This window comes from Pseudomonas sp. (assembly GCF_033723075.1).
GTDB lineage: Bacteria > Pseudomonadota > Gammaproteobacteria > Pseudomonadales > Pseudomonadaceae > Aquipseudomonas.
This window is the reverse complement of sequence record NZ_JAWVXU010000018.1, coordinates 1-57,671: the sequence shown is the minus strand read 5'-3', so window position 1 is coordinate 57,671 and position 57,671 is coordinate 1. Positions and strand designations below refer to the sequence as shown.

Genomic DNA, 57,671 nt, shown 5'->3' with positions numbered 1-57,671 from the left:
GGTGGGCCGATTTGACGATTTTCAGTTTCAGGCCCGCCACTTCGGTCTCCACGGCATCGGCCGGCGCGCTGCTCAGCGGCGCCAGGCTGGCGGTAGAGGTGATCAGGACGAAGCGCAGCTCGTTGCCGAGCTTGCCGAGGTCGGCGATCAGGCCGTCTTCGCCATACAGGGTCACTTCGGCCTGCAGGTTGCCGCCGATGGCCTTGGCCGCGCGCAGCCCTTCCATTTCCTTGTTCACCGCGACCTTGACCGCCATGACCCGCTCCCAGAACTCGCGGCTCAGCTCGAGATCCTGCGGCAGCTCGCTCAGGCCCTGGTACCAGCCATTGAGCATCACCGATTCGTTGCGCTCGCCCGGCAGGTACTGCCACAGCTCGTCGGCGGTGAACGCCAGCACCGGCGCGATCCAGCGCACCAGCGCCTCGGCGATATGGAACAGTGCGGTCTGGCAGGAGCGCCGCGCCACGCTGTCGGCGGCGGTGGTGTACTGGCGGTCCTTGATGATGTCGAGGTAGAAGCCGCCCAACTCCTGCACGCAGAAGTTGTGCACCTTCTGGTAGACGTTCCAGAAGCGATAGCTGTCGTAGGCTTCCTCGATCTCGCGCTGCAGCAGCAAGGCGCGATCCACCGCCCAGCGGTCCAGGGCGAGCATGTCTTCGGCCGGCAGCACGTGCTGCGCCGGGTCGAAACCGCTGAGGTTGGCAAGCAGGAAGCGCGCGGTGTTGCGGATCCGCCGGTAGGAATCGGCGCTGCGCTGGAGGATCACCTTGGACACGGCCATCTCGCCGGAGTAGTCGGTGGACGACACCCACAGGCGCAGGATGTCGGCGCCCAGGCTGTCGTTGACTTCCTGCGGGGCGACCACGTTGCCCAGCGATTTGGACATCTTGCGACCGTTCTCGTCGACCACGAAACCGTGGGTCAGCAGCTCCTTGTAGGGCGCGTGACCGTCGATGGCGCTGCCGGTCAGCAAGGAGGAGTGGAACCAGCCGCGGTGCTGATCGGAACCTTCCAGGTACAGATCGGCGCGCGGGCCAGTGGCGTGGCCGAGCGGATGGGAGCCGCGCAGCACATGCCAGTGGGTGGTGCCGGAGTCGAACCAGACATCCAGGGTGTCGCTGATCTTGTCGTACTGCGCGGCCTCGTCACCGAGCAACTCGGCGGCATCCAGCTTGAACCAGGCTTCGATGCCCGCCTGTTCGACGCGCTGGGCCACGGCTTCCATCAGCTCGGCGGTGCGCGGGTGCAGTTCGCCGCTTTCCTTGTGCAGGAAGAACGGGATCGGTACGCCCCAGTTGCGCTGACGCGAGATGCACCAGTCCGGACGGCCGGCGATCATGCTGTGCAGGCGCGCCTGGCCCCAGGCCGGAACGAAGGCGGTCTGTTCGATGGCGGCCAGCGCCCGCTCGCGCAGGGTGTCGCCCTCGTTGGGCTGGGTGTCCATGCCGACGAACCACTGCGCGGTGGCGCGGTAGATCAGCGGGGTCTTGTGCCGCCAGCAGTGCATGTAGCTGTGCTGGATGGCTTCGTGCTTGAGCAGGCAACCGACTTCGTCGAGCTTGGCGACGATAGCCGGGTTGGCCTTCCAGATGAACTGGCCGCCGAAGAACGGCAACGACTCGACGTACACGCCATTGCTCTGTACCGGGCTGAGAATCTCGTCGTTGCTCATGCCGTAGCCCTTGCAGGAACGGAAGTCGTCCTCGCCGTAGGCCGGTGCCGAATGGACGATGCCGGTGCCGGCGTCCAGGGCCACGTAGTCGGCCAGGTAGAGCGGCGCGAAACGTTCATAGAACGGATGACGGAAGCGGATCAGCTCCAGCGCCTCGCCCTTGGCGATGGCGATCACCTCGCCCTGCAGGCCGTAGCGCGCCAGGCAGCTCTCGACCAGCTCTTCGGCCAGCAGCAGCAGCTTGTCGCCGGTATCGACCAGGGCGTAGTTGAATTCGGGGTGGACGTTGAGCGCCTGGTTGGCCGGGATGGTCCAGGGCGTGGTGGTCCAGATCACGATGCTGGTGGGCTTGCCCAAGCTGGCCAGACCGAAGGCGGCGGCCAGCTTGTCGGCATCTTCGACCGGGAAGGCCACGTCGATGGCCTCGGATTTCTTGTCCTGGTATTCCACCTCGGCTTCGGCCAGCGCCGAGCCGCAGTCGAAACACCAGTTGACCGGCTTCAGGCCCTTGAACACGAAGCCGTGCTTGACCATCTCGGCCAGGGCGCGGATCTCGCCGGCTTCGTTGGCGAAGTCCATGGTCTTGTAGGGGTTGTCCCAGTCGCCGAGCACGCCGAGGCGGATGAAGTCGGCCTTCTGCCCTTCGATCTGCGCGCCGGCGTAAGTACGGCAGCGCTCGCGGGTCAGGTCCGAGGGCTGGTTCTTGCCGAAGGTGGTCTCGACCTTGTGCTCGATCGGCAGGCCGTGACAGTCCCAACCCGGTACATAGGGGGCGTCGTAGCCGGCCAGGGTCTTGGAACGGGTGATGATGTCCTTGAGGATTTTATTGACCGCATGACCGATATGAATGCTGCCGTTGGCATAGGGCGGGCCGTCGTGCAGGACGAACTTGGGCCGGCCTTCGCCTTGCGCGCGCAGCTTCTGATACAGGCCCATCTCGTTCCAGCGCTGCAGAGTCTGCGGCTCGCGCTGCGGCAGGCCGGCCTTCATCGGAAACTGGGTATCAGGCAGGTTGAGCGTAGCTTTGTAGTCGGTCATCTCAGGCTCTTTATTTAAGCGGTTGGCCCTGCCAATGGGCACGGGCGGCGGCAATATCGGCAGCAATTGCCGTCTTCAGTGCCTCGAGGGAGGCGAAACGCTGCTCTTCTCGCAGCTTGTGGTGGAATGCCACCGTCAAACGCCGGCCATACAAATCACCGGCAAAATCCAGCAAATGCACTTCGAGGTGGGCACTGCCATCGCCGGCCACGCTCGGACGCACGCCGATATTGGCGACTCCCGGCCACGGCTGACCGTCCACCTCGGTGCTGACCAGGTACACCCCGCTCAGTGGCACGCGCTTGCGCTTGAGCTGCACATTGGCGGTCGGCGCATCCAGCTGGCGCCCCAGCTTCTGCCCGTGCAACACACGCCCGGCGATCTGGAACGGGCGACCAAGCAGGTGTTCGGCCAGGGCGAAGTCGCCCGCGGCCAGGGCCTCGCGCACCCGGGTGCTGCTGACGCGCCTGCCATCCAGCTCGACCGTCGCGGCGGCCTCGACGCTAAAGCCTTCGCGCTCACCGGCCTGCTCCAGAAAGGCGAAGTCGCCGACCCGGTCGCAGCCGAAGCGGAAGTCGTCACCGACCTCCAGATGCTGCACGCCCAGGCCTTCGACCAGCACCCTGTGGACGAATTCGGCGGCACTCAGCTCGCGCAAACGCGGGTTGAAGCTCAGGCACAGCACCCGATCGACACCTTCGGCGGCCAGCAACGCGAGCTTGTCGCGCAAACGCGTCAGGCGCGCCGGCGCCGTGTCGGGGCCAAAGAATTCACGCGGCTGCGGCTCGAAAATCACCACGCAACTGGGCAGCGCCAACTCGGCCGCGCGCTCACGCAAACGCGCCAGAATGGCCTGATGGCCACGATGGACGCCGTCGAAATTGCCAATAGTGGCGACACAGCCCCGATGCTGGGGCCGCAAGTTGTGTAGGCCTCGAACCAGCTGCATAACGCGCTTCTTGCTCATAAAGTGGCCGATTATACCCATGCTCGGCCCTCGGGCGTAGGGTCGATCGGCAGACAAGCATAATGCCGCGCTCAAACCCGGCCACACGGGGCCATTCGCGGATCAATGACGCAGATGGCGCATGCGCAGCCCCAGCGCCAGCAAGGCGCCGACAAACGCCAGCAACCCACCGCCGACCAGCAGACTCAGCCAGAGCACGCGCTGCTGCCAGCCCCAGACGAACCACTCGGCCGGCGCCACGTTCAACCACCAGACCAGCGCCACCATGGCCGCGCAGGCGCCGACCAGGCGCAGGCCGTACAGCCCCCAACCCGGCGCGGGCCGATACACACCGATCTTGTACAGGCCCCAGAACAGCAGCACGGTATTGAGCAACGACGACAGCGAGGTCGCCAGCGCCAGACCGACGTGCTGGAGTGGCCAGATAAGGATCAGGTTGAACACCATGTTCGCCACCATGCAGATGATCGCGATGCGCACCGGGGTTTTCAGGTCCTGGCGAGCGAAGAACGCCGGCGCCAGCACCTTGATCAACATGAAAGCCAGCACCCCGAGCGAATAGGCGCGCAGCGCAGCGGCCGACTGCAGCACGTCACGCTCGGTCATCGCGCCATAGTGGAACAAGGTAGCGATCAACGGCTCGGCGAGGATCGCCAGGGCCAGCGCCGCCGGCACCCCGACCAGCAACACCATGCGCAAGGCCCAGTCTATGGTTGCCGAAAACGCCTTGGGATCGTCGCTGGCGTGCTGGCGCGACAGGCTCGGCAGAATCACCGTGCCGATGGCAATACCGAACGCACCCAGGGGCAGCTCGGACAGGCGGTCGGCGTAATACAACCAGGACACGCTGCCGGTCTGCAGCAGCGAGGCCAGCACGGTATCGAGCAGCAGGTTGATCTGGCTGACCGACACGCCGAACAGCGCCGGCACCATCAGCAGCATGATCCGCCGCACGCCCTCGTCGCGCCGCACTTTGGGCGTGGGCAGCAGCTTGAGCCGCGCCAGGAACGGCAACTGGAACAGCAACTGGGCGACCCCGGCGATCAGCACACCCCAGGCCAGGGCCATGATCGGCTGATCGAAATAAGGCGTCAGGTAAATTGCCGCCCCGATCATGCTGATATTCAGCAGCACCGGGGTAAACGAGGGCACGGCGAAACGCCCGTAGGCGTTGAGGATGCCGCCGCAGAACGCCGTCAGCGAGATCAGCAGCAGGTAGGGAAAGGTGATCTGCAGCAGATCCCCAGCCAGCGCGAGCTTGGCCGGGTCACTGTGAAAACCGGGCGCGAACAGCATGATCAGGTAGGGCGAGCCGACCACGCCGAGGGCGGTCAGGGCGGTCAGCGTCAGCCCCAGGTAGCCCGCGGTGCGGTCGACCAGCTGCTTGACCTCGGCCAGACTGCGCTGCGTCCGGTATTCCGAGAGCACCGGGACGAACGCCTGGGCGAAGGCGCCCTCGGCAAACAGGCGACGCAGAAAGTTGGGAATCTTGAAGGCGATGAAGAATGCGTCGGCCGCCGGACCCGAACCGAAATAGGCGGCCACCACCATATCGCGTATCATGCCCAGCACACGCGATAACAGGGTCATTACACTGACCACCGCGCTGGAACGTAACAAGCCGCCCTTCCCGGTTCGCTCGGACATATGTAACCCCTTAGAAAAGGTCGCCGAGTTTACCGACCCGCATGGATGCTGGGTAGAGCAAGCGGTGTAGCGTCGACTGCTGACGACCAGCAGGCGGGCAGCCGACGAGTAGTAAGCAACATCAAGTCAACAGGCTTGACAATGAACGCCGGCCTCGGCATGATTCGCGGCCTTATTTGTTTGTATCCCCCAGATTTCGAGGAGCTTGACGGTGGCCAATACACCTTCTGCCAAAAAACGCGCAAAACAGGCTGAGAAGCGTCGTAGCCATAACGCCAGCCAGCGCTCCATGGTCCGTACCTACATCAAGAACGTGGTCAAGGCTATCGACGCCAAAGATCTTGACGTAGCAAAAACCGCTTACACCCTGGCTGTGCCGATCATCGACCGTATGGCCGACAAAGGCATCATCCACAAGAACAAAGCAGCGCGTCATAAAAGCCGCCTGAATGGCCACATCAAGGCCCTCAGCGAAGCTGCAGCCGCTTAATAAGCGACTCAGGCTTTACTGCTTAGTTCTTAAAAAACCGACCTCAGGGTCGGTTTTTTATTGCCTGCGCGAACCCAAAACCGATGACTTATCGGCGCGGTATAAACCCTGATGGACTGTCGCTTCGCTCCGATCGGAACGCCGCCCGGACCGCCCTACGCACGTACGCCGCGGAATCTGGGGTAATCCACAATCCGTAGTAGGGTGTCACTCGCCGCAGGCAGTGCACCATGGGCTCAGCGGCGCGGCACAAATCCTGGCGGGTTGTCGCTGCGCTCCGAAGCCGCCCTACCCGCAGGCAGCGCACCATAGCTTATCGGCGCGGCACAAATCCTGGCGGGCTGTCGCTGCGCTCCGAGGCTGCCCCACCCGCAGGCAGCGCACCATGGCTTATCGGCGCGACACGCATCCACCAAGGCGGCGCCGAATTGAGACATGAGCAGGCTCAGCGCTTTTCCGGCCAGGGCATGATCGGAATCGCGGTCACCGCATTCTGCGGGCTGCCTTCGATCACTCGATCGCTGTACACCAGATAGACCAGGGTGTTGCGCTTTTCATCGAAGAAACGCACCACCTGCATGGTCTTGAACACCAGCGAGGTGCGCTCGCGAAACACTTCTTCGCCCTCCTCCAGCTCATCCTTGAAACTGACCGGCCCGACCTGGCGACAGGCAATCGAAGCTTCGGCGCGGTCCTCGGCCAGGCCCAGACCACCTTTGACCCCACCGGTCTTGGCACGCGACAGGTAGCAGGTGACCCCCGCCACCTTGGGATCATCGAAGGCCTCGACCACGATCTTGTCGTTCGGCCCCATCCACTTGAACACCGTGGACACCTCACCTATCTGCTCGGCCGATGCACACATCGGCAGCACCAGCAGCGCTCCCAGCAATCCCTTCAGCATTTGCATCACTACATCCTCAGACCAGAATCAAATTATCTCGATGGATCAACTCGGGCTCATCGACGTAACCGAGCAACCTTTCGATGGCATCCGACGATTGACCGATGATCTTTTGCGCCTCGAGCGCACTGTAATTGGCCAGGCCACGGGCGATTTCACGCCCATCGGGATCGACACAGATCACCATTTCGCCACGCCGAAAACTACCCTGGAGCGCCTTGACCCCGACCGGCAACAGACTCTTGCGACCTGTTGCCAGGGCCCTGACCGCGCCCGCGTCCAGCACCAGGGTGCCACGAGTCTGCAGATGCCCGGCCAGCCATTGCTTGCGCGCCGCCAGCAAGCCGCGCTCGGGCGCCAGCAGCGTACCCAGGCGCTCACCAGCCCTGAGCCGCACCAGCACCTGCTCGATGGCGCCACCGACAATCACCGTATGAGCACCGGAGCGGGCCGCCAGTCGCGCCGCGCGCAGTTTGGTCTGCATGCCGCCACGCCCCAGCGCACCGCCCACGCCACTGGCCACGGCATCCAGCGCCGGATCGTCGGCGCGCGCCTCGTGGATCAGCTCGGCATCGGGATTATGCCGCGGATCGGCGTTATACATGCCATCGCGGTCGGTGAGGATCACCAGCAGATCGGCCTCGACCAGATTGGCCACCAGCGCCGCCAGGGTGTCGTTGTCACCGAAGCGGATCTCGTCGGTGACCACCGTATCGTTCTCGTTGATCACCGGAATCACATCCAGGTCGACCAGGGTGCGCAAGGTACTGCGCGCATTGAGGTAACGCTTGCGATCCGACAGGTCGTCATGGGTCAGGAGAATCTGCGCGGTGCGCCGCGCATGCTCACCGAAACTCGACTCCCAGGCCTGAATCAGCACCATCTGACCAATGGCAGCCGCCGCCTGCAGCTCATGCATGGCCTTCGGCCGCCCGCTCCAGCCGAGGCGACTCATGCCCGCCGCCACCGCACCGGAAGACACCAGCACCAGCTCCACGCCCTGCTCGCGCAACGCCACCATCTGCTTGACCCACACCGCCATGGCCGCACGATCCAGGCCACGCCCATCAGCGGTGAGCAACGCACTGCCGATCTTCACCACCCAGCGCCGCGCGCTGGTCACCTTGTCACGCATGATCATCCAACCTTAGCCAGAAACCGCCCAACGGAACGGAAGCCACTGCGCTCGCAGCCCCCAATCACTCGCTCAAGACAAGAACGCCGCAATTAAGCGGCGTTCAACAGGTTGCTTAATCCCGGACGTAAATGATTTCCGGGCCATCCTCATCATCTTCCTGATCCCAGAAGCTGTCATCTTCCTCGACATCGCCGACAGCCTTGACCCCGGTACGGCGCAACGCGCGCTTGTCGTCCAGCTTCTGCAACTGAGCGCGCGCCTCATCCTCGATGCGCGTATCCAGCTCGGCCAACTCGGCGGCAAACTCGGGATTCTCCTGAATCCGTTCGGCGCGAGCCTCGAGGAAATCCATGATGTCGTAGCACAGCTGATCGGTGCCCTCGCGCGCCAGGGCGGAAATCACATACACCGGACCCTGCCAGTCGATCCGCGCAACGATTTCGGCGACACGCGCCTCCTGCTCTTCGTCGAGAATCTGGTCGGCCTTGTTCAGCACCAGCCAGCGCTCGCGCTCGGCCAGGGAAGGACTGAACTTGGTCAGCTCGTCGACGATGGTGGCCGCCGACTCCGCCGGATCGGTCAGATCCAGTGGCGCCATGTCCACCAGGTGCAACAACAGACGGGTGCGCGCCAGGTGCTTGAGGAAGCGAATGCCCAGACCGGCACCATCCGAGGCACCCTCGATCAGCCCGGGAATGTCGGCAACGACGAAGCTCTTATAGCGATCGACACTGACCACACCCAGGTTTGGAATCAGGGTGGTGAACGGGTAATCGGCGACTTTTGGCTTGGCCGCGGACACCGAACGGATAAAGGTGCTCTTGCCGGCATTCGGCAAACCGAGCAGCCCGACATCGGCCAACACCTTCAATTCCAGCTTGAGGTCGCGCGCATCGCCCGGCTTGCCCGGCGTGGTCTGCCGCGGAGCCCGGTTGGTGCTGGACTTGAAGCGGGTGTTACCCAGACCATGCCAGCCACCCTGGGCGACCAGCAGGCGCTGACCGGCCCGAACCAGATCACCAATCACTTCCTGGGTACCCGCATCGATCACGGTGGTACCAATCGGCACCGGCAGGATCAGATCCTCACCCTTGGCTCCCGTGCAATCAGTGCTACCACCCTTGTCACCATTCGGCGCCTGGAAGCGGCGGGTATAGCGGTAGTCCACCAGGGTATTGAGGTTGGCAAAAGCCTCGATATAAATCGAGCCGCCATCACCACCATCGCCACCGTTGGGACCACCGTTCTCGATGAACTTCTCACGGCGGAAGCTCATCATGCCGTTACCACCATCACCGGCCTTTACAGAAATCGATACTTCATCGACGAATTTCATAGGTACGCCTCCCGCAATCAAGCGGGTTATCTAAGAACCGGCTCAACGTCTGCTGCGCATCGGCCCTGCTGCGTTAAAAACAGGCTCGGAATGCTCATTTACACCAGTAAACTCCGCTTCCTCGCCTGCTTTTGCCTTGCAGGACTCCAGCTCGCGAGACCTTGAACAGGTTCTAACGAGAAAACCAGGTTCTTGCAAAATTGACCTGCATTCAAATCGAATGCTATGCCCAGGACAGTTTGGCAAGAACCCCAAGAATACAGAAACAAAAAAGCCCCGTCGCAAGGACGGGGCTTTCCCAGCAGTCGCGCGATTAAGCGGCAACGACGCTCACGTAACGGCGGTTGAACGCGCCCTTTACTTCGAACTTGATCACGCCTTCGATTTTCGCGAAGAGAGTGTGATCCTTACCCATGCCGACGCCGTAACCGGCGTGGAACTGGGTGCCGCGCTGACGCACGATGATGTTGCCAGGAATGATTTTCTGGCCGCCATACATCTTCACGCCAAGGCGTTTGGCTTCTGAATCGCGACCGTTGCGGGTACTACCGCCAGCTTTTTTGTGTGCCATGAGTTCAATACTCCTATAGAGGGATTAGACCGAAACGAATCAGGCCTGAATACCGGTGATTTTGATCTCGGTGTACCACTGACGGTGGCCCTGACGCTTCATATGGTGCTTACGACGGCGGAACTTGATGATGGTGACCTTGTCGTGACGGCCTTGTGCAACGACCTCGGCCACAACCTTGGCACCTTCAACAACTGGAGCGCCGATTTGCACGTCGTCGCCGTTGCCGATCAACAACACGCGATCGAAAGTAATGGCCTCGCCAGTGGCGATTTCAAGCTTTTCGACCTTGAGGAATTCGCCTTCGGTGACCTTGTATTGCTTGCCACCAGTAACAATCACTGCGTACATGGTAAATCTCCGTTAATCCTGCTCACCCAGCGCTTTATAAAAATAGTTAGAGGCTGGCATGGCTGCTCGGGGCCGGATAAGACACCCGTGCAATTGCGTAAGTCAGGGAAATACCCAGGGGGAAGTTCAGGGTGCGCGATTGTACGCAAGCCACCGTCACGACGCAACACCCTCGACCACTTGCCTTGACAGCCCCTACCCTGCCCCATAGCATGCCGCGCAACCTTTGAGGAGCACGTGCCGCTGATGCAACCCCAGGCTTTCTACCATGTGGTGGCGGATGACTTCACCGCCGTCGACGGCATCATCCGTCAACAACTCGTCTCGCGCGTGCCGCTGGTGGGGAAGATCGGCGACTACATCATCTCCGCCGGAGGCAAACGCCTGCGCCCGCTGCTGGTACTGCTCAGCGGCAAGGCCCTGGGCCTGCAGGACGACAACCTGCGCTTGCTCGCCGCCACCATCGAGTTCCTGCATACCGCCACCCTGCTGCACGACGACGTGGTCGACATGTCCGACATGCGCCGCGGTCGCAGCACGGCCAATGCCCAGTGGGGCAACGCGCCCAGCGTGCTGGTTGGCGACTTCCTCTATTCGCGCTCCTTCGAGATGATGGTCGAGCTCGGCTCGATGCCGGTGATGAAGATCCTCTCCCGCGCCACCCGGGTCATCGCCGAAGGCGAAGTGCTGCAACTGTCGAAGATTCGCGACGCCAGCACCAGCGAAGCAACCTACATGGAAGTCATCCGCGGCAAGACCGCGATGCTGTTCGAGGCCTCGACCCACAGCGCGGCGGCCCTGGCCGGCGCCTCGGCCGAACAGACCGAAGCCCTGCGCACCTTTGGCGACAACCTCGGCGTAGCCTTCCAGCTGGTCGACGACCTGCTCGACTACCGCGGTGATGCCACCACCCTGGGCAAGAACGTCGGCGACGACCTGGCCGAGGGCAAGCCGACCCTGCCGCTGATCTATACCATGCGCGAAGGCACTGCCGAACAGGCCGCCCTGGTGCGCCAGGCGATCCAGAAAGGCGGCATCGAGGATCTGGAAAGCATCCGCAATGCCGTCGAAGCCGCAGGTGCCCTGGACTACACCGCCCAGCAAGCCCGCGACTACGCCGAACGCGCCATCGCCTGCCTGGACGCCCTGCCCGCCAGCGAATACCGCGATGCCCTGGTCGAACTGAGCCGCTTCGCCGTCGCCCGCACGCACTGAGGGCCTCAGGCAGCGAAAGGAGCCCGTCCACGTGACGGGCTTTTTGTTGGCGATGCACCAATTACGTGTTGCATAGGGCGCGCGGGGAAAAGTGACGTTGCTTGAGGCCCAATGGGTAGGGTGCGCCGTGCGCACCAAGAATCTGCAGCCGACGCTGGTACGCACAGCGCACCCTACGAAGTCAGAGCCCTTCACACTTACTGGCGCACACATAGCCTTTTAATGGAGCCAGGTTCTGACTATCTGCCGAGTCCTGACGCAAGGCAGACCAGCGCCCTCTTGCGGCGCTGCGCACGACCGGAACCGCACCCTGCACATGCTCCTTATCGTCTCGGCAAATTAATACTTGCTATATATGTAATAAGAATTATTCTCATCTAACCACTTGAAGGGAGATGAGTCATGACCTACTTGATCGATGCCTGGCTGGACCGGCCACAGCCTTACCTGCGCATTCTCAATCGCGACACCGGTGAAGTCTGCGCATTACTGGAAGAACAGGCACTGGATGAACTGCGCGATCAGGGCGACCTGGATTTGCATGAACTGAATTCCAGCGAGCCACTGGTGCTCAAGGAATTGGTGCGCAACCTGTTTCTCTACTGCTATGCGCGGGCGTTGCGCCCGTGATCTGCATCGGCAGAGAAACGTCGCGGGCATGGACTAGGCGTCCCCGCCGCTCCTACACCAGACACGCTGGTACTCCGTAGGAGCGGCGGGGGACGGTCCATGCCGCGAAGTTGAAACCGCCAGAAACGTTTAGAGAACGTCCAGCAGCTCGATGTCGAACACCAGCACGCTGTGCGGCGGGATGCTGCCAACACCTTGTTCGCCGTAAGCCAGCTCGCTCGGCACATAGAGGCGCCATTTGCTGCCGGCGTTCATCAGTTGCAGGGCCTCGGTCCAGCCGGCGATGACGCCGCCAACCGGAAACTCGGCTGGCTGGCCGCGCTCGTAGGAGCTGTCGAACACGCTGCCGTCGATCAGGGTGCCGTGGTAATGGGTACGCACGGTGTCTTCGTGGGACGGCTTGGCGCCTTCACCAGCAGCCAGCACTTCGTATTGCAGGCCGGAGGCCAGTACGGTGATGCCGTCGCGCTTGGCGTTTTCGGCGAGGAAAGCCAGGCCGGCCCCTGCCGCCGCTTCGGCCTTGGCCTGAGCTTCGGCCTGCATGATGTCGCGGATCACCTTGAAGCTGGCCGACAGCTCGGCCTCGCTGACGCGGCTCGGTTGACCGAGAAAGGCATCGGCCACACCGGCGATGATGGCTTCCAGGCTCACACCCGGCGGCGGATTGTCGCGCAGCTGACCGCCAAGTTGACGACCGATGCCATAGCTGACGCGGGTTTCGTCAGTGGAAAGATTGAGTTCGGACATGTAAAGGCTCCGCTGGGGCTGAAAAAGGGCGACCAGCCTAGCACAGCTGCGCCGGTCCCCCTACCGCTGCCACGCCCCGCGCGCATACCGCCTCCAGCCCAGAGCGGTGACAGGCCCAGCTGTCAGAGGTTGTGAAAATATCGAGCGCCCAAGGCGTAACCCGGATGCAATCCGGGAGCGGTATTTCAGGGCCAGACTTCCCCGGATTGCATCCGGGCTGCAAAAGAACGCTGCTCACCTGGCTTAAGCGAACAGCGTTGCCGCAGTAGGCGAGAGTTCTTTCACAAGCTCTCAGTGCGATGACTTCGACCCCGACGCTATCCCCGGCTCATCGGGCATGCCGCACATTTCGTCATGCACTTGCGCCTGCACCAGGTGGAACGACGGCAGTTGCGGCAAGGGCTGCAGCACCTCGCGGGCATGCTCCAGCGAGCGCAGATGGAGAATATGGCCGTGGCCATCTTCCAGCGTGAATGGCTGACCGCTCACGCGCGCTTCCAGCAGGTAATAGTTGCCCCCTTCGAGGGAAATGAGGTTCAACTCATCGACATGCCCGGCGCGGGCATGACTGGAAAGGTCATGCAGGTTCATAAGGCTACCTCGCGCTAACGACTCGTACAGACTCCATAAGAATATAGCCGCTGCAAAAGAGTCGGGAAGCACAAGGCAGCCTCCCCCATCCGCTTTATCAAGGCTGGGCAACGCATCAGCGGTTGTGAAAATATCGAGCGCCGTAGCGGCGCTGTCTCCAAGCGCCCAACACGTAGGCGAGAGTTTTTCACAACCGCTCAGTTCGCCTGGTATTTGGTCAGCTTATCCAGATACCCCATGGCGAAAGCCGAGCCGACGAAGGTCAGGTGGATGATCACGTACCACTTGAGGTGTTCAACCTCATAGTTCTTGGCATCCATGAACACCTTGAGCAGATGAATCGAGGAAATCGCCACTATCGAGGCCGCCACCTTCATCTTCAGCGAGCCGGAATCCATCTTGCCCAGCCAGCTGAGTTTTTCGGTGCCCTCGTTGATGTTCAACTGCGACACGAAGTTCTCATAACCCGAGAGCATCACCATCACCAGCAAGCCGCCGACCAGGGCCATGTCGATCAGCGACAGCAGGCGCAGGATCAAGTCCGCTTCGCTCATGGCGAAGATAGCCGGCAGGATGTGGTAGACCTCTTGAAAAAACTTGATCGACAGCGCTAGCACCGCCAACGACAGCCCGAAGTAAATTGGCGCCAGCAACCAGCGCGAGGCGTACATCGTATTCTCGATAAAGCGTTCCATGGAGTCTCGCAAGTGGCCAATGAAGCTGCTGGCGAGTATACCCAGCGCACCTCTTCAGACAAAGGCGCAAGACAGACAAAGGCGCAAGCAGGAACGCCGCGGTGCGCTTATCCCCAACAAGTGTGGATAACCTTGTGGACAGGCTCGGGATTAAAGCCGTCAAACCAGCTACGACCGGCCTTGCTGCAGGCTGCTCAAAAGACGATCAGACCGTGCTCAGCTATCCGGCTGAAACTGGAAATAGCCCTGGTGGCCGCAACGGTCGCCGTTCAAACGGCGCAACTCGGCCTGGATATGCAGGCGCCAGATCGGCAACTCGGTGCATTCGTCGTAGCCCTGAACCAGCAGGCTTTCGGCAATCCCGGCAAGTACCCCTTCAGCCACAACAGGCCCGCAGAACGGGCCTTGCGCCTTGATGGCAGAAGGTTGGGCGCCAGACAGGCCGGCGGCGCAGATCAATGTCCAGAGGCCCTTATCGCCGGCCAGTGGCAATACCACGCATTCGATACGGGTAATCAGACCCAGACATTGACGGGTGAGACAGAGGCTGCGCGGCATGGCGGCGACCCTCATGTGATCAGGCCTTCAGCCTACACCCGCACAGGCGGCTCAGGGAAGCCGCCAGTCAGCTCGGGCATCTGTGGATAACTGTGTGGATGAAATGCTCCAGCACCTGAGTCCAAGGTGGCGCCGAAGCCTCAGCCGATCCACCGGTTGCGCCCGCCACCGGCCTGGCAGCAGGCGGAAGGCAGGGACAGCAGATAGGTAAACTTCGAGCGCAATGCCGCAGCGGATCATGTGCCCTTGCGCAGGCAACCGTGGAAGGGGCTTCAGCCGCGATGCTTTCAGCACCTTCCAAGGCCAGTCGCGGCTAACAGGCCGTTTAAAAACGTAGGCGAGGCAGGCAAGACAAGGCAAAAACGGCCGAAAAAGCGCAGTTTACGTGTTGTAAATGAGCATTTTGAGGCTGTTTTTAACGCAGTATTGCCAACGCAGGTAGTTTTTCAACGGTCTGCCAAAGCCCCTGCCACAAAGCGGGCCAATACCCACCGCTAAAACGCAGCGCCGCTGGCGTTCTTTCACAAGTTCTCGGGCGCCGGCTTCTTCACTCGTGGTTTTTTCTCCTTGGGCAACGCCACCAGGACTTCGGCCTTCACCTCCTTGTCATCCTCGGCCATGCCGATTTCGGCGATCTCGCGCAGCCGCTCGACCACCCGCGCATTGACGCTGCCGGCCGGAAACTGACCTTCGGCATTTGGCGTGCCGGCATCTTCGCCGACCAGCAGGCTCAACGCCTCATCGACCTGGCGCACCGCATAGATATGGAACTTCCCGGCCCGCACCGCCTGCAGCACGCGCTCGTCGAGCATCAGGGTGGCAATGTTGGAATGCGGGATGATCGCGCCCTGTTCGCCAGTCAGGCCGCGGGCCTCGCACAGGCGGAAGAAGCCTTCGATCTTCTCGTTGGCGCCACCGACCGCCTGCACCTCACCGAACTGGTTGATCGACCCGGTGATGGCGAAACACTGCTTGAGTGGACGACGCGACAAGGCCGAGATCAGCGTGCACACCTCACCCAGCGAGGCGCTGTCGCCGTCGACATAGCCATAGGATTGCTCCAGGGCGATGCTCGCGGAAATCTCCAGGGGAAACTCCTGGGCGTAGCGGCTACCGAGGTAGCCGGTGAGGATCATCACGCCCTTGGAGTGGATCGGCTGGCCGAGGTTGACCTCGCGTTCGATGTCGACGATGCCCGAACCGCCGGGGTAGACGGTGGCGGAAATCCGCGCCGGCACGCCAAAGGCCGAGTCGCCGACTTCCAGTACGGTCAAACCGTTGCACTTGCCGACCGCGGCGCCGGCGGTGTCGATCAGGATGACTCCCGCCAGCATGTCGTCGATGATCCGCGCCGACACACGGCCGGTACGGGTCGCCTTGGCTTTCAGCGCGCGCTCGATATGGCCGACATCGGTGACCGCCTCATTGGCCAGCTGGCGGATGAAGTCGGCCTCGCTGACCAGCTGGAACAGGTCGCCGATCCGTGCCGAGAGGCGCCCCTGGTGCTCGGCCAGGCGGGCGCTGAAAGTCGCCAGGCGCGCCACCGCGGCGGCGGTCAGCGGCGCCATGCCTTCCTCCATGGTGCGGGTCTTCATCAACTGGGCAAACTGCTCCAGGCTCTCGTTGGCCAGGGGAATGTCCTCGTCGAAGTCGACCAGCACGCGGAACATTTCCTGGAAGTCCGGATCATGATCCTGCAACGCGTAATACAGCTGGCGCGCGCCAATGATGATGACCTTGACCTGCAAGGGAATGACCTGCGGATTGAGGGTCACGGTGGCAATACGGCCGAGGTCGCCGAGCGGCGACTCCATCTTCAGCTGGCGCGAATGCAGGGCGCGCTTGAGCGCATCCCAGACGAAGGGCTCGCCGAGCATCTTCTCCGCTTCGAGAATCAGGAAGCCGCCGTTGGCCCGGTGCAAGGCGCCGGGGCGCAGCTGCCGGTAACTGGTGTAGAGCGCGCCCTGGTCGGCGTTGTATTCGATACGGCCAAACAGGTTGTCGTAGGTCGGGTGCGACTCGAACACCACGGGCGCGCCGCCCTGAGCGTGATGGCCAACCACCAGACTCGGGCAGTACTGCTCCTCGAGCAGCTTGCGGGTCTGGGCATCGGCCTTTTCCACTTCGACCAACTGGTCGACCACGGTCTTCAGCAGGTTGACCTGCACGGCCTGCAGGTAGGCGCAAACACCGGCGTTTTCCGCGTACTTTTCCGATAGCGGCGCCAGCAGCGGCTGCAGTGCCACGGTGATGGTTTCTTCATTGAGCTGGCGCAGCTGATTGCTCGACTCGCGCTTCCACTGCGGCAGGCTGGCCAACTCTTCGTTGAGCCGCTCTTCCAGGGTCGAGATGTCGACGTGGAAGCGCTCGCGCTCGACTTCCGGCAACTGGGCGAACTCGGCCTCGTCCAGCGCCTTGCCCTCGAGCATCGGGGTGAAGGCGATATTGCTGCTGTCGCGGTACAGCGCCACGTTCTTTTCCAGGGACAGCTTCTCGATCACATCGAGCGCCTGGTCGTAGCGCTTGTTGAAGGCGCGATCGATGGCGCTCTTCTTCTGCTGATAGGACGGGTGCTCGAATACCGCCGGGAAGGTCGCCAGCAGGTTGTCGATCAGCAGGTTGATGTCGGCGATGAACGCCCCGGCACTCCCCGCCGGCAACTCCAGCGCACGCGGCTCGCGCGGCTCGTCGAAATGATTGACGTAGACGTGATCCGACGGGGTCGCCAGGCGCTTGGCTTCGGCCTTGAGGTAGCGTTTGACGAACGAAAAACGCCCGGTACCGGGCTCGCCCATGACGAATACGTTGTAACCGGGACGCGGCATCGCCACGCCGAACTGCAGGGCTTCGACCGCGCGCTCCTGGCCCAGCACACCGCGAAATGGTTCCAGGTCATCGGTGTTGGTGAAGTTGAACTGCTCGGGCGAGAACGGACGGGTGAGTGCTTCAGGTGCCAGCCGCAAATGGGCTGCAACGGAGTCGGGCATTGGTAATCCTTGAACGGGGGGCTGGTGAAATCATGGCCGCATCGGCCGCCATCCACAAGCCGTATGGTTGATCCCGGGCAAGCGAAAAGATGCCACCTTGCTCTAGGCTGGCGTGGTCATCCCAGCAACCCAAGCCATGAGCCGGTTTCAGGAAGTCGCCATGCGCCGGGCTCTCTCCGCCCTGCGACATGCCGGTGCGGCCGGTGTCCTGCAGCCCGGTGACGACGCGACTGGATCCGCCGCCAGGCAACTGCTGGCGGAAATCCCCCTCCCCTTGAATGGCTCGGGCGCGCCCGGCATTACCCCGCTGCGCTCAACCCGTGGCCACTCGATCGGCACAGGCCAGGCAATACTCGGTGGCCGGCAACACCTGCAATCGCGCCGGCTCGATCGGTTCGCCACAACGCAGGCAGTCGCCATAGGTGCCTTCGGCCAGCCTCAACTTGGCCATCCCCACTTGATGCATGCCCTTCTCGGCCTCGGCCAGCAAGGCTTCCAGCACCTCATCGTTTTGCCGCTGCAGGGCCTGTTCGGCAAAATCCGGCGAGTGACTGCGGGCCAAGTCCCGACTGATCGCACTGGCCCGCGCACTGTATTCGGCGAACAGGGCATCGAGTGCCACTTGGGGATCGAAAGCAGACATGGACATACTCCTCGGTGGTCAACGATAAAACAACGCGCGGGACGGCAGCGCCCAGCGGGGCACAAGGCAAGGCGTTGCAACTGCCGCCAGCCGGCCCACAAGGTGTTCAACGGTCTGTTAAGTGTGGACGCTGCCAGACAGTCTGCATAATCGCCGACGAAAACTTGTGCCAGGCGCCGGCGCCGCGCTGGTCACAGCAGACTCCGCCCGTTGGCCGGTGCGGCGAATGGGTGCATGCTGAATCAGCAACGCCAGCGCAGATGGGCAAGGTCCGCAACCACCATGAAACACACCTCACCGCAAATTCTCCAGGCCGCCAATGGCACGCCGATCAAGCTCTGGACCCAGGGCGTACCGGTCGAAGCCCAGGCCCGCCAGCAACTGCTCGAGACGGCGCAACTGCCGTTCATCTTCAAGCACCTGGCGGTGATGCCGGACGTACACCTGGGCAAGGGCTCGACCATCGGCAGCGTGATCCCCACCATCGGCGCCATCATCCCGGCCGCCGTGGGCGTGGACATCGGCTGCGGCATGATCGCCGTGCGCACCTCGTTGCGCTCCACCGACCTGCCGGACAACCTGCACGGCCTGCGCAGCGCCATCGAACAGGCCGTGCCCCATGGCAAGACCTTTGGCCGGCACGACCAGGGCGCCTGGGAGCGCGTGCCGGGTGCCGCGGACCAGGCCTGGAAGGCGCTGGCCGGGCGCTTCAAGGCGATCACCGACAAGTATCCGCGCCTGGAAAAGACCAACAACCGCGTTCACCTGGGCACCCTGGGCGGCGGCAACCATTTCATCGAGGTCTGCCTGGACGAGCATGAGCAGCTGTGGTTCATGCTGCACAGCGGCTCGCGCGGGGTGGGCAACGCCATCGGCACCTTGTTCATCGAAGTGGCCCAGGCCGACATGCGCCAGCACCTGGCCAACCTGCCGAACAAGGACCTGGCCTACTTCGAGGAGGGCAGCTGCCACTTCGCCGACTACGTGGAGGCGGTCGGCTGGGCCCAGGACTTCGCCCGGCAGAACCGCGCGCTGATGATGCGGGCGGTGATCGACGCAGCGCAGCGGGCGCTCGGCACACCCTTCGAGGCCAGCCTGGAGGCGGTGGATTGCCACCACAACTACGTGCAGCGCGAACAGCACTTCGGCCGGGAGGTGCTGGTCACCCGCAAGGGCGCGTTATCGGCGCGGCAAGGCGAACTGGGCATCATCCCCGGCTCCATGGGCGCCAAGAGCTTCATCGTCCGCGGCCTGGGCAACTCGCAGGCGTTCAACTCCTGCAGCCACGGCGCCGGGCGGATCATGAGCCGTACCCAGGCCAAGCGGAGCTTCACGGTCGCGGATCAGGTGCGCGCCACGGCTCATGTCGAATGCCGCAAGGACAAGGCGGTGATCGACGAAATCCCCATGGCCTACAAGGACATCGACGCGGTGATGCAGGCCCAGAGCGACCTGGTGGAAGTCGTGCATACCCTGCGCCAGGTGGTCTGCGTCAAGGGCTGAGCCAAAGCATCGCGCCGGGGCCGGGCTACAAGATCAGCCGACACCGCGTGGCAACCATCGAACAAAAAAACGGAGCCCGAGGGCTCCGTTGCATGTCACCAGCGTGGCACTTACTGCGCCAGTTTCTTGTGGCGCACGCGGTGTGGCTGGGAGGCGGCATCGCCGAGGCGTTTCTTGCGGTCGGCCTCGTACTCGGTGTAGTTGCCCTCGAAGAACTCGATGTGCGAGTCGTCCTCGTACGCCAGGATGTGGGTGGCGACACGATCAAGGAACCAGCGATCGTGGGAGATGACGATGGCCGCGCCGGGGAAGTCGAGCAGCGCTTCCTCCAGCGAACGCAGGGTTTCCACGTCGAGGTCGTTGGACGGTTCGTCGAGCAGCAGGACGTTAGCGCCTTCCTTGAGGGTCAGGGCCAGGTGCAGGCGGCCACGCTCACCACCGGACAGATCCTTGACGAACTTCTGCTGGTCGCCGCCCTTGAAGTTGAAGCGGCCAACGTAGGTGCGTGACGGAATCTCGTAGTTGCCGATGCGGATCTGGTCGGAGCCGTTGGAAATCATCTCGAACACCGACTTGCTGCCGTCGAGGTCGTCGCGGCTCTGGTCGACGCAGGCCAGCTGCACGGTGTCGCCGATCTCGATGCTGCCGCCATCCGGTTGTTCCTTGCCCATGAGCATGCGGAACAGGGTCGATTTGCCGGCGCCGTTGCCACCGATCACCCCGACTATGGCGCCCTTGGGCATGCTGAACGACAGGTTGTCGATCAGCGCACGGTCGCCATAACCCTTGCTGACGTTGACGAAGTCGATGACTTTGTCACCCAGGCGCGGGCCGGCCGGAATATAGATCTCGTTGGTTTCGCTGCGCTTCTGGAATTCCTGCGACTGCAGCTCCTCGAAACGCTGCAGACGGGCCTTGGATTTCGACTGGCGGGCCTTGGCGCCTTTGCGCACCCACTCCAGCTCCTCTTTCATGGCCTTCTCGTGGGCCGACTGCTGCTTGGACTCCTGGGCCAGGCGGTTGGACTTGGCTTCCAGCCAGCCGGAGTAGTTGCCCTCGTAGGGAATGCCGGCACCGCGGTCGAGCTCGAGAATCCAGCCGGCGACGTTATCCAGGAAGTACCGGTCGTGGGTGATTGCCACCACGGTACCGGGGAAGTCGTGGAGGAAGTGCTCCAGCCAGGCGACGGAATCGGCGTCCAGGTGGTTGGTCGGCTCGTCCAGCAGGAGCATGTCCGGCGCCGACAGCAGCAGGCGGCACAGCGCCACGCGGCGCTTCTCGCCGCCGGACAATACGGCGACCTTGGCATCCCAGGCCGGCAGGCGCAGGGCATCGGCGGCGACTTCCAGCTGGCGCTCGAGGTTGTGGCCGTCGCTGGCTTGCAGGATGGCTTCGAGCTTGGCCTGTTCGGCGGCCAGCTTGTCGAAGTCGGCATCCGGCTCGGCGTAGGCAGCGTAAACCTGATCGAGGCGCGCCTGGGCGTCCTTGATCACACTGACGGCTTCTTCGACCACTTCGCGCACGGTCTTGTTCGGATCGAGCTGCGGTTCCTGGGGCAGGTAGCCGACGTTCAGCTCGGGCATCGGCCGGGCTTCGCCGTCGAACTCGCTGTCGAGGCCGGCCATGATTTTCAACAGGGTGGATTTGCCCGAACCATTGAGGCCGAGCACGCCAATCTTGGCGCCAGGGAAAAACGACAGGGAAATGTTCTTGAGGATTTCCCGCTTCGGCGGCACTACTTTGCTCAGCCGGTGCATGGTGTAGACGTATTGGGCCATGAATAACCTTGGTTCTAAGACAGAAAACTGGGAAATGGCAGCGGGTCGCATGACAAGCGCAGGGTCATGGGTGACGGCGCCTGCCAGGCGGTAAACGGCTGCACCAGATGCCATCCGGTGTGTCGAAATCGCCTGCTACAACTCCCGCGCGCGTGCGGCAAAGCTACCGGAATGCGCCGTACAGGGCAAACGACGCTCGTCGGCGACACTGGCACTTCGCCACGGATATGGCATGCTAGCGCCCCCCGCGCGCGCGCCTGTTTGAAGAAGACATGGGTACGCCCTGCGCTCATCGAGCTGTAATTGCAGGATCGTCATCAAGTGCCAAGCCACACCCGCCCATCGTTACCACATGCTCCAGGCGAACCGTCAACGCCCCCTTGGCGTGGTTCAACCAGAGGTGCATTGGTCGCACTGGTGCTGGGCATACTGGCGTTGCTGCTGTGGCAACTGCAGGTGGAGTCGCGGCAGTTGCTCGACAGCCAGCGCCAGCTCAACCATGAATTCAGCGCGCAACTGGCCAATCACCTCAGCCTGAGCATGGAGCTGAAGGCCCAGGCCGGCGTGGCGATGCTGCAACAAAACACCTCGACGCCAGGCCCAGGCGAGCTCGACGAGAACCTGCTGCGCAGCCTGCAAGGGGTCTTTTCCAGCCTGCACAGCCTGGCCTGGCTTGGCCCGCGTGGCGATATCCTGGCGGACAGCCAACCCCAGACGGATGACGGCCATTACCTGCCCGGCCTGATCCAGCGCAGCAACGGCTCGGCTTATCACTATGCGGCCAGCGCCAGCGACGAGAACCTGATCTACCTGCTGCTGCGGCAGAACCAGGACAACAACCCGAGCGGTTACTGGGTCCTGCGCCTGACCACCGAGGCATTGCGCAACTGGCTGTATCAACACCACCAGAGTCGCTATGGCTGGCAGCTGGAAGACCACCAGGCACAACGCACGCTTGCCAGCCAGCAGGGCGACTCTGCCACCGACGACTCGAGTGCTGCGCCGATCAGCGCTACCGATCTGCAACAGAACATCCTCCTGACCCCGCTCAAGGGCAGCGACTGGCAACTGCGTGCCCTGTTCGACGAGCGCAGTGCGCGCGCCCAACTGCTACCCGGGCTGACCAGCAAGCTCCTGCTGTTCGCGCTCTGTTCCGTACTGACCCTGCTCGCCCTGTATCGCCTGCTGCGCGAACAGCGCAGCCTGCACGAACTCAACGCGGCTTCGCGGCGCTCGCTGCACCAGGCGGCCAGTGCGCTGGGGACCATCGAGGAACGCGTGCTGGTCACCGACAGCAATGGCCAACTGAGCTACCTCAACCCCCAGGCCGAGGAGTTGTTCGGCTTAAGCAGCAAAAACGCCCACAACTGGCACCTGCTACAACTGCTGCCCCAGCTCGATCCGCAGCTGCTGCACGACAGCAGCGCACACAACGACCTTGACACCGACCTGGTGGAAATCAGGCAGGACGGCATGATCCGCCTGTTCGATATAAGCCGCAGCGAACTCGGCGAACCGGCCAGGCGCCTGGGCTTCGTCTGGGTGCTGCGCGACGTCACCGAGCAACAGCATGCCACCCAGGTCTTGCAGGAAACTCGTCGGCGCTACCAGGACATCTTCGAAGGCACCGGTACTGCACTCTGCGTACTGGATCTGGCCGCGCTGCCGGAGTACCTGCACCAGCAACAAATCCATGACGGCGCAAGCCTGAGGTTCTGGCTGCTCGCCCATCCGCAGCGGCATGGCGAACTGCTGCAGCTGATGCGCTTCACCGAGACCAATCAGGTGGCCCTGCATCTGCTCGGCGTCGACTCTGCCGAGCAGGCCTGGCAGCACCTGATCGACAGCGGCCCGCTGCGCCCCGAGGGCTTTCGCGTGCAGCTGCTCAGCGCCCTGCTCGAAGGCCACGGCCTGCTCGAGCTGGAGAGCCGGATCAGCACCCCGCAAGGCCACGAACGTCACCTGTGGCTGGTGCTGCGCCTGCCGGACAGCGCGCAGGAACTGAATGCGGTAACCCTGAGCATCAGCGACATCACCGCGCGCAAACGCATCGAGCTGTCACTGATCGAGCGCGAGCGCTTCTGGTCGGATGTAGTGCGCGCGGTGCCGGACACCCTCTACGTGCATGATCTGCCGAACAAGCGCGTACTGTTCAGCAACCATCACCTGGGTTTGCAGCTGGGTTACAGCACGATCGAGCTGAAAACCATGGGCGAGCGCTTCTGGGAGCACATCCTGCACCCGGACGACAGCGACTATTACTGGCGCATCCGCAACCTGCAGCAGGTGATCGGCGATGGCGTCCTGCTCGAGTCACAACTGCGCTGGCGCCACCGCAACGGTAGCTGGCGCTGGTTCAGCATCCGCGAGCAGGCCCTGGCCCGCGACACCCGCGGCCGGGTCAGCCGCCTGATCGGGGTGGCCAAGGACATCACCGAGCAGATCGAAAGCAGCGAATCGCTGCGCAACAGCGAGCAGCGTTACCGGCTGCTGGCGGAGAGCACCAGCGATGTGATCTTCTCCACCGACAACAGTCTGCACCTCAACTACGTCAGCCCCTCGGTGGAAGCGGTGCTCGGCCATCAACCGCAATGGTTCCTGACCAACAACTTCCACAACCTGGCCGCCAACCCGCAGCAACTGGCCGGCCTGTCGATCTTGCTCGCCCGGGTTCGCGGCGCGCTCGGCAGCCCCCAACGCATGATCGAGTTGCGCGAGCAGTTCCAGCCGCAACTGTTCATCTTCGACTGCCTGCGCGCCGATGGACGGAAAATTCCGGTCGAGTTGCGTCTGGTACCGATGTGGGATGAGAACAGTCATTTCGAAGGCCTGCTCGGCGTGGGCCGCGACATCAGCCAGCAGCGCCGCTCGGAAAAAGACCTGCGCATGGCCGCCACGGTATTCGAGCACTCCACCGCGGCGATCCTGGTCACCGACCCGGCCGGCTACATCGTCCAGGTCAACAAGGCCTTCAGTCGGGTCAGCGGTTACTCCTCGGCCCAGGTCCTCGACCAGCTGCCGGGCATGCTCACCGCCGACCGCCAGCAAGCCAGTCACCTGCACTACGTTCTCAACCAGCTCAATCAGCGCGGCAGCTGGGAAGGCGAAATCTGGCTCAAGCGCCGCGACGGCGAAAGTTTCCCGGCCTGGGTCGGGATCACCGCCGTACAGGACGAAGAAGGCGACCTGGTCAGCTACGTGTGCTTCTTCAGCGACATCAGCGAACGCAAGGCCAGCGAACAGCGCATCCATCGACTGGCCTATTACGACGCCCTGACCCTGCTGCCCAACCGCACGCTGTTCCAGGATCGCCTGCACACCGCCCTGCAACATGGTGAACGGCATCAGGAATGGGTGGCGCTGATGTTCCTCGATCTCGACCGCTTCAAGCCGATCAACGACTCCCTGGGCCACGCCGCTGGCGACCGCATGCTCAAGGACGTCGCCGTGCGCCTGGAAGCCTGCGTCGACAGCGACGACACCGTGGCGCGCATGGGCGGCGACGAGTTCACCCTGCTGCTGCAGTCGTGCGTCACGCGCGAGGGCGCGCTGAACCGGGCGATCCATGTCGCCGAACAGATCCTCGCCAGCCTGGCCCGGCCGTTCGTACTCGAAGGTCGCGAATTCTTCGTCACCGCCAGCATCGGCATCGCTCTCAGTCCGCAGGATGGCAACGAACTCAGCCAGTTGATGAAGAACGCCGACACGGCGATGTACCACGCCAAGGAGCATGGCAAGAACAACTTCCAGTTCTATCAGGCGGACATGAACGCCAGCGCCCTGGAACGCCTGGAGCTGGAACGTGATCTGCGCCACGCCCTCGAACAGCAGGAGTTCATCCTTTATTACCAGCCGCAGTTCTCCGGCAACGGCCAACGCCTGACCGGCGTCGAAGCCCTGCTGCGCTGGCAGCATCCGGTGCGCGGCCTGGTGCCACCGGATGACTTTATCCCGGTGCTGGAAGAGCTTGGCCTGGTGGTGCAGGTCGGCGACTGGGTCCTGGCCGAGTCCTGCCGCCAGCTGAAGAGCTGGCACGCGGCGAAGATCCGCGTGCCGAAAATCTCGGTCAACCTGTCGGCCCGGCAGTTCACCGAAGGCGCACTGGCGCAGCGCATCGCCGCGATTCTCGAAGACAGCGGTGTCGCCGCAGCCTGCGTGGAGCTGGAACTGACCGAAAGCATCCTGATGCAGGATGTGGCGAGCGCCCTGCGCACCCTCAACGACCTGAAGAGTCTTGGCCTGTGCATCGCGATCGACGACTTCGGCACCGGCTACTCGTCGCTCAACTACCTCAAGCAGTTTCCCATCGACGTGCTGAAGATCGACCGCAGCTTCGTCGACGGCCTGCCGCAAGGCGAACAGGACGCGCAGATCGCCCGCGCCATCATCGCCATGGCCCATAGCCTGAACCTTTCGGTAATCGCCGAAGGCGTGGAGACCCAGGCGCAACTGGACTTCCTGCGCACCCACGATTGCGACGAAGTCCAGGGCTACCTGCTCGGCCGGCCCATGCCCGCCAACCAGTTCGCCGCCCAGTTCAGCGGCGCCGCGCTGTTTATGCTCAGCTAGCCGTAGCGCACTGTGTGGGAGGACCGCTAGATACTCAATATCATGAGGTAGACCGCTGGATCGGGCCGCGTAGGTTAGCGGCGTCTGACCGTAGGCTGGGTTAGCGGCGCATACCGCGCACTTGCTAACGCCCTGATTACCGGGCGCCGCGTAACCCAACACAGCGCCGGCAAGCGTAATGCACAAAGCAATGATTCATTACCAAAACCATGTTGGGTTACGCAGTGCCAGCGACCGGTGGATTGTCTGAATACATCGTTCCACTGCTAACCCACGCACTACGAAACGCGGATTGCTCAATATAATTGGTCGCTGGGTCAAGGGTCGCAGTATGCGAGCCGTTTATTTCGACCGCGGCTGTGGCGTTATCAAATGTGTCAGAGCATGAGTCACCGGGAAAATTGCGGGGACACCGCCGACGGAGCATGTGTTCCGCAGCGTGAGAATCGCCCCGAATGGGTACCGGCCCTAGGTTACAGAACTACCCAAGAAGCCCTGCGTGATATCAGCCATTATTTAATGTATCGGTACAATTGGACTCGCCCCCACCAATTCAACGGCGAGCTGACCCCAGTTCAATCCGAGAAAAAACTTAACGTCGCGACCTGAATTAGTTGACCACTACAATAGCGAGCAACTAATAAGGCAGGGGTATTAATACCAAGGAAAGTGCGACCCACGAGACACACTAGACCAACAAAAGAATATATATATTTCTACTGGACAAAAGCGCGCATTGGTAAGGATGCCGATACAGACCTGGTGCACAACTTGGTGGGTGCCGCCACCAATGTGGCAGGCGTTTCCCTGCATGACATAGGAACCACGTGGCCGGAGATTCTGGATACACCGGTATCCATAAGCGGCCTGAACAAGAAGATTGGGAACTACAAAAGCTCGGCCGCCCAGCTTTATTGGTCGAGTGAAATACGATATCGACTGCAACAGGAGTAGTCTCTATTCGGACTATCACAATCGACCGGGGGCTTGAAAATTGGCGCCAACTTATGACTTATGTGACGCCTGACGATTGGCGTCAACTTATGCTCTACATGACGACTGAGGATTGGCGCCAGCTTTTGATTTATACAAAGTAATGTGTCGACTACTCTCGCAACTCTGGAATATTTAGCCATCTGATTAATCATTACCTGTCTTTTAGTACTTTTAGCGACTATAAGGATGTGGCCTAGCAATCAGAAGCCCAATAATTGAGAGACCACAATGCCTGAACTTTTGTTTTATCAGCGCCCTACGGTCCTGAATAAAGATACGCACAAGGCCATGCGCTTTTCTCCGGTAAAGGACTTCGGCTTCACCAGTAACGTGAATTCTGTCCCTCTCCTGGCCATCGAGTTTTTTGAGTCAAGTCGCGATCTTCCAGTGCTGTTCAGCCAGGATCAGGAGGGGTCGTTTTTTCCGATTGTCTTGCTCTCACTGAAGAATCAAGGGCACGAGCAAGTCGACGAAAGCGGCCGATGGCTGGGCAACTATACGCCAGCCTTCATTCGTCGTTATCCGTTCGTGCTGAGCGGCGACAAGAATGTCTGCTTTGACGCTGACTATGCCGGGCTGGCAGATGCTGAAGGCGAAGGCGAACTGCTGTTTGCCGATGACGGTACCTATACAGACACCTTGGGCAAGATCATCGAATTTGTGACCAACTTCGATGCGGAGCACCTGCGTACCCGCGAGTTCTGTCAGGCGGCAACCGAACAGGATGTATTCAAGCCTTTCATCTTGCAGGTGATAACGGCAGACAAAAAGCCATTGCGCCTGGATGGGCTCTTTGTAATAGATGAAAGCAAGCTTATGGCGCTGGAGGACGAGGTTGTCACCAACTGGTTCCGTAAAGGCTACCTTGCCTGGGCTTATGCCCACCTGCATTCCCTCGGCGCTTTGCAACGCTTGAGCGAGCAACTCAATACCCGCTCCTGATCATCCAAAAACCGTCTCACGGTAGCTGGATGACTATCTATACCCGCCTGACGGTACCCGCCTCGGCTTTGCCGAATGACGTTGTTTCATCATCATTAATAGATTGGGCCGAAAAATGAAGTTTCCCCGCCATCCACTGGCATTGGCTATTGGTCATTGCAGTCCATTTGCACGATCGCTGGCGGCGCGAACCGCGGCGTGGGGAACTTTGCTATCTAGCGTCTCGCTGCAGGCGCTGTCGGCGCCGGCGCACAACATTGTGGTGGACGCCAATACGGCCAGTATCACCACCAATGGCTCAGTGCAGACCATCCAGAACGCCAACACCGTTGGTGGCGTGCCGGTCAACGTGTTCAAGCACTTTGTCGTCGGTTCGGCCAACACCGTCAACCTGACAGTGCCGAACAATGCCGCCAAGCTGGTTAATATCGTCAAAGACAGCCGGCCGGAAATTCACGGCATTCTGAACAGCAAATACCAGAACGGCAGCCTGGGCGGCAACGTGGTGTTTGCCAGCTCCCACGGCTTTCTGGTCGGCCCGTCGGGCGTGGTCAACGTTGGTCAGTTGACCGTACGCACACCCACCAGCGGTGAGATCGATGAGCTTATTGCTGGCACCAAGACGATCGACGATACCCTGGCAGTCTCGTCTACCGGGCTGATCACCATCGATGGCAAGATCAACGCCCAAGACGGTATTGATCTGCAGGGCGCCCGGGTCAATGTCGGCAGCGGTGGCAAGCTGATCGCCGGCAATGCCCTGGGTGCCAGTTATGTGGCGGCGGCAGCGGTGAATACCGGTGACTACACTGCACCCACGGCGCTGGTCAAGGACGGCGGCACCATTCGCATCGTGGCGGACGGCAACCTTGGCACTGGTACTGCGCTGATTGCCGGCGACCTGCTGGCCGATGGCGGAATCACCATCGAAGCCAACAGCATTGAGATCACCAGCACCGGCGTGCTGGATGCCCGCGACAAGGTCACTAGCAACACCCGCGGTAATGTCACGCTCACTGCCAGCAATACCCAAGAGATTGGTTTTGGGGTAGCGCTTGCCGAGTCGTCCGTCACCCTCGCCGGTAAGGTTCATGCCAATGATGTGACCGTCTCGGCGCAGAGCACCGCGACAGCGTCTTTCTATGAAGATCCGGCTGCGGGTTTGACCATCATGGCGCTCGGCCCCTTCACGGGTGCAGGCTTTTACCTGATGGCCGCCGACGCCGAAGCAACGGTCAATGTGGAAGGCACGGCGAATGTGCAGGCCAGCGGTAATGTAAAGCTGGGTTCCGAATCCCATGCGCTGAGCCAGGCCAGCCAGATCAACACCTCCGGCGGTAAGGGATCCCTGTCGGCGATATACAACACCAGTGATGCCACCAGTACGACCCGAATCAAAAGCGGTGCAACTGTCCAGTCTGAAGGCGATCTGACGGTAACGGCACACAACGAAGCCTTCATAGCTGCCAGCGCGCTGGATGTGATCGCCGCGGATGCCAACAAGGTGGTGATAGCCATTGCCGTTGGCGAGTCGGATGTTGATGCGACAGCCGTGATTGAGAGCGGTGCTGTGCTCGGCGCGAGCAGCTTGGTGTTGGCAGCAGAGAATCAGAACTATTACTCGGTCTCGGCCAGTGCCATGGGCCTGAAGGATACCGAGTACGGCATTGCCGTCGCGGTTGGTGACTTCAATACCAATGCCACCGCAGAAATGGGCGCATCACTGGGCTCCGACACAGAGAAGACCGGCGATGTAAGCATCACTGCCCTGGATCGCACCGTACACCAGCAGGTCAAGTCGGGTGTCACTGTGGGTAGCAACACGCTTTTCCGTACCGTCGGTGCCAAGCCGATTGCGGGCCTCGCGGCCATGCAGAATGGCGTGAACAACCTCATCGATACGAAAAAGCCAGCGGGTACAGAGGTGCCCAAAGACGGCGATGGCAAGATCTCCTTCAAGGGAGGGCTGGCCTTTACCATGAACCTGTCCGATCACGAGGCCTATACCTTCCTGGGCAACAACACGGCGGGGCAGGCCGAAGCGCCGAAGATCCACTCCACCGGCAATCTGCTGCTGGCCAGTGCCATTGATTTGGGTACGGACAACGCCTCGATTGCCGGTGGCAACGACAATGCAGCCCACGGCGATGACCAGGGCGCCTGGCGAACCTCGGCTGAGGCGGCAGTTGCTTCGCCGAGTAGCCGCACCACCGGCAGTAACCAGACCGGCTCCTCGGAAAAGAGCCTGGCGGTAGCCCTGAATTTTGCCCTCAACAGTGGCGATGCCGTGGCCGAAATCGGCGACTACGTGGAAATTTCAGCGGCCAATGTCGGTGTGCTGGCGCGGCAGAAAGTGCCCATTTCTTCCAGCTATGACAAGTGGGACTCTTTCTCTGATGTGTTGAGCAAGTTCAACGGCATCGGCGGAATGCAGAACAATATACTGTCGTCTTTCGCCAATGCGGGCACATCAGCAGACAACTCTGCTACCGGTGGCTCCCTCAACGTGGTCGTCAACGATCTGGATACCAAGGCCTGGATCGGCGATAACGTCAAACTCACCACCACCGGTACGGCTGGCTGGTCTGCAGGCCGGGTGGTGGCCGGCAACCTGGAAGCGCCCACGCTTTTTGATACCACGATTCCCTTCAAAACCATTGATTACAGCTTCGACTTCATCAGTTCGGTAGATGTACAAGCCTACAACCTCAATGAAAGCGTTCACCTGGCCGGCAACCTGGGCACCCTTGGACTCTTGCCAAACGGTAACGGCACCAATGAGAAGGGCAAATCCGTTGGGGGGAGCATCAGCTTTGTCCAGCAGACAGCTACCGCTGTTGCCGGGATCGGTGCGGCTACGCTGCTGGTGGATGGAAACGTGCGCATCCAGGCGCACACTGACGAACGTCATTTCCTGATAACACCCTCTTCCGGTTCGGGAAAAGGGTTGGGATTCAACGGCGTAATGGCGATTCTCAACAGTGAGTCGCTTACCCACGCTTCGCTGAGCAATCAGGCCAGAGTCAATACGACGGGGCTCGATGTGCTGGCTGATCACGACTTTGGCAACTGGGCCGCGTCGGGCGCATTCAACAAGTCAGACGAATCGGCCATGGGCCTGTCTGTGGCCATCAACATAGCCCAGGGTGATACCAAGGCGTTCATCGGCGACAACAGTGGAGAGCAGGCCAAAGTCAGCTTCAATAATGGTTCGCAGCCTGCCCCCGACGCGCCGACAACGCCCGCGCCGGATCCGCGCGGCATCGTGGCTAACGAAGTGCGTGTCAGGGCACGCAGTGCAGGCACCAATGGCTCACTGGCCGTGGCAGGCGCCGTTGTCACTGAACCCAATAATGATCCGGGAAAGGCGGAGCAGTTCGAAAACTGGTGGAGCACGTTAGGAAAGAAGGCGGCGGACAGCCATAACGATGCGGTCGCAGGCGCAGGTGCCGCCTCGATCGGCAATGCTGCCGGTGATGGCGCGAACGATCAGGACAATCCTCCGGCGGGTGGTGATGCACCGGTCGACCCCAACAAAACCGGCCTTGCTGCTGCCGGTAGCTTGACAGTCTCGGTCAATAACCTCGACGCCAAGGCGTTGATCGATGATGCGTTAATCAGTGGCAAGGGTGCCGCAGACGTAGATGTAACTGTACAGGCCCTGGAAAAAGTGATCTCAGCCTCGGCATCGGGTGGCGCGGCCCTGGCCAAACTGGGTGCTGACTCACCGTCCAATCAGAACACCATTGCTGGTGCCATTGCTTACCAGATCAGCTTCAACGATGCGCTGGCGCATATTCAGAACAGCACTATCACCAATGCCGGCGATGTAAAAGTGCAGGCGCTGCATGGCGGCGAGCTCACGGCGGTAGCACTGGCGCTGGCAGTCACCAGCTCGGCGCAGAACACCCAGAACAGCAACAACGGCGCACTGTCGATCTCCGGCGCGCAAATCTACGACGGCACCTCGGCGCGTATTGATAACAGCTCGATCACCAGCAACAACGACAGTGACGACAGCCTGGAGGTCTCTGCCTACAACAACGCCCATATTGGTGTCGGTGGAGGTTCGCTTTATCTGGGCGGCAAGAAGGGTGGCGGGCTGGCGATTACCTTTGCCGAGATCAATGACCCCAGCGCGATGCTGCCGGGGATCAATCCCGACGCCAACAATGTACTTAGCACGGCCCATAACGAAAACGTCTATAGCGGCTCCGCGGTGGAGGCGGTCATCAGCGGTGTTGATGGGGCTCGCAGTACCCTGACCGATTTTGACAGCGTGACTGTCTCGGCTAGTGCAGTGAACCGGATTGGTATTGGTGCGGCAGGCGGCGGCTACAACGGCGGAGTGGAAAACTCGCAGGGCTTCGCTGGCAGTTTTGCCGTGGGTTCGATCGGTGCAGATACCAAGGCCTTGATCAGCAAAACCGACATCAAGGGCGTGCAGACGTTACACGTCAACGCCAGCGGCGAAGACGACAGCGAACTGGACACCCTGCTGGCAGGTCTTGGTAGCAGCACGCTCAACAGCGACTACGACTTCAGCGGCGCGGATGCCATTGATAATACCAATGTATTCACAGCCGAAGATGGCAGCGAGTCGTCCTACGCTTACGGCTCGGCTGGCAAACGCATCATCGCCGTGGCCGGTGTGGTGCAGGTCGGCAAGAGTAATCTGGGCATTTCCTACGCCCACGCCGATGTGAAAAGCGATACCTCCGCGCGCATGGCGGACGTGAACATCAATCAGGGTGTGGCCAGCACGGCCGATGTGGCCGTCAACGCCCGCGACAATTCCCTGCTGTATACCGTGGCCATCGGCGTCGGCGTCAGCACCGGCAAATACTCGGGCGTGGGTTCGGTTGCGGTCAACCGGCTGAACAACCGCGTCGTTGCGGAAATCGGCGATTGGGATGGGGCGGACAGCGGCAGCATCAATGCCGAAACCGTTGCCGTCACGGCGACCAATGATATGGACATGGTCAACGTCGCCGGTGCGGTGGCAGTCGGTACACCCGGCGCTACCGGGCAAGCCGGCGGCCTGGCGGTCGCACTCAATCTGGTGGGCACCGACGAGCACTCGACCAAGGCGCGCATTGCCAATACGGCGTTGCAGACCTCGGGCAATGTGCTGGTCAAGGCCACCAGCGGCGCTTCCAATGATCACAACCTGCTGGTTGGCAATGCCATTGCCATCGGCGCCACCGGTGGCTCCGGATTGGCCTTTGCCGGCGCGATCGGCGTCAACAATGTCGATCAGCTGGTCGAAGCGGCGATCAAGGATACCGGCACTAATCGCAGCACTGATGCCAGCGCCACCGAAGGCGGCACGGTCATCGTGCAGGCCTATGACTTCACCGACAGTGTTTCCACTGCCTGGATGGGCACTGGCTCTGGTGGCGGTTCGGCGGGCGGCATCGCCGTGGCGACCAATAGAGTCGACTCGGATGTCAACGCAGCAGTGCTTGGCGACAACCTTGTGGTTGGTAGCACCACGCTGAAGGTGCAAAACCTGATTGTCGATGCCGCACGCGACAACTGGCTGCTGACCATCAGCGCCGGGGTAGCGGCATCACCCAAGCAGGGCGCATTCGCAGGCTCGGTGAGCACCGGCATCATTGATGGTGATGTCAGCGCACGCATCGCAGAGGGCGCCAGCGTCAAGACTTGGAACAATGTCTTGGTCAATGCCGATGCGTTTAGCGAAAATCTGGTTGGCAGTGGCGCACTGGGTATCGGTCTTGGTAGCGGTGCCGGGGCGGTGGCTATAGCGACCGCGCTGGAATACGGCAGCACCTCCGCGTCCGTCAACAGTGCCAACGTGATTGCCGAAGGCAAAGGCGCGAGCATGACCGTGGACGGTGGTGCACTGGCCAATTACGGCACGCTGCCCGATCTGTCGACCTCGGGTCAGGCCGAGGACGACGGTGACGATACCAATGCCGCCCCAGTCGACCGAGACGCCCTCACTACCGGCTTTGCCTTGCTCAATCTGGACAAGACCACGCAAAGCGTCGACGGTCTGGCGGTGAACGCCACCAGCCGCACCAAGCAACGTGCGATTACCGTGGGTGGCGCGGGCGGCAAGTCACTGGCAATCAACGTCAATGTGGCGACCAACAACTCGTCCAATGCAACCACCGCTGAAATAAAGAACAGCACGATCAATGCCGGTGTCAGCAACCAGAGCGGTGCCGATGTACTGGTGCGGGCCAGCGCCCATGAGGCCGGTCTCGCGGTATCGGCGGGCGTAGCCATTTCTGGCGGCAGTTCGGGTGTTGGTGGTTTCTCCACCAACAGCCAAAAGAAGGCGGCCAAGGCCACCATCGACAGCAGTACAGTGCATGCCGACGCCGTCAGCATCGATGCCAACAGCTCGAAAGTTGCCCAGGCAGTGTCTGCGGGCGTGGCTGCGGGTGGGAGTGGTCTGGGTGGCGCGGCCTCGGTGGTGATTACCGAACAGTTGGGCGATACCCAAGCCTGGCTGCGCGGCGGTACGCTGACAGCCAACGGCCTGACGGTTGCCTCTGATCGTCGGCAGGAAGCCAACGTGGCTGCTGGTGCCGTGGGTATCGGTGGGACAGCGGGCATCGGTTTCGGGATGGCGGTGAATATCGTCGGCGGTGACAGCAAGGCGCTGATCGGCAATGACCTGAGTGATGCAACCGATGCCCGTACCACGCTGGTCAACGTCACTGACCTGACGGTGGAGGCGCAGCGGCTGGAAAATGTCAATAGCCATGCCTTCGGTGCCGGTGTTTCTTCCGGGTTTGGCGGGGCGGCAATGATTGATGTCACCGAGTTCCGTGGCGAGACCCGCGCGGGCATTTTTGGCAAGGCCAGCGGCGGCGGCTTCACTACCAAGATTCGTGGCAAGGACGGCCTCACGGCGACCTCCAACGTTACCCTTAGTGCTCAGGAAATCCTCGACGCCAGGCAGTTTGCCCTTGGTATTGGCGTAGGTGCCAAGGTTGGCGTTGGCGTGGTTGCTAACGTCGTGCTGGGCCGTAGTCAGGTGTATAGCGAAGTAGTAGGCGCGGATATCAAGGCCGGCCTGCTGGATATTGATGCGACCTCCCAGCGCGAGTCCGATCTGACCAGTATCGCCGGTGCGGGTGGAGTGGCCAGTGCCGCAGTCAGTATCGGTGTCGCACTGTTTGGTCAGGGTGATACCACTGCCGATGACGGCACCAATGCCGAAGACGAGTTCGATGCTTCGCGCAGCGTCATAAACGATGTGCTAACGACCGATACGGCCGCATTCAACAGCCATTTGTCCACTGACGACCTTGCCGCCATCGGGGCAGACTCCGGCGCAACCCTCGAGCGCACGGCAGCACCGGCCACTACCACGGCCACCGATGCCGGCAAGTCACTGAAGTTGTCAGGTGAGAGTGTCACCGCTGCGCGGATCTCCGGTGGCATGATCGACGTCGATACCCTGAATGTGAACAGCCGTGCCTTGCTGCATAACAATCAGCTGCTTGGTGCTGCACAGGTTTCGGCAGTCGGTATTGCCGGGGTGATCGGCATTACCCGCATGTATGACATGAGCATTGCCACCGTCGACAGCAACCTGACGGCGGACAATGTGGTGGTGGGTGCCACCATCGAGAATGTGTCTGACGAAGATGCTGCCGGTGAATCCAAGTCGGTTGTGGTGGGTCTGGGCGGCGTCAGCGTGGTGGTCAATTACGTCGATATTCGTGCAGAGAACCGCGTAGTGGCAGGTGTTACTGCGGCCAGCGGTTCGGATACCGGTGACCTGATCGTCACTGCGGCAGATACCACGGAACTGCGTATTGGCGATGTCGACCCGGGCCGACCGGACTCAGCCACTGACGGTTCACTGAACGTGAACATCGGTAGCGCCGCGATTGGCATCAGTTACGGTTACGTGAAGAAGGACAGCCAGGTAGACGCCTGGCTGGGCGAGACCGGCAAGCTGGTCGACGGCTATGACAATATGACCGTCAGCGCCAACAGTTCGGGCATGCTCAAGAGTACGGCGTTTTCGCTGGCCGGCGGCATTGGTGCCGGCATCCAGGGCGTGGTCACTGACGCTCACGACAACTCCCACGCCAATGCCACGCTGTTTGGCACCATTGGTACCGGCAGCGGGCTGCTCAGTCTGTCTGCGCAGGTGGTGCCGGAGCTGTATTCCAGCGCCTATGGGGTGACGGTATCCGGCGGCTACTCGATGGGCGGTTCCTTCGCCTATGCCATGACCGATGCCGAAGCCCATGCGACCGTGGCCGATGGCGTACGCTTCACCGGCAGCGGTGACGTGATCGTGCGCAGTGAAGTTGGCGATGGATCCGATGCCGACTATGAAGCAGCCCATGCTGCAGCATTCGCCGCTTCCGGCGGCTTGATGCTGGGCGTGGCCGGCGCCGAAGCCCGGGCCAGCAACAATGCGCAGTCAGTGGCCAGGGTTGGCAACTACGTCACCATCCCGGACGCCGACTTTGAAGTCTATGCCCGGCATACCGGCGTACAGATTGCCGATGCCGATGGTTACTTTGTCGGTGCCTTTGCCGGCGGTTACCAGGTGGGTCTGGCGGAATCCTTCAGTTCAACCCGCGTCGAGTTCGGCAAGGATCCCAATGCCACGCTTGAGCGCACAGGCGATCTGATCCTGGATGCCAGCAGCCAGAATGAAAACCAGGCGTTCACCACGGCCGGTGGAGGTGGTTTTGTGTCCGGCAGTGCGGCTGAAGCCGTGGTCGAGGCCGGTGATCACGCCAACGGCAATTATGCCGCAGCGGTGTTGGTGGATGACTGGTTCAGCGGCTACCGCAGCGTACCGATTGACGCCGGCAAGGTGATCATGCGTGCCAGCAATGCCGTCAACTTCTTTGCCGGCACTGATTCGACCACGGTGTCCGTGGTGGGCGGTTCGGGTGCGGTCTCAGATGTGGATGTCGATACCAACGTCAAGGTGGTCCTGGGCAAGAATGTCAGTCTGAATGCGCTGGATATCGATATCGACGCATTGAACCAGGCCCGGCAGATTCAAACGCCATGGGATTCGAGTTACACCACCAGCGTTTATGGCGCCGGTGGCGGTGGGGCCAACGGCACGGCGGCCTTGTCACGCCAGAACATCAAGCATCTGCTGGCAGCAGTAGAGATTGGTGAGAACGCGGCGCTGAAGATCTCCGATCTGGCCTGGATGTACCAAGGCTATCGCAAGGGCATTACGGTGGATGCCGGCACCGAATTCTTTATCTATGACAAGGCGGTGATAGAGGTCGGCGGTGCGCTGCAGGGCGCCGGAGCGGAGTCAGATGTCGATGTCGTCGCGCGCAATAACGTCACCCTGAGCGACGGTGTGCAGTTACGCAATGCCTGGGGTAAGGTCGGACTGGGTACCTATTCGCGAGGCAGTGCGGCGGCGGAGGCCAATGTCAGCGTATGGGCAATCGCCGGTGTGGCAGGCGGTATCGCCGATGTGCATATTGATGTCGACAATACGCTGACGCTGGGCAACAACATCGTGATTGATGCCTACGATCAGATCAGCCTGTTTGCCGGTCGTGGCTCCGATGGCCTGTATCAGAACCAGCTGGTGGCGGATGCCCGCAGCAATATCTACAACTGGACAGCGATCCCGATCCCGGCCGGCAACAAGGCAGAAGGCGATATCGTTCTCGATAACAAGGTGGTGTTCGGCGACAACTTCGCTATCGGCAGTGATGGGCATATTGCGATCGGTGCTATCGAGGGCGCTCTGAGCGCCAGAGGTACCGGCGTCGAGAAGAACCCCTACCTGTCGCTGTTCAGTACCGAGAACACCTTCGGTTCCAGCAACAAGGCGGTGAGCAATGTCCTGACCTTCAATGGCAGCGGCAGCGTGACCGCCGGACAATATGCCTATCAATCGGTGAGTATCAATCAGGCCGGCGGCATTACCCGCCAGCTCTATCGCTACGGCTCTGCGGAGCAACAGGCAGCCAAGTACTCCTCGCGTGCTGAACTGCAGACTTATATAAGCGACCTGAATGCCCAGATCGCGGTCCTGCAGGCCTGGAGCACGACAGAGGCGGTGACCGATGGTACAACGCTCGGTGACGGCGATGGCGTAACCACCGGGACGAATACCGGCACACAAAGCACGGACGTCACCAGCGTCGGCAGCAACCCATACGCGGACGAGATCAACGACCTGCAGGCCCAGGTGGTACTGCTGTCAGCCATCGTCAATGACTTGTCGCCAACGGAGAATTTTGCCATCCAGGTGGCTGATGTGCGGGCTTCTGCCGGCAATATCAGTCTCACCGCTGGCTCGATCAACATGGCCGGTGGCAGTACGCCCAGCTTTACTGCCAAGGGCAATGCGAATATCACCATCGACAACCTGTCCGACCGCCACCTGATGCTGGCGAATCTGGAGATAGCCAACCAGACCGGGGGCAATGTCTTCGTTACCGGCGGCGCCAATCTGGGCAGTGCCTTTATCGATGAGCAGGCAGGCAGCCAGTCGGGCATTTACGTCAATCACGCGCCCACCGGAGCGAACTTCAAGAGTGCTGACGTCATCGTCAATGGCAACTTGACCAACCTGCTGTCCAGCGTGAATATCTCGGTGGCCGAAGGGGACCTGATCCAGCAGGCGCTGATTCAGGCCAATGCAGTCAACCTGAATGTGGACAACGGCAGCCTGCTGCTGAATAACCCGAATCTTGAGCAGACCTACGGTCGCGACCCCGATGCGCTGATCAACTTCACCGAGCAATGGAAACCGGCGAACGCTACCGACTTCGTGCAGTTTTATCTCAACGACAAGTATTCGACCGAGATTACTGCTACCGGAACAACTGCATTCAACAACTGGTTCAGCGGCCGGGCAATAAGGCACACGGAGGGGCAGAACGCCTATTATCAGGGTTCGAGTTACGGCTACGACGAGCTGAATATCTTCTTCAACTGGGGTTTCAGCGACAGCACCGAATACGCGCCTTCAGACGCAATCGTTTTCTCTTTCTCAAGTAACGACAGCGCCCGTGGCGGCTCTCAATGGAGATTCCGGCCAGTCCTGGACTACCAGAACAAGCTGTCGCAGACAGCCACCTATGCTCAGGTTAAAACCAAGCTGGGTGAGACCGGCACCTCGATTATTGCCGAGAAGGTCATTATCAACGCCAAGCGCCTGGACATTAACGGCGCCATCGTGGTGGGCACTGACAACAGCTGGTCGGTCAACGTGGGAACGGGTTTTGACGCCAAGATCGAGCAGTATGTCAGGGATGCAGGCTTGGCCGCCGGCGATACCCTCAGCCTGACGCCCGGAGAAACCAAAACCCTGCGGGTGCTCAATCCGGATTATCAACCGGTCTTCTTCCGGCCGGACTACGATCCAGCCTATTACCGGACCAACATCTACACCTTTGATATAGCCAAAACAGCCGGCACCTCGGAAATCAAGCTGAAGTATGACGTGGGCTCGGGAACCCTGGGGATTGACGATGTGCCGGTCAGTGGTGGTGGTTATGTAGCCATTCGCGCGGCTATTTCCTCGACCGGGGCGGACGGCAAGATCATCGTCAAGGATGGACTGGGCCAGATCGCCATCAATAACGATTCCAACACCCAGCTGAACATTGGTACCTTGAGCGCCGGTGAGGATGCCACCGGGGTGATTCGCATCACCGACCTGAACAAGTCGAACACGGTGTCGCAGTGGTATATCCACAACCCGGGCAACCAGATCCGCCAGTATCAGACCGATGCCTGGGCGGTGTCGCATCTTGACCCCAACTCGTCGGTCGACATGGGCAGCTATGGCGGCAACGGCACCACGTCGAGCATGACTTACAACCCGCTGGCCGGGCAGTTGTTCTACATCCGCGAAGGTGCGACAGTCGGTCGAACCTACACCCGTCCGGCTGACGGCTACCTATCGAAATACCCGACCACAGTCGGCGACTGGGTGTACACCACTGACTGGAACACCGAAACCAGCTACTACACCACTTGTGCGGCCAAGCCCGAAGCCTGTTCCGGCGGCGTTGCAGCACAGTATCTCAAGCAGACCTATGACTACGGCAGCGAGTCTACCGCCGGTTTCGGCTGGGGCCTCAGCTACAGTTCCTACTATGGCACCGGCCTGACCGACGCCGATCCCTATGTGCGTATCCCCACGCAGCTGGACATGGATACGCACACATACGTCAAGGCGGATCATTCGATCCTCTTCCAGTTCACCGGGGTGGCGGAAGGCAATATCAGTGTTGACTCGCATTCACCGATTCAGTTGACCGGCAACATCTACAACCCGAGCGGTACCACCAATATCCTTACCAATGCCGACTTCACGGCATCCAGTGCCTCCTCGATAACCTCTGGCATCACCCGTATTCAGGCCAATGGCGATATCGGTACTGCCAGCAATTCGCTGTCGATTACCACCAACGAACTGTCCTTGCAGTCCGATAATGGCTCTCTGGGTTTCAACGCCACCGCCATGGGTTCGTCACTGACCATCGATAAGCTTTCGGCGAAGTACGACATTCTCGGGACGGTGGACAAAAACATTGTCGCCAAGGATGGCAACACGCTGATTTCGGCCAACACCATCGATCTCACCAGCCTGTCGGGCAGCATCGGCAGCCTCAGTACGCTGGGTGATCCAACGACCTACAACTACCTCAACATCGCCTCTACCGGAGCCGTTTCCCTACGCGCCGCCAACGACATTGTGGTTTCCCAGGCTACCGGTGATCTGCAGGTTGAGCGCATCGAAGCCAATGACACAGTGGTTATCCGGGTGGCCAATGGCAATCTGACCAATGCCCTTGGTCAGCAACAGAAGTCAGAACAGGAACTGGCCTATGAGGCCTCGGTGTGGGACTCGCTGAACCTGCTCAACGGTACTGCCGGTGAGCGCGCGGTGACTGCCTACGAAAATCAGTTCAACAGCAAATACCACACCTACTGGATGCTCAAGCAGCGCCTGACTGATGCCAGTGACAGTGGTTTTGCGATTGATACTGTTTATCTTGATGCCATGAAAATTCGCTATGGCACTACGGACGTTGCCCAGCTGACGGCCAAGGTCAAGGCAGAGTATCAGGCACTGGATGCCTGGTTCGTTGATCAGGTGGCAACGCCGGATAGTTACGCCAATGTGGCCGATGCCGTTGGGCAGGAGCAGAAAGGCACGCTGATCGGCTACGACTACGGCGCGCTGTTGACCAGCACTTATGACGACAGTTTCCGGCTGGACATCGATGCCGCCAGTAACTGGTACGCCAAGATGGTAGAAGGCTCAACCTGGAAGCAGAGTCAGCTGGATATCAGTATCTCTGCTGCGGCATTGAGCGCCGATGCGTCGGGGCAGTTGACCGATCGTGAGGCCAACATCGTCTCCTCCAATATTCATCTGCAAGCCAGCAACGGGAGCGTTGGCAAGAACCTGGCCGATGTGGTGTTCAGTGTGCCGCGTGACAATACGGCAACCATCACCAATGAACAGAAATCTGCGTTGCTTTCGGCAGGGCCGGGAGACATCTCCACTGTCCTTACCGATAGCGCGGTCACCCTGACGGTCAAGCAGGTTGACCCGATCAAGGTCGCTACCTCGGCAGCCCTGAATGTGGCGGCCCGCGATTCGATCTATATCGAATCGGCCTCATCCCTGATCTTGGGTGAACTGGCCTCGGCCACTGACGATATCCGCCTGATCGTGGATGGTGAAATCGCGGCGCAAGCCGGGGTGACCAATCTCAAGGCCCATGATCTGTATCTGGCTAACACCCAGGGTGATATCGGCTCGGCGGCTCAAGCCCTGAACGTGCAGCTCTCGGGTGCTCTGCGTCAGGCCGGTGCCGCCGGTGACCTGCACCTGAGCCACAGTGGCGCTAACTTGCTGGTGGGCTCCGTGGCTGCCGGCGGTATTCTGTCGTTGTCCAATGATCAGGATATCCTCGGCTACGACGCCAACCACTTCCTGCAGGGTTCCGGCATCGCGCTGGATGTAGGCTCGAATGATCTGGGCAGTGCAGCTAGCCGGTTGAATCTGAAGTTGTCCGGGGCTGACCCGCTCGCCGTGGATGCAGCCAATGCCTGGTTGAATGTGCTAGATACCACACTCTTCACCCTGGGTGATGTGACGGTAGACCAGCGTTTTGACCTGGAGTCAGCCGGCGCTGTTGATCTTGCCGGCGGCTTGACTGCCGCCAGCCTGCGCCTCGATCTGGGTGGTGCGCTAAGCGCCAGCGGAGCGCCGCAGATTAATGTATCTGACGATCTGGAGATCTCAGCCTCCACCATTCAACTGGCTGCAGCGGCAATCAGTGCCGCAAGCGCAAGGCTGGAAGCGACAGCCGGCACGCTAAGCGTGGGCGACTTGTCTGCCACCAACGGTGACCTGAGCTTGCTGGCCGCTGGCGCACTGAGTACCTCGGGCATCGTGGATGCCCAGGGTGAGCTGATCGCCGATGCGCAGAGCATCAGCATGAACAGCGGCTCGTCGTTGCAAGGGAGTGGCGGTGCCACCCTGACGGCTATCGACGACATGTCCCTGCAAGCGCTGACCTTTGGCGGCGATCTGGATATCGACTCGACGCTGGGTCACATCACCCTTGATGGCCCGGTAAATGCCCAGGCCATTGATATGCTCGCCGCTACCGGCCTGGACGCGAACTCAACGGTGACGGGTACCTCGCTGCTGCTGAATGCGGGCGCTGGCATCCTTGCAGCCGGAAACGTTGCGAACCTGACCTCCAATACAGGCGCAATAACACTGACAGGCAACGGGATTGCACTGGCCCGCGATTCTCAGCTGAACAGTGCAGGTGACATCCTGGTGACCAGTAATGCCGGCGATATTGCCCTGGGCAAAGTCGTAGCTGATGGTCGGGTGACAGTAAACAGTGCAGGTAGCCTGGAACTCAACAACGCGGTGACCAGCGCCGATGATGTGGATATTGATGCGGCGGCCGCGGTATCCATTGCAGCAAATACGACGATTGCATCCGGCGGAAGAGTTGATCTGGATGCCGCCAGCCTGGCGATGGGCAGCGGCTCTCTTGTGCAGTCCGCCAGCGACACATCTATCCGCACCTCTGGCTCCATGGCAGTGGCGGCGCTCAACAGCAGCGCTGCCCTGACGCTCCAGGCTGGCAACGAGATGCTTCTCGGTGGCGACATTGCTGCAGCACAACTCATCAAGCTCGACGCAACCAACAGGATCGCACTGGCTGATCAGGCGAACATAAATGCCGGCGCATCGGTGGTAATCAATGCGAACACGCTGGCAATGGGTTCGGCCTCGCGTCTCGACGCGGTTGGCCAGATGAGCATCACCACCAAAGGCGATATGCAGTTGGCAGCATTGCAAACTGCATGGGATGGCGCTGATGCTATCCGCTTGAACAGTGGCGGCATGATTGTCGGCCGCAAAGACGCTGCCGTGCATCTGCGGGCCACTGGCCCCAATGCTCAGGGCAGCTTAAATGCCGTGATCGGCATTGGTGACCCGCTGGTAATTGACATGCCCTGGTTGTCGGCAGAGACCTTGAATGGCGATATCAATATTGTTGCAGAGCGAGGCCTCTATTCGCCGTTCTTGCGGGCGCGCAATGGCAATATCAAGTTAAAGGTGAATGGCAACCTGACCTTTGGCGAACTGATCGGTAATCCATATTTGTGGATAGACGGCGCCATCGACGGCGACTTGATCGCCATGAATCAGGGCAAGCTGGCATCCAGAAAGGGCTTGAATATTCGTCAGATTGACTTGAATGGCGGAGGGCCGTTGGTACTGGAAGCACCGTCCACTGATGTCAGCGTGGATAGCAAAGGGGCTGCCAATACCTATATGTCGTTGAGCGGGTTTGAGGGTGTCAGCGCAAACCAGATCGATGTGCGAGTAGTCAACACCGGCAAGTTGAATGTCGACAAGTACAAGTCAAAGACGGGCTCGTTGAGCGTGGATGGCGATTTGAATCTGGACAAGGCGCTGGTGCTGGAAAGCTTAAACATGCAGACCGATAGCCTGACTCTGAGTCTGAACAACTTTGACCCACGCCCGCTGAATGTGAGCGGGCAGTTGATGTCGCCTGGAGCAGAGTTCTGGCTGGATACCCAGGGCTATGAACTGCGTACCAATGCGCTCCCGACTCGCTACCGCGATCCACTGGTGATGTTTTTCTATCAGCCGGGTATACCGCAGGAGCTGCAACAGCTCTCACTGCAGCGGTTGAGCGCGGAGTACATCATGCAGACACGGCTCAGTGAGCCTCTGCTATTGGAGTACGGCTTCAAGACGCCTGACTATTCGAGCTATTCAAACTATTCGAGCCCCGTGAGCTTTGGTTCAAGTACCGTAAACACTGAAGAGCAAAGCTCAAACGAGGACGCTGACTTACCGCCGGCGGATGAGAAGTTTCTGGAAATTTCTTCCAGATAGCCAACCGATCACGGACGGTAGTCCATCAATTAGGAATATTGCGTGAATTTTCGGCGCCTATCGCTACAAGCCATTTTACTCAGCCTGCTCATCTCGAATGCGTATGCCTTGCCTCTCCCGCCGGTTGCCGACCCGGCGGGCCGTGAAAGGGAACTGCAACGTCGTGAGCAGACCTTGCAAGAACGCAGGCAGATTCAGCAGCGTGATGAGCAGTTGGTTGCTCCTGATGATGAAGTCGAAGCTCCCGACGCGGGACCTTCTTTTGTCCTCAACAGCGTGCGTTTTACCAAGTCCGAGTTGCTCACCGCGGATGAGCTGAAAGCTATTGTGTTGCCTTACCTAGGCAAGGAAACGCGGCTATCCGACCTGAATCGGATGGTCGCAGAGATCAATGCGGTCTATCAGGCAAAAGGCATTTATACGGCGACTGCTTTGCTGCCCAAGCAGGATGTCACCGGCGGCGTTGTGATCATCCGTCTGGTTGAAGGGAAACTGGGGGAAGTGCTTATTGAAGGTCATAGCTATCTGCCCGAGCCCTACGTGCGCGGCTGGGTGCCGCTTCCCGAAGATAAGACCCTGGTCGATATGAAGGTGCTGGAAAGCGACATTCTCGAGTTCAATCGGGTCAACGATGCGCGACTGCAGGCCGAGCTGCGTGCAGGCAAGGACTTCGGTCTTACCGACATAGTCATGGTCGTCGACGAGCCGCTGCAGAATAATGTGCAACTGTTTGTCGACAACTATGGCTACGAGAGTTCCGGTGAAAATGAAGTGGGCGCAATTTATCGCCGCCAAGGTGTATTCACCGGGAGCGACAGGGGGTTGCTCTATACGCTCGTGTCGGAAGGTAACCAGGCGTTCACTTCAATCTATAGTGCGCCGATCAAGGCTAGCGGGTGGCGGCTTGGCGGTAGCCTCTCGGTCAACCAGTCGGAAGTGACTGCGGGGGACTTTCAGGACCTGGCGGTTGAGGGCGACTCAACCAGCCTGACGCTGGATGCTTCCTGGCTAGCCATTTCTACCAGAAATTTCTGGCTCAACGCGCTGGGCTCGGCTATGTATTCGACGTCGAAAACGTCGGTACTTGGAGAGCCCATCAGTGACTACGACATCAACAAAATCAATACCGGCGCGCAGTTCACTTGGCTGGGCTCGGGCTGGCAATTATCAGGTCGGCAACTGGTTGGTTGGGTAAGCACGCAGAACCAGGCAGCTAGTGGGACTGATCAGAGTTTTGCAATACTGAGCGGAGACGCAAGCGCCTATTACCGACCGCATCAATCCGCTTGGTACGGGTTGATGCAGATGGATTATCAGTACACCAACGAGGAAGCAATTCCTGGGGCCGTGGCTTACTCCGTCGGAGGACCAACATCGATACGTGGTTATGCGCCAGGTCTTATCAGCGGCGACTATGGCATTCAGACCAGTCTCGAAGCCCATTACAGCGGGCTAAGTGCGCTGGGTGGAACGCTTGATCCCTTTGTGTTCTATGACATAGGCACTGTGCTTTCAAAAAATCCCACGCAGACGCCCAAGGCTGCAGGCGTCGGCCTTGGCTGGAGCGGTGTTGAAGGGTTCTCAGTGAATATGACCTATGCAAATGCCTTGGCCGATATCCTGCCAAACCAGGATGACTGGGTTTTCTACGCGCGCCTAAGCTGGGAATGGGGACAATAGCGAACCAGGGGGCACTGCCTGCGGGTAGTGCGGCCGGTCGGCGTTCCGCTCGGCGCGCAGCGACAACCCGCCACAGGCAACCATGGTGCACTGCCTGCGGCGAGTGCCCCTACGGAACGCGGGTTGCTCGAGACTGCCTTGCACATGAACCCCACTTGTCCGCCACATGACTGCGCCGCATACCCCTGCCCGGCCGAGATGGGGTAGAATTCGCCCCCTCTTTCTACCGCCCAGCTGATTTTCTCAGGGGATTTGCCATGTTCAGCCGTGATTTGAATCTTGCTCGTTTTGACGCCGAACTGTTTACCGCGATGGAGCAAGAAGCCCAGCGCCAGGAAGAACATATCGAGCTGATCGCCTCGGAAAACTACACCAGCCCGGCGGTGATGGAAGCCCAGGGCAGCGTGCTGACCAACAAGTACGCCGAAGGCTATCCGGGCAAGCGCTACTACGGCGGCTGCGAATACGTCGATGTGGTCGAGCAACTGGCCATCGACCGCGCCAAGCAGCTGTTCGGCGCCGATTACGCCAACGTCCAGCCGCACTCCGGCAGCCAGGCCAACGCCGCCGTGTACATGGCCCTGCTCAACCCGGGCGACACCGTACTGGGCATGAGCCTGGCCCACGGCGGTCACCTGACCCACGGCGCCAGCGTCAGCTTCTCCGGCAAGATGTACAACGCCGTGCAGTACGGCATCACCGATGCCGGCCTGATCGACTACGACGAAGTCGAGCGCCTGGCCGTCGAGCACCAGCCGAAGATGATCATCGCCGGCTTCTCCGCTTATTCGCAGATCCTGGATTTCCCGCGTTTCCGCGCCATCGCCGACAAGGTTGGCGCCTACCTGTTTGTCGACATGGCTCACGTGGCCGGTCTGGTTGCCGCTGGGGTGTACCCCAACCCGGTGCCGTTCGCCGACGTGGTCACCACCACTACCCACAAGACCCTGCGCGGCCCGCGCGGCGGCCTGATCCTGGCCCGCGCCAACGAAGCCCTGGAGAAGAAGTTCAACTCCGCGGTGTTCCCGGGCGGCCAGGGCGGCCCGCTGGAGCATGTGATCGCGGCCAAGGCGGTGTGCTTCAAGGAAGCCCTGCTGCCCGAGTTCAAGGCCTACCAGCAGCAGGTGGTGAAGAACGCCCAGAGCATGGCCGGCGTGTTTATCGACAACGGCTATGACGTGGTTTCCGGCGGCACCGAGAACCACCTGTTCCTGCTCAGCCTGATCAAGCAGGAAATCACCGGTAAAGACGCCGACGCCGCCCTGGGTCGCGCCTTCATCACAGTGAACAAGAACAGCGTGCCCAACGACCCGCGCTCTCCGTTTGTCACCTCGGGCCTGCGCATCGGCACCCCGGCCGTGACCACCCGCGGTTTCAAGGAAGACGAGTGCCGCCAACTGGCCGGCTGGATCTGCGAGATCCTCGCCAACCTGGGCGACGAAGCCGTTGAAGCGCGCATCCGCGAGCAGGTCAAAGCGCTCTGCGCCAAGTTCCCGGTTTACGGCAACTAAACAGCAACCGCAGAACGCAGAAGCCCGCCAAATCAGGCGGGCTTTTTTTTGGCGATGCGTTTGCATGTTGGATGAGCGCCTACAGGGGCCGACCTCATTACACAACACACCTCGATTGATCACCAGTCACAACCATGTGAATATCGCCCCTCTGCGACCACAGCCCAAATGGACTTTCGAATTGCTCAAGCGCGCCCACTACACAATTGCCTGGCCACTCATTGCGGCACTCATGGCCCCCGCGGCCTTGGCAGCAAGCAATTCTGACTGCGAAACCATCCTCAACAAACGGGATCTGGTTGGCGCCAAACCTATCTGCAACCAGGCACTCGCGTCGCAAAAGGCAGCCGCCGCTGGCAACACATCATCGCAACTGGAAGCACTGGCACGCGCGCATGACAACCTCGGCAGACTGTCCATGCTCAACCAGCAGTACCGCGAAGCCGAAACGCACTACCGCTCCAGCCTCGCAGCCAGAACCCGCGCCTACGGCAAGAACCATCACAACCTGTCACGCTCGATAGTTCCGCTGGCCGAAAGCCTGGTCCGGCTTAACCAACCTGGCAATGCCGAAAAGCTATTGCTACAGACGCTGCAACTGCGGCAAAAAGCCCTGGGCAAGAACTCGGAAGCGGCCGCCAGGATACATGGAACACTCGCCACCTTTTACATCCGCACCAATCAGTTGGCCAAGGCCCACCGCCAGCTTGCAAAGCAAATCAGCATACTCGAACTGCTCTACCCTACCGGTGCAACAGCCACAGCCAAGGCCTACAACAGCCTCGCGGTAGTGCGCAAAAAAGAGGGGCAGCCTCCGCAAGCAGAAGCCTACTTCCGCCGTTCAATTGAGATTTATGAACGTAAAAATGCCGCGAACACACTCGAAATCAGCGCGCCCTTGCTCAACCTGGCAACACTGCTCACGGAGAGAAACAAACTCAATGAAGTAGAGCCGCTGCTGCTGCGCGTAAAACGCATCCGTCAGCAACTCGAAGGCGAGGAATCAGTCGGCGTTGCAGACATCCACAACCGACTGGGCGTGCTCTACAACCTGCTGGGCATGAAGCAAGATGCAGAAGAGCAACTACGCACAGGCCTGGCCATCAGAGAGAAGCGCCTAGGCGCCAACCACATGCTTGTGGCGGAAAGCTGCAACAACCTGGGCATGCTACTGATGCAGGCCAACCGCCTCAATGAAGCCCTTGCAGTGCTGCGCCACGCCACCGCCGTCATCCACTCGCAGACCGGCCCACAAAGCGCGCAGACCATAGCCGCCTGGGAGCAACTGGAAAAATTGTACGGCCGCATAATCCAGCAAAACAACAGCGCAGGCTAAACCGCTAGGCTGTGTTGGGTTACGCGGCGGTCACAATCAGTGGTTTGCCTGAATGGCGTGGCTCACCGCTAACCCAACCTACGCACTGTTCAGGGCCGTAGGTTGGTGTTGAGCGCAGACCGTAGGTTGGGTTAGCCGCGCAGGCCACACCCTTGCCAACGCCGCGATTGCCGGGCGCAGCGTAACCCAACACCGCGATCGCGAGCCGGTTGCCCATGGCGATGATTGTTGGCGAGTCCGTGTTGGGTTACGCGGTGGCCACACCCGTTGGGTTACCTGAATGGCGTGGCTCACCGCTAACCCAACCTACGCACCGCTCAGCCGCGATCTGCAGGCGCGACATCCACCAGCCACTCGTTGACCTTGCGTACATCATCACGTACCAGCGAGCCACTCCAGCGGCGCAGCACCAGCGAACTCAGGATGAAGTCATACTGCGACTGCAGCAGCGCGCGGCGGGCGGCGTACTCTTCCTTGATGGTGTTCAGCACATCCACTGCGTTCATCACGCCAAAACCAAACGCCCGCTCGGCAGCTTCACGAGCCTTCGCCGAAGACGCCATGGCCTTGCGGGAGGCGGAAATCTTGCTCACACCTGCCTGCGTATCATAAAAAGCCGAACGTGTTTCCCGAACGACCTGGCGCCTGGTCTGCTCAAACTCTTGCTCGGCCACCAACAAATCGGAAGCGCCCGCTGAAACACGCGCACGGGTCGAACCACCGCTGTAGAGCGGCACCTGAACCCCCAAGCTCACCACGTAGGTATCGGTAATCAGTGCCTGGCTGTTCTCGTAACCGATGTCGCTACGCTGGCCACTCAGGCTCAAGCTGACCTTGGGCTTATGCCCACCTGCCGCTTGCTGCAAGGCTGCCTGTGCAGCACTGACCGCACGGTTGCGCGCCTGCAAAACCGGACTCTCGGTCATGGCCTGCTGCACCCAGTACTCACGGTCATACTCCGGTGGCAGAAACACGACCTGCTCGCCGACACGTTTCAAGCGCTCGGTAATCTCACGCCCGATCATCTCGGACAACGCCTCGCGCCCCACCTCGACGGTATTGCGCGCTTCAATTTCGCGGGACTTGAGCGAATCCACCCGTGCCGAAATTTCCAGCACATCGGTAATCATCGCCAGCTGGCGCTCATACAACGAATTGACCCGCGCCAGGTTGCGCTCAGTGGCGCGCAACTCAGCAGACACCAGAGCCAGCTCATCCTCGGCCGCCAAGGCGGTGAAGTAGCGCTCGATCAGATCAAGCGTCGCCTCTTCTTGAGTAATCGCGTACTCCGCTTCCTGCTGCCTTGCCAGTTCGCTGTAACGACGGTAGTTGTGCCAGGTTTGTGCGTCATAAATCACCTGGCTCAAGGTCAGCGCGTAGCGCTCACCGTTATAAATCTGCCGGGTGGTGTCATTGTCCTGCGCAGTTCGATTGAGCGTACTGCTGGCGCTCAATTGCGGCAGCAACTGGCCAAAGGCCTCGCGCTCACGCCATGCGCCACCCTCGCTGCGCGCACGTCCGGCGAGCACACGCGGGTCCTCCAGCTCGGCCTCTTGAAACAACTGCCATAAATCCACCACCTGTTCCTCGCTGGGAACAGCGGCGAATATCACACCGGAAAAAGGCGCACTCGCGAGCAGCATCACACCACAGAAAAAATGCCGCACAGGGTCAGTCCTCGATCAGTGAACGGGCAAACGCATTGGTCGCCGGCTGCACCAGGTAATTCAACAACGTACGCTCGCCAGTATTGATCAGCACTTCGGCTGGCATACCGGGCACCAGGGTCAAGTCACCCAGGGCTTTGCGCCCCTTATCGGTCAGCTCGATGCGGCCCAGGTAATACGGCACACCCGTTTGCTCATTGACCAGACGGTCGGCGGAAATCTGCGCCAGACGCCCCTCGATCACCGGCGTGGTCGCACTGTTGAACGCGCTGAAACGCACATCCGCCAACTTGCCCAGCGCGATCCGGTCGATGTCTATCGGCGAAATCTGCGCTTCGACCACCAGATCCTCGCTGGCCGGCACCAGATCCAGCAACGGCGTACCCGGCGCAATCACCCCGCCCACCGTATGCACCTGCATGCCCAGCACCATGCCCGCCTCAGGCGCACGCACGCGGATACGCTGGGCACGCTCGGCAACCGCGGCGAAGCGCTCGTTCAAATCGAAAATCGTGGTTTGCACCTCGGACTGCTGAGTGACCACCTCCGCGATGAAATCCTTGTTGAGCTGCATGATTTGCAACTCGGTCTCACCGATCTGCAATCGCGCACCGGCGATGGACGAACGTAATTCAGCGATTTCAGACAGCAGGCGCACGCCATTGCGCTGCTGCTCACGCAAGCGCTGCTTGTCGACAAAACCCTCTTTGAGCAACGCACTCAAGTCGCCGACTTCTTCTTCGTAAAAAGCCGACTCCTTCTGTTTGCCGGCGATCACCGCATTAATGCCGCGAATCTGCTCGTCGAGCTGCACCACACGCTTTTGCAGCACGCCGGTCTCGCCCAGCCGAGCGGAGCGACGGGCCTGAAAAACCTGGGCCTCGTTCTGCTGCGCCTCAAGCACACGCTGATCGGCGCTGGTGGCATCCTGCTGGAAATCAACCGTATCCAGGCCATCGCGCTCCGCGACCAGCCGCGCGCCCAGCGCAACCGATGCAATCAGCTGGCTGCGCACCATCTCCAGCTCCGCCAGTGTCTGCGTACCGTCCAGCTCAAGCAGCACATCGCCAGCAGCCACCTGGTCGCCATCGCGCACGTAAATGGCCTTGACGATGCCGCCCTCCAGGTGCTGCACCGTTTTTCGATAGCTCTTGACCGTAACCACGCCAGACGCAAGGGCCGCGCTGTTCAACGGGGCAAAGGTTGCCCAGGAACCAAACAGGCCGAACGTCACGAACAACACCGCATAGCCGATCCGCCGAACCGGCAGATCGTTTGTCGCTAACGGCAGCGATGGCGCAAGGCCCGCAGGGGAAGAATTACTCACGTCCATTTCCATCCTTTAAAGGGTTACGCACGCACTGCTGCTGCCGACTGCTGGGCCTTGCTCAACTCGGCCAACACCTTGTCGCGCGGGCCGAACATCGCCAACGCGCCATCACGCAGCACCATCAGCTTGTCCAGGGCATTGAGCACACTGGTGCGATGAGTAATCACAAACAGCGTACAGCCCGCCTGCTTGAGCTTGACGATGGCCTCGGAGAGTGCCCGCTCACCCACATCGTCCAGGTTCGAGTTGGGCTCATCCAACACGATCAACTGCGGCCGCCGATACACCGCCCGCGCCAGACCAATGCGCTGACGCTGGCCACCAGACAGACCACCTCCGGTTGCACCGATCACCGTGTCATAGCCCTGTGGCAACTTGAGAATCAGCTCATGCACACCGGCCAGGCGGGCGGCCTCAACCACGGCCACGGGGTCAACGTTGCCAAAGCGGGCAATGTTCTCGTTGATCGAACCGTCAAACAGCTCGACATCCTGCGGCAGGTAACCGACATGCTGACCAAGCTCTTCACGCTTCCAGGCAAACACATCGGCACCGTCCAGGCGCACCTTGCCCTGTGCGGCCGGCCAAATACCCAGCAGCGCACGGGCGAGGGTCGACTTACCTGACGCACTGGGACCAATAATGCCCACCGCGTCACCGGCTGCCACGTGAAAGTTCAGCCCTACCAGCACCGGCTTTTGCGCCCCAGGCGGCACCACCGCCAGGTTTTCTGCGCTTACCTCGCCACGCGGCGCAGGTAACGACATGCGCTCAGGCTCGGCGGCAACCTGCTCAAGCAGCTCATCGAGCCGCGCATACTGGCCACGCGCCGCAGAAAAACCCTTCCAGGCACCAATCATCTGATCGATCGGCGCCAGCGCCCGACCGAGCAAAATCGAACCGGCAATCATCAGCCCCGGCGTAATCTCCTGCTCGATAGCCAGGTAGGCACCCAACCCCAGAATCAGCGACTGCACCAACAAACGAAAGGTCTTGGAAAACGCCGCAATACTGCCACCGCGATCACTCGCCACGCCCTGCAGGGACAACACCTGGTGGTTCATCGCCTGCCAGCGCTCACGCAACATTCCCAGCATGCCCATGGACTCAACCACCTCGGCATTGCGCAGGTTCTTCTGGGTGAAGGCAGTGGCGGCCAGGTTTTGCTTGTTGGCCTCCAGCAACGCCGCGTTGGTCAGCCGCTCGTTCAGGTAGGCAAGGGCCACCAACACCAGCGCACAACCCACGGCAAACCAACCAAACCAGGGGTGGAACAAAAACATCACGGCCAGATAGATCGGCAGCCAGGGCGCATCGAAAAACGCAAACAGCCCATTGCCGGTAATGAACTGACGCAAGCCGGTGAGGTCACTTAGTGGCTGGGCCGAGGCCTGCATGCCACCCGAGGTGAGCGCCTGCTTGAAGCTGGCGTCATACAGGCGCGGCCCCAGGATCAGATCCAACCGCGTACTGAGGCGCACCATAATGCGCGAACGCACCCACTCCAGCACGCCCATGGTGACCAGCAGCAGGGTGAGAATCAGGGTCAGCATCAGCAGCGTCGAATGGCTGCCGGTGGCGATCACCCGGTCATACACCTGCAACATGTAGAACGCGGGCACCAGCATCAGGAAGTTGACGAAAAGACTGAAAAAGCCAACAGAGAAAAAGCCACCCTTGCACACAAGCAAGGCTGCTTTTAGGTCAGACGGGGATGGGGGCTTCATGCGCGGGACTCGCAGACTCAATAACAAAAACGGCCCAGGATGATATCACGGCGGCGTCATAATGATGCCAATATCCCGACACCCCGTGCGCATCCCCCCCTCCTTTATCGATGGCAAACCAAATTTTTTCCTGAGCGCGTTACGGCGAAAATCCCCTGCTCAACCGCGATAACAGAAGCGCTTAATATCGCCAATTGAACAGATGCCGCCAGCGCAAAATCGAACGCAGTACCGCCCACGGCCTGACTGTAAAACTGCCGCATACAGGCACCGCAGAAGAAACAGAAGACCCGATAACTTAGCCAAAAAATCCTTATTTTAACGGAAAATAGCCGCTAAAAACCTAAAAACCGCAATATATAAAAAAACCAGCCGACGCCGACTCAAGCAACTCGCTCCCCGTACCACCGCGCTCTGCTTCGCTCAAAAAACCAACCAGCGAACATTGCCCCGCGGTCTTAATCGACGCATGCAAGCACAGCGATTTCTCTCGCCCGCGGCCAGGCTCCCGACGCCAGCAAGCACTATACTTTTTGCTTACAGACAGTAGAATCCGCCATTATTCCGACGCCAGATATAACGGAAGCCAAGCAAGGAGTTAGTGTTAGCGCTGCAAAGGGATACCGGTAAACGGTTACAAGCGCCCCATAAATCTTGAAGAGGCAAAAAATGAAACCTGCGCATACCTCCAGCCAACCGGCCGTGAAGTTAGTCATCCGCCTTCCGGCCCAGATGAGAGAGCGCCTCGCTGAAGTGGCACAGGCCAACCATCGCAGCATGAATTCAGAAATAATTTCCATCCTTGAGCGTGCCCTCGCACCAATGGCAAGCACGGCAGCACAAGGCGCCGAATAACCTCGCAGATTGCCAGTGTCGATAATTCGCGGCCAAAACCGCCGAACACTCGAACCGTAGGTTGGGTTAGCCGCGCAGGCCACACCCTTGGCAACGCCGCGATTACCGGGCGCGGCGTAACCCAACAGCGCGACCGCAAGCCGGTTGCCCATGACGATGATTGTTGGCGAGACCCTGTTGGGCCACGCGGTGGCCACAACCGTTGGTTTGCCTGAATGGCGTGGCCCACCGCTAACCCAACGGGTTCGTTGTGTGGTCAGCTTACTGGGAGACTTCCACCCGCAAGATTGTGCCATGCCTGGCGCAGCATAAAAAAACCCCGCCTCAAGTAGAGGCAGGGTTTAGTGCGGGACAATCACTCCCCCAGTAGCGCTGAGAGGTGTGTTCCAGTCAGGCTAGCCGAGCATCCCCCCCCAGTTGAAGCTGCCGGAATCGATGGTGCTAGCATCGATACCCACCAGCCTGATCACCGTATCGCCGGCATCAAAGCTGTTGTTATGGCCGTCATCAAAGAACACCCAGGTGTCCGTTCCGTTGCCGCCCACGAATGGCCAATTATCGCCTCCTAGAGCCAATTGAGCCGAAGCCTTCACAGCAGCGAAGTCAGCGAAACCATTCCCGCCATTGCTCACGCTATAGGCATGACCGGGAACAAGCCCTTGCAGGTCAATGACGTCAGACCCAACTCCGAAGTCAAGGATGCTATCCATTTGCGCCTCGGTAGAATCGCCGGATACGCGATACATAAATGTATCTGAGCCGGCACCACCAGAGAGCTGATCAGCACCCTGGCCGCCAGTGATCACATCGTTACCAGCGCCGCCAGTGATCACATCGTTACCAGCGCCACCAGTCAGCGTGTCGTTGGCATTCCCCCCAATTGCGGTAATTGCGATCGTCGCTGCTGCACCGTTAACCACCAGTGCACCAGTGCTGCTATTGGTCACAGTGATGCCATCGGCAAACGCTGCGTTAGCATTGCCCCCCAGTGTCACGGTAGCGGTGCCGCCAGAAGACATTTCCAGTACTTCCATGTTGCTCACATTGGCAAACGCCGCATCGGACAAGGTCACGCTACCGCCGCCAATGCCGTTCCAAGCGTAAATGGTGTCGATACCCTCGCCACCATTGACGACTGCAGCCGATGCCACCAAAACAGTTGCACCTTCATCGAAGCTGAACACGTCGTCGCCGGCATCGCCATACAAGAAGCTGCCAGCCCTGCCAGTGATCGTGTCATCGCCAGCAAGACCGAAGATGGTGTTTTCAGCAACGTTACCGACGAGCACATCATTCCCGGGAGTGCCGATGAGCACATCGTTCTCGCCGATGAGCACGAAGTCGCTGTCGTCTACAAAACCCGCCATGCCCAGTAACTTGATAGTGGTGTCGCCAAACGTGACCACTGCAGTAGTGCCGATGCTCGAGACCAAATAGCTGCTCGGCAAGGCGCCCTGGAAAGCGATCTTATCCTGGCCATTCTTGAAGCCAACGATGATATCAGTGCCCTGGTCACCCACCGTGTCGTAGACGAACAGGTCTTGAGCGCCATCGTCTGCGGAGTTGTCACCGCCGTACAGCACGTCGTTACCGGCACCGCCTTTGATGATGTCGGCACCGCTGCCACCATAGATGGTGTCGTTGCCCGCACCGCCGTACAGCTTGTCGTTGCCACCAAGGCCACGCAGGATATCGTTGTCACCGCTGCCGATCAGCTGATCGTCAGCGCCAATGGTACCCACCAGCACGGCTTTCACCGTTGATGTCTTCAGCACGCTGCCGTCGGCAAACTGTACAGAGGCACCATCCAGGCTGCCGGTATAACCGCCCAGCGTGACAGACCCGGTAATACCGGAGATGACCGTATCCGTCGCTACGGTAACCGTGGTGTCCGCAGCCGATACGCCACTGATGGTCACGATAGTGGCCGGGTTGTAGTTGGCAAACACGCTGGTTTCGCCGTTGGCGAAGTTCAGGGACACAGGTGCATCAGCGCCGGCGATCTGCACGTCGACATAGCTTGACGCACCGCTGGCGCCGTTCTCGCCGCCATCGACTACGTCCAGATAGACCGCGCCGTCGACACCGGAACCGTCGGCGGTATATTGCAGGCCATTGAGCGCAGCGTTGATCTGCGCTTGAGTGCCCTGCATCACCACGAACGACTCGCCGGCCGCCTCGGAACCCTGGGTAAAGCTCACACCAGAACCATCAGCCAAATCCAGCGTGCCATTGACGCCCACCAGGTTGACGGTCAGCACGTCACCCTCGTCGGCATCCGCCACACTCAGGTCAGTGATGGTCACGCTGCCAATGGCAGGCGCAATGGTTTTCGCCTCGACTGTCGATACGCTAGGCGCATCGTTGGTGCCGGTCAGGGTGATGGTTGCGGTTTGCGCTACGCTGCCACCTTTGCCGTCGCTGATCGTGTAGCTGACCAGTACCTCGAGGGTTTCATTGAATTCAAGGTAGTCGTAAGCAGTATTGGCAGGATCCACCGTCAACGTCGAACCAACCAAGCTGAAGCCGGTTGGTGCGGCACCGCTAGCAACACCATCACCAACCTTGTAGGTCACGCTGCCAATGCTTAGTACGTCAATGGTATCGACATCACTGGCATGGGTGAGCAGATCGAGCTCGTAAGCCACATCGCCCTCGAACTTGCTGCTGGTAATTGCACTACTCACCGTCGGCTGGTCGTTAGTACCGTTGATGGTGATGCTGGCGGTTTTGCCTAGGCTGGCAATACCGTCGGTCACTGAGTAGCTTACGACGATCACCAGGCTCTGACCTTGGGCCAGGTAGTTAAAAGCGGAGTCGCTCGGGTTGATGCTCAGAACACCATTGACTCCAAGGCTCAAGCCCGCAGGCACATTGACGCCACCATCGCCGGTAGCCACACCGCCTACGGTGTAGGTGGCGTTACTGACGCTCAGTACATCGTCGGTGTCGACATCGCTCGTCCCAAGCAGCAGGTTGAGGGTGTAAAGACCGTTGCCTTCAAAGTCGGAAGATGTGAGCGGATTACCGACTGTCGGAACGTCGTTGGTGCCCGTGATGGTGACAACCACATCCTGTTCAGTGCCATCGGCGCTGAGCACGGTAAAGGTTTCGATCTTGGTGTCGCCCAAGCCCAGGTACTGCACAGCAGCGTTGCTGACGCTGTAAGTCCACACGCCTTCT

Annotated in this window: 29 protein-coding genes and 2 pseudogenes (1 of these 31 running past the window's edge); 12 read left to right on the top strand and 19 right to left on the bottom strand. The window is 60.5% G+C overall.

Features of this window, described 5'->3' with window-relative positions:
• The 3 genes from ileS to murJ form a co-directional block, all read right to left on the bottom strand.
• A protein-coding gene (ileS, locus tag R3355_RS19235; protein WP_318962648.1) for an isoleucine--tRNA ligase crosses the window boundary here: on the bottom strand, nucleotides 1–2,710 show its 5' portion. The gene continues 122 nt to the left of window position 1, outside the view; 2,710 of the gene's 2,832 nt are visible here — the first part of the coding sequence; the start codon lies at nucleotides 2,708–2,710; the stop codon falls past the left edge of the window.
• Between the two features lie 10 nt (nucleotides 2,711–2,720).
• Nucleotides 2,721–3,659 carry a bifunctional riboflavin kinase/FAD synthetase gene (gene ribF, locus R3355_RS19230; RefSeq protein WP_318947442.1) on the bottom strand — a complete coding sequence of 313 codons (939 nt, stop codon included), beginning with the start codon at nucleotides 3,657–3,659 and terminating at the stop codon, nucleotides 2,721–2,723.
• Between the two features lie 120 nt (nucleotides 3,660–3,779).
• A complete protein-coding gene (murJ, locus tag R3355_RS19225) occupies nucleotides 3,780–5,324 on the bottom strand; it encodes a murein biosynthesis integral membrane protein MurJ (RefSeq protein WP_318962647.1) in 1,545 nt (514 codons plus the stop codon).
• A gap of 211 nt (nucleotides 5,325–5,535) precedes the next feature.
• On the opposite strand from murJ, the gene rpsT reads away from it, so the two are divergent.
• Complete coding sequence (rpsT, locus tag R3355_RS19220) at nucleotides 5,536–5,814, top strand: 30S ribosomal protein S20 (protein WP_172143820.1); 279 nt, start codon at nucleotides 5,536–5,538, stop codon at nucleotides 5,812–5,814.
• A 445-nt stretch (nucleotides 5,815–6,259) separates the two neighbouring features.
• On the opposite strand, the gene R3355_RS19215 is transcribed toward rpsT, so the two are convergent.
• The 5 genes from R3355_RS19215 to rplU form a co-directional block, all read right to left on the bottom strand.
• Nucleotides 6,260–6,724 (bottom strand): CreA family protein, encoded by a 465-nt coding sequence (locus R3355_RS19215; protein WP_318947444.1) that lies wholly within the window; start codon nucleotides 6,722–6,724, stop codon nucleotides 6,260–6,262.
• A gap of 10 nt (nucleotides 6,725–6,734) precedes the next feature.
• Complete coding sequence (proB, locus tag R3355_RS19210; protein ID WP_318962646.1) at nucleotides 6,735–7,853, bottom strand: glutamate 5-kinase; 1,119 nt, start codon at nucleotides 7,851–7,853, stop codon at nucleotides 6,735–6,737.
• A 115-nt stretch (nucleotides 7,854–7,968) separates the two neighbouring features.
• Nucleotides 7,969–9,192 (bottom strand): Obg family GTPase CgtA, encoded by a 1,224-nt coding sequence (gene cgtA / locus R3355_RS19205; protein WP_300655176.1) that lies wholly within the window; start codon nucleotides 9,190–9,192, stop codon nucleotides 7,969–7,971.
• 313 nt (nucleotides 9,193–9,505) lie between these two features.
• Nucleotides 9,506–9,763, bottom strand: a complete 258-nt coding sequence (gene rpmA / locus R3355_RS19200; RefSeq protein ID WP_003176049.1) for a 50S ribosomal protein L27 — start codon at nucleotides 9,761–9,763, stop codon at nucleotides 9,506–9,508.
• Nucleotides 9,764–9,802: 39 nt separating this feature from the next.
• Nucleotides 9,803–10,114 (bottom strand): 50S ribosomal protein L21, encoded by a 312-nt coding sequence (rplU, locus tag R3355_RS19195; protein WP_079203223.1) that lies wholly within the window; start codon nucleotides 10,112–10,114, stop codon nucleotides 9,803–9,805.
• A gap of 246 nt (nucleotides 10,115–10,360) precedes the next feature.
• Between rplU and R3355_RS19190 the strand changes: the two genes are divergently transcribed.
• Both R3355_RS19190 and R3355_RS19185 read left to right on the top strand, forming a co-directional pair.
• Nucleotides 10,361–11,329, top strand: coding sequence for a polyprenyl synthetase family protein (locus R3355_RS19190; protein ID WP_318962645.1), 969 nt, complete (start codon nucleotides 10,361–10,363; stop codon nucleotides 11,327–11,329).
• A gap of 402 nt (nucleotides 11,330–11,731) precedes the next feature.
• Nucleotides 11,732–11,959: a hypothetical protein gene (locus tag R3355_RS19185; protein WP_318962644.1), complete on the top strand. Its 228-nt coding sequence runs from the start codon at nucleotides 11,732–11,734 to the stop codon at nucleotides 11,957–11,959.
• A 129-nt stretch (nucleotides 11,960–12,088) separates the two neighbouring features.
• Here the strand turns inward: R3355_RS19185 and R3355_RS19180 are convergent, their stop codons facing one another.
• The 6 genes from R3355_RS19180 to R3355_RS19155 all read right to left on the bottom strand — a co-directional run bounded on the left by R3355_RS19180 (nucleotide 12,089) and on the right by R3355_RS19155 (nucleotide 18,180).
• Entirely contained in the window at nucleotides 12,089–12,706 is a 618-nt protein-coding gene (locus R3355_RS19180) for an FKBP-type peptidyl-prolyl cis-trans isomerase (RefSeq protein WP_318950383.1), read from the bottom strand.
• A 291-nt stretch (nucleotides 12,707–12,997) separates the two neighbouring features.
• On the bottom strand, nucleotides 12,998–13,297 hold the full coding sequence (locus R3355_RS19175) for a DUF6482 family protein (RefSeq protein ID WP_318962643.1): 300 nt from the start codon (nucleotides 13,295–13,297) through the stop codon (nucleotides 12,998–13,000).
• 197 nt (nucleotides 13,298–13,494) lie between these two features.
• Nucleotides 13,495–13,992, bottom strand: coding sequence for a TIGR00645 family protein (locus R3355_RS19170; protein WP_318950379.1), 498 nt, complete (start codon nucleotides 13,990–13,992; stop codon nucleotides 13,495–13,497).
• Nucleotides 13,993–14,208: 216 nt separating this feature from the next.
• Nucleotides 14,209–14,550, bottom strand: coding sequence for a hypothetical protein (locus R3355_RS19165; RefSeq protein ID WP_318950389.1), 342 nt, complete (start codon nucleotides 14,548–14,550; stop codon nucleotides 14,209–14,211).
• 521 nt (nucleotides 14,551–15,071) lie between these two features.
• A complete protein-coding gene (locus tag R3355_RS19160) occupies nucleotides 15,072–17,537 on the bottom strand; it encodes a Lon protease family protein (RefSeq protein ID WP_318962642.1) in 2,466 nt (821 codons plus the stop codon).
• 313 nt (nucleotides 17,538–17,850) lie between these two features.
• The gene (locus tag R3355_RS19155) at nucleotides 17,851–18,180 is read right to left on the bottom strand and encodes a TraR/DksA family transcriptional regulator (RefSeq protein WP_318950376.1); all 330 of its coding nucleotides are present in this window, start codon (nucleotides 18,178–18,180) and stop codon (nucleotides 17,851–17,853) included.
• Nucleotides 18,181–18,462: 282 nt separating this feature from the next.
• On the opposite strand from R3355_RS19155, the gene R3355_RS19150 reads away from it, so the two are divergent.
• Nucleotides 18,463–19,683 (top strand): RtcB family protein, encoded by a 1,221-nt coding sequence (locus R3355_RS19150; protein WP_318962641.1) that lies wholly within the window; start codon nucleotides 18,463–18,465, stop codon nucleotides 19,681–19,683.
• Nucleotides 19,684–19,793: 110 nt separating this feature from the next.
• Here the strand turns inward: R3355_RS19150 and ettA are convergent, their stop codons facing one another.
• Entirely contained in the window at nucleotides 19,794–21,461 is a 1,668-nt protein-coding gene (gene ettA / locus R3355_RS19145) for an energy-dependent translational throttle protein EttA (protein ID WP_318950372.1), read from the bottom strand.
• Nucleotides 21,462–21,782: 321 nt separating this feature from the next.
• Between ettA and R3355_RS19140 the strand changes: the two genes are divergently transcribed.
• From R3355_RS19140 to R3355_RS19110, 7 genes and pseudogenes are all read left to right on the top strand, one after another.
• Nucleotides 21,783–26,030, top strand: coding sequence for an EAL domain-containing protein (locus tag R3355_RS19140; protein ID WP_318962640.1), 4,248 nt, complete (start codon nucleotides 21,783–21,785; stop codon nucleotides 26,028–26,030).
• Between the two features lie 318 nt (nucleotides 26,031–26,348).
• Nucleotides 26,349–26,639: pseudogene (locus tag R3355_RS19135) on the top strand (IS3 family transposase); the annotation flags it as partial.
• A 615-nt stretch (nucleotides 26,640–27,254) separates the two neighbouring features.
• A complete protein-coding gene (locus R3355_RS19130) occupies nucleotides 27,255–27,968 on the top strand; it encodes a SapC family protein (protein WP_318962639.1) in 714 nt (237 codons plus the stop codon).
• Between the two features lie 115 nt (nucleotides 27,969–28,083).
• Nucleotides 28,084–44,382 (top strand): leukotoxin LktA family filamentous adhesin, encoded by a 16,299-nt coding sequence (locus R3355_RS19125; protein ID WP_318962638.1) that lies wholly within the window; start codon nucleotides 28,084–28,086, stop codon nucleotides 44,380–44,382.
• A 42-nt stretch (nucleotides 44,383–44,424) separates the two neighbouring features.
• Nucleotides 44,425–46,062, top strand: a complete 1,638-nt coding sequence (locus tag R3355_RS19120; RefSeq protein WP_318962637.1) for a ShlB/FhaC/HecB family hemolysin secretion/activation protein — start codon at nucleotides 44,425–44,427, stop codon at nucleotides 46,060–46,062.
• A 257-nt stretch (nucleotides 46,063–46,319) separates the two neighbouring features.
• The gene (gene glyA, locus R3355_RS19115) at nucleotides 46,320–47,573 is read left to right on the top strand and encodes a serine hydroxymethyltransferase (protein ID WP_318962636.1); all 1,254 of its coding nucleotides are present in this window, start codon (nucleotides 46,320–46,322) and stop codon (nucleotides 47,571–47,573) included.
• 64 nt (nucleotides 47,574–47,637) lie between these two features.
• A complete protein-coding gene (locus R3355_RS19110) occupies nucleotides 47,638–48,909 on the top strand; it encodes a tetratricopeptide repeat protein (protein ID WP_318962635.1) in 1,272 nt (423 codons plus the stop codon).
• Nucleotides 48,910–49,226: 317 nt separating this feature from the next.
• Here R3355_RS19110 and R3355_RS19105 read toward each other — a convergent pair whose 3' ends face one another.
• Genes R3355_RS19105 through R3355_RS19095 form a run of 3 tightly spaced genes read right to left on the bottom strand, consistent with a single transcriptional unit; the run spans nucleotide 49,227 to nucleotide 53,633 of the window.
• Nucleotides 49,227–50,552 (bottom strand): TolC family outer membrane protein, encoded by a 1,326-nt coding sequence (locus tag R3355_RS19105; RefSeq protein ID WP_318962667.1) that lies wholly within the window; start codon nucleotides 50,550–50,552, stop codon nucleotides 49,227–49,229.
• A gap of 28 nt (nucleotides 50,553–50,580) precedes the next feature.
• Complete coding sequence (locus R3355_RS19100) at nucleotides 50,581–51,909, bottom strand: HlyD family type I secretion periplasmic adaptor subunit (RefSeq protein WP_318962634.1); 1,329 nt, start codon at nucleotides 51,907–51,909, stop codon at nucleotides 50,581–50,583.
• Nucleotides 51,910–51,926: 17 nt separating this feature from the next.
• Nucleotides 51,927–53,633 (bottom strand): type I secretion system permease/ATPase, encoded by a 1,707-nt coding sequence (locus tag R3355_RS19095; RefSeq protein ID WP_318962633.1) that lies wholly within the window; start codon nucleotides 53,631–53,633, stop codon nucleotides 51,927–51,929.
• Between the two features lie 669 nt (nucleotides 53,634–54,302).
• On the opposite strand from R3355_RS19095, the pseudogene R3355_RS19090 reads away from it, so the two are divergent.
• Nucleotides 54,303–54,449: pseudogene (locus tag R3355_RS19090) on the top strand (Arc family DNA-binding protein); the annotation flags it as partial.
• Nucleotides 54,450–54,883: 434 nt separating this feature from the next.
• Here the strand turns inward: R3355_RS19090 and R3355_RS19085 are convergent.
• The coding region (locus R3355_RS19085; protein ID WP_318962632.1) for a VCBS domain-containing protein at nucleotides 54,884–57,671 on the bottom strand (2,788 nt) is incomplete at its 5' end.

Coding starts and splice junctions, on each gene's coding strand:
- ribF (WP_318947442.1), bottom strand. CDS start 3,659: ATGCAGCTGGTTCGAGGCCTACACAACTTGCGGCCCCAGCATCGGGGC.
- murJ (WP_318962647.1), bottom strand. CDS start 5,324: ATGTCCGAGCGAACCGGGAAGGGCGGCTTGTTACGTTCCAGCGCGGTG.
- R3355_RS19215 (WP_318947444.1), bottom strand. CDS start 6,724: ATGCAAATGCTGAAGGGATTGCTGGGAGCGCTGCTGGTGCTGCCGATG.
- proB (WP_318962646.1), bottom strand. CDS start 7,853: ATGCGTGACAAGGTGACCAGCGCGCGGCGCTGGGTGGTGAAGATCGGC.
- cgtA (WP_300655176.1), bottom strand. CDS start 9,192: ATGAAATTCGTCGATGAAGTATCGATTTCTGTAAAGGCCGGTGATGGT.
- rpmA (WP_003176049.1), bottom strand. CDS start 9,763: ATGGCACACAAAAAAGCTGGCGGTAGTACCCGCAACGGTCGCGATTCA.
- rplU (WP_079203223.1), bottom strand. CDS start 10,114: ATGTACGCAGTGATTGTTACTGGTGGCAAGCAATACAAGGTCACCGAA.
- R3355_RS19190 (WP_318962645.1), top strand. CDS start 10,361: ATGCAACCCCAGGCTTTCTACCATGTGGTGGCGGATGACTTCACCGCC.
- R3355_RS19185 (WP_318962644.1), top strand. CDS start 11,732: ATGACCTACTTGATCGATGCCTGGCTGGACCGGCCACAGCCTTACCTG.
- R3355_RS19180 (WP_318950383.1), bottom strand. CDS start 12,706: ATGTCCGAACTCAATCTTTCCACTGACGAAACCCGCGTCAGCTATGGC.
- R3355_RS19175 (WP_318962643.1), bottom strand. CDS start 13,297: ATGAACCTGCATGACCTTTCCAGTCATGCCCGCGCCGGGCATGTCGAT.
- R3355_RS19170 (WP_318950379.1), bottom strand. CDS start 13,992: ATGGAACGCTTTATCGAGAATACGATGTACGCCTCGCGCTGGTTGCTG.
- R3355_RS19165 (WP_318950389.1), bottom strand. CDS start 14,550: ATGCCGCGCAGCCTCTGTCTCACCCGTCAATGTCTGGGTCTGATTACC.
- R3355_RS19160 (WP_318962642.1), bottom strand. CDS start 17,537: ATGCCCGACTCCGTTGCAGCCCATTTGCGGCTGGCACCTGAAGCACTC.
- R3355_RS19155 (WP_318950376.1), bottom strand. CDS start 18,180: ATGTCTGCTTTCGATCCCCAAGTGGCACTCGATGCCCTGTTCGCCGAA.
- R3355_RS19150 (WP_318962641.1), top strand. CDS start 18,463: ATGAAACACACCTCACCGCAAATTCTCCAGGCCGCCAATGGCACGCCG.
- ettA (WP_318950372.1), bottom strand. CDS start 21,461: ATGGCCCAATACGTCTACACCATGCACCGGCTGAGCAAAGTAGTGCCG.
- R3355_RS19130 (WP_318962639.1), top strand. CDS start 27,255: ATGCCTGAACTTTTGTTTTATCAGCGCCCTACGGTCCTGAATAAAGAT.
- R3355_RS19125 (WP_318962638.1), top strand. CDS start 28,084: ATGAAGTTTCCCCGCCATCCACTGGCATTGGCTATTGGTCATTGCAGT.
- glyA (WP_318962636.1), top strand. CDS start 46,320: ATGTTCAGCCGTGATTTGAATCTTGCTCGTTTTGACGCCGAACTGTTT.
- R3355_RS19110 (WP_318962635.1), top strand. CDS start 47,638: ATGTTGGATGAGCGCCTACAGGGGCCGACCTCATTACACAACACACCT.
- R3355_RS19105 (WP_318962667.1), bottom strand. CDS start 50,552: ATGCTGCTCGCGAGTGCGCCTTTTTCCGGTGTGATATTCGCCGCTGTT.
- R3355_RS19100 (WP_318962634.1), bottom strand. CDS start 51,909: ATGGACGTGAGTAATTCTTCCCCTGCGGGCCTTGCGCCATCGCTGCCG.
- R3355_RS19095 (WP_318962633.1), bottom strand. CDS start 53,633: ATGAAGCCCCCATCCCCGTCTGACCTAAAAGCAGCCTTGCTTGTGTGC.